Source organism: Collinsella sp. SGI.033, from assembly GCF_050315135.1.
Classification (GTDB): Bacteria; Actinomycetota; Coriobacteriia; order Coriobacteriales; family Coriobacteriaceae; genus Collinsella.
Map to the genome: position 1 here is coordinate 1 of NZ_JBNPOK010000011.1, position 56,754 is coordinate 56,754.

A 56,754-nucleotide genomic window follows, 5' to 3' on the forward strand; every position below is an offset into this window, starting at 1 on the left:
AGGTCCAAACTGGGATGCGCTTTCCGCTATTGAAGATATGAGGCTGCGAATCAGCTGCTCGGCCTAGACTTACGCCTGCTGCCAGGTGTCGACAAGCTCCTTGGCTGCGACACGGGGGTCGTCAGCGCTGCAGACGGCGCTCACCACAAAGAAGCCCTCGACGCCGGTGGCCTTGAGTTGCGGCAGATCGGCTTTTTTGACGCCGCCGCCGACCACGATGGGAACGGGGCTTGCCGCATGGAGCGCGGCCAGGTCCTCAAAGCTCTTGGTGATGATGGAGCCATCTGCCGCGCGTCCACAGTCGCGCTTGGTCTCGGTCTCGTGGAGCGGGCCGATGCCCAGGTAGTCGACTAGGCTCATGTCGGCGGTCTTGACGTACTCGAGCATTTCCTCGCAACGGGCCGAAAGACCCACGATGGCATCGGGGCCCAGAAGCTTGCGGCAGACCTCGACGGGAATATCGCTCTGGCCCACATGCACGCCGTCGACGGAGATACCCTGTTCGCGTGCGGCGAGTACGCAGTCCAGACGGTCGTCGATAAGCAGGGCGACCTTGCCGGTCTTGCCGGCGCGAGCGATAGCCTGCGCGGCGTCGCCCGTCAGCGCGATGATCTCGCGGGCACTTGCCACCTTGGAGCGCACCTGGATGCAGGTAAAGCCGGCATCGAGCGCCTGCGCTACCACATCGCCCACGGGACGTCCCAGCGTGTTTTCGGGGCCGAGTACCAGATAGGCCGAGATATCAAGGTTGTCGCGGATGCTCATCGTGCTTCCTCCTGCTTTTTGATCTGCGCTTCCATGCGCTCGAGTTTGCCGGTCATGGTGTCGGTAAAACCGGGTCGAATATCGGCTTTGAGCACGACTTCGGTGCGGATGCCCTTGCTTGCCAACACAAAGGTTGCGTCGCGTACGACCTGCATGACCTCGTCCCAGTCGCCCTCGATCTCGGTGAACATCGAGGTGGTGCGGTTGGGAAGGCCGCTCTCGCGAATGACGCGCACGACCTCGGCGACCTCGGCGGAAAGCTCGTCGCCTGTGCCGCACGGGGCGATGGCTACGGCGACGAGCGTGTTCATGTCGGCAGCGGTTGCGGGTTCGGACATGGCTTATGCCTCCTCGAGCTCGAGGTGGTTATTCGCAATATCCTGAGCGGTCGCGCGGTAGAGTTCGTCGATAAAGGCGACCTTAAAGCTTGCCGGGGCATCAGCGACAGCGGCGGCACGCGTGCCGGCAACGTTGTAGACAGCGGTACCGCAGATGGCTGCCGTAAACGGATCGGCGGCGCAAGCGTACACGGCCAGGACGCCGCCCTGCGAGCAGCCACAGCCGGTAATCTTGGACATGAGCGGGCTGCCGCCGTGGGACTTGGCCACGGTCGTGCCGTCGGTAATCAGGTCGACTTCGCCCGAGACCACTACGGCGCCGCCGGTGTAGCGGGCGAGTGCCACGGCAGCGCCGCGGGCGGCGTCGACCGTATCGGTGGTATCGACACCGCGCACGCGGCTCAGGTCAGCCGCCTCGCCTTCAAGACCCCACAGGCCGGCGAGCGCGATGATCTCGGAGGCGTTGCCGCGCACGATGGCGGGCTTGTACTGCTTGAGCTCGTTTACCAGCTGGGTGCGCAGGCTACCGATGCCCAGGCCCACCGGATCGAGCACCCAGGGTTTGCCGGCGTCGTGTGCCGCTTTGGCCGCACGGGGAATCGTCTGCTCGTAGATGGGGAAGAGCGTGCCCATGTTGAGATAGATGGCGCCGCCGCCGGCAACGAGCGCCTCGCCCTCGTCGGGCAGATAGACCATGGCGGCCGAACCGCCTACGGCGAGCTGCGCGTTGGCAACAAAGTCGATCGTCACCGTGTTGGTGATGGAGCCGGCCATCGGGTTGGTGGCGCGAATCTCCTCCACGGCCTTGACCACATTTTGTTTAAGCTGTTTCGAATCAATCACTGCACATGCCTCCTTGGCATAGAAAAGGGGCGCTGTGCATAGACAGCGCCCCTGTAAAGGCGGCATGCTCCCTACGCCAGCATTAACTGACAGGTTCAAAGGATTGGGTCCCATGCCCTCTCAGCCTTGTGGTTTGCACCGCCGGCACTCCCGCATCGAATCTGTTGTTCCCTATACTAGCGCACCTGCCAAAAAGGGACAGGTTTATTTTGGCAGGTGGCAACTGGGGCGTTGCATTTTCCCAGATAAAACCTGCCAAAATAAACCTGTCCCTTATTGGCAGGTCGCTACAATGGATACGGTGAAAATGACTGGGGGCCTTATGATCAAACTTGTGCTGACCGATATGGACGATACGTTGATTCCAGCCGGGCATGACGGCGCCAGCGACTACGCCATCGAGGGCATTCATGCCATGCAGGCGGCGGGCCTGCACTTTGGCCCGGTTTCGGGCCGTCAGCCTTCCGCGATGGGCTGGATGTTTCGTAATCGTTCCGAGTGCTTCTCGACCGGTGCGTTCTGCAACGGCCAGGTCATGTTTGTCGACGGCGAGGTGGTAGCCTCGCATGCGACCGATAACGCCGCCCTTATTCGCTTGGCTGACTACTTGGAGCAAGAGACCGATGATACCTATCTGAAGGTCTACAGCTTGGGCGATGACTTTTGGGACAATGACGCCTATTGCGTGACGAGCGACCCCGAGCGCGTGCATCGCGCTACGGAGTCGGGCGGCAACGCGTGGCTCAAAGGCGAAGAGGCCCCGTGCCGTCCCGTTGTCGGTGACGCGCCGGTGTTCAAGGCGAATATTTGGAGTGCCCGTTCGCGTGAGGGGCTCGCGGAGCTACGCGAGCGCGTTGCCGCCGAGGTGCCGGAACTCTCGCTCGTGTTTCCCAACAGCCGCGTGCGCCTTTTCGATATCTTGCCGGCTGGTTGGGACAAGGGCTGCGCTGCGCTGGAGCTGGCGCGTGCTTTGGGCCTGACGCCCGACGAGGTGGCGGTGTTCGGCGATTCCGATAACGATCTGCCCATGATTAATGCCGTTCCCAACTCCGTTGCAGTCGCCAATGCCAATGAGGCCGTCACGGCTGCCGCGCGTTGGCATATCGGCGCTGCGGCAGACGATGCGGTTGCCGGGGCTCTGCATCAGATTGCCGCCTGCGCCGCGACGGGGGAGATGCCGTCGTTTATGCGCCAGATGGACGCGACGGGTCTTGGCGTCACGAACGTCTAGGGAGAAAGTCATGAAGCTTCAGCAGCTCAGGTATGTTGTTAAGGTTGCCGAATGCGGCAGCATCACCGAGGCCTCGCGCCGGCTCTTTGTGTCGCAGCCTTCGATTACCGCCTCGATTCGCGATCTCGAAAACGAGATGGGTGTGCACATCTTTGAGCGCACCAACAAGGGCGTCATTGTGTCCGAGGAAGGCGAGACATTCTTGGGCTACGCGCGCCAGGTACTCGATCAGGCCGATCTGCTCGAGGATAAGTACAAGGGTGCATCCGAGCAAGTGCCGCACTTTAGTGTGAGCTGTCAGCATTATTCCTTTGCCGTTAATGCGTTTGTCGACGTGATCCGTGAGTTCGATGCCGCGCGCTACGACTTTACCCTGCGCGAGGAACAGACTCACGAGATCATCGAAGATGTCGCGCACATGAAGAGTGAACTGGGCATTCTGTACTTATCCGAACATAACCGCGAGGTTATCGAGCGCATGCTGGCGGCCAACGAGCTCGTATTCGAAGGACTCTTCTGCGCCACGCCGCACGTCTTTGTATGCGCCGACCATCCACTGGCGGACCACGCCAGCGTGACGCTCGGGGACTTGGAAGACTATCCGTTCCTATCCTACGAGCAAGGCAGCTACAACTCGTTTTACTATTCCGAGGAACTGACCTCGACGTTTGAGCGCCGCAAGAATATCCGCGTGCGCGACCGTGCGACCTTGTTCAACCTAGCCATGGGTCTCAACGGCTACACGGTGTGTTCGGGCGTGATTAGCCACGAGCTTAATGGCCCCGGTATTATCTCGATTCCGCTCGATGTGGATGAATACATGGAGATCGGCATTATCACGCGCAAGAATACGACGCTCACGCGCTATGGACAGGCTTATGTCGAGGCCATCCGGAGGCATATCTAACCGGTAGCGTTTGATGTTGCTATCTTGAGCTGTCGAAATGGATATAGGAAAACTATATGGCAAACATATATAAACGCATATTTTACGATAACCAGGAGTGCGCTCATACTCTTTCTCGCTAAAGCAGTCCATGCAAAAGGAGATTCCTATGAGCAATTCCACCCAGCTCAAAGCGCCGTTTCGCGCCGATATCGTCGGCAGTTTTCTTCGTCCGCAGGCCGTAAAGGACGCCCGCGCTGCCTATGCGGCAGGCGCGCTTGATGCCGAGGGACTTAAGGCAGTCGAGGACGAGGCCATTCGCGATTTGGTGGCAAAGCAAAAGGCCGCCGGCCTGTAGGTCATCACCGACGGCGAGTTCCGCCGCAGCTACTGGCACCTCGATTTTATGTGGGGTCTCAACGGCATCGAGCGCCGCACCTCGCGTACGGGCTATATGTTCCACGATGAGGAGACTACCGCCGACACCGCCGTGGTGACCGGGCCTATTAGTGGCGAGAACCATCCGTTCGTCGAGCACTTCAAGTTTGTCAAGGCGCTTGAGGGCAAGGGCCAGGTCGCGCGGCAAACCATTCCGGCGCCGATCCAGACGTTCTCCGAAGTCACGCTCGACCGCTGCGATGGCCAGCAGGAGAGCCTGCGCGCCGTCTACAAGACCGACGAAGAGCTCGCCGATGCCATCGCCGCAGCATACCGCACCGTGATTGCCGATCTGTATGCCGCGGGCTGCCGCAACATCCAATTTGATGACTGCACCTGGGGCATCTATTGCGATACTGACTTTGTGTCCAAGACCGGCATGAGCCCGGTTGACCTGCAAAAGGTGAGCGAGCTGGGCGTGGCGCTCAACAATGCTGCCATCGCGGGCAAGCCTGACGACTTGGTGATCAATACGCATGTATGCCGTGGCAACTACCACTCTACTTATGCCTTTGAGGGCGGCTATGATCCCATCGCCCCGTACCTGTTTGCGCATGAGGACGTTGACGCATTCTATCTGGAGTTCGACACTCCGCGCGCCGGTGGCTTTGAGCCGCTCAAGTACGTTGCGCCCGGTAAGAAGGTCGTGTTGGGCCTGGTGACCACCAAGGCAGCCGAGCTCGAGGACGAGGACGCGACCGTCGAGCGTATTCATGAGGCGGCAAAGTACGTGCCGCTTGAGAATCTGTATCTGTCTCCGCAGTGTGGCTTTGCCAGCTGCGAGATTGGCAACAAGCTGACCGAAGGCGAGCAGTGGGCAAAGATCGCGCTGGTCAAGCGTATTGCCGAACGTGTTTGGAAATAGCGGTACCGTTTGCAAGTGACGGCGCGTGCGAGACATGGTGTATCGCGTACAATGGTTCGGACCGTATCGTTCGGGCAGGTTATCCGCTATGCCCGAGCGCCCTTCCATTCGAAAGGACATCCATGTCCCAGTCCTCGACGCCCGCCGTCACCGATGCCATCTACGACGCTTCGTCGCTCGGCCGCCCGCGCATGCTCCTGCTCGGTCTGCAGCACCTGTTTGCCATGTTTGGTGCCACGGTGCTGGTGCCCGTGCTCACCGGCCTTTCGGTATCGGCAACGCTTTTGTTTGCCGGCTTGGGCACGCTGCTATTCCACTTCCTGTCACGCGGTAAGGTCCCCGCATTTTTGGGCTCATCGTTTGCCTTTATTGCCGGCTATGCCGCAATCGCGCCCAACGGCGAGGCCGAGCTCTTGCCCTACGCTTGCCTGGGCGTTGCCTGCGCCGGTTTGCTCTACCCGGTGCTTGCGGCGCTCTTCCGCACGTTTGGCGCCAAGCGCGTCATGCGCTTCTTCCCGCCGGTGGTGACTGGCCCCATTGTCATTTCGATCGGTCTGATCCTGGCGAGTTCCGCTATTGCCAACTGCCAGACTAACTGGCTCGTTGCCGTGGTTGCCGTCGCCGTAATCGTCATCTGCAATATTTGGGGTCGCGGCATGGTCAAGATCGTGCCGATTTTACTGGGCGTCGTGGTGAGCTATGCCGTTGCGGCTGCGCTGGGCGAGGTCGATTTCTCCGGCGTCGCAGCCGCTCCCTGGCTTGGCTTGCCCGTCGTGTGGGACAACACGGTGTTTGCACTCTTTGGGCCGCAGTTCGATAGCGGCCTTGCCACGACGGCCATCATCACCATCATGCCGCTGGCCTTTGCAACCATGATTGAGCATATCGGCGATATATCCGCTATTGGCTCCACCTGCGAGCGCAACTACATCGCCGATCCCGGCCTGCATCGCACGCTGCTCGGTGATGGTCTCGCCACGATTCTGGCTTCGCTCTTTGGCGCTCCGGCCAACACCACGTATGGCGAGAACACCGGCGTGCTCGCCCTGACGCGCGTGTTTGACCCGCGCGTGATTCGCATTGCCGCGTGCTGCGCCATCGTGCTTTCGTTCTGCCCCAAGTTCGCTGCCGTGATCGCCGCCATGCCGGCATGCGTTATCGGCGGCGTGTCGCTCGTGCTCTATGGCATGATCAGCGCCGTGGGCGTCCGTAACCTCATCGAGAACCAGGTCGATTTCCAGAACAACCGCAACGTGCTGGTGGTCGCTCTGGTGCTCGTGCTTTCACTCGGCATTGCTTACAGCGCCGCCGGTGGCATCGTGCTGAAGCTGTTCGGCGTGACGATTTCGCTTTCGGGCCTTGCCGTGGGCTCGCTGGTGGGCATCGTGCTCAACGCGATTCTGCCTGGCAACGACTTTGAGTTCGCCGTTTCTGAACTTGAGGAGACTGTCGAGTAGTAGTTGTGTTCAGCTAAATCAAAAAAATGGCGCCCGTGCGTACGCGTGGGCGCCATTTTTAATGCGTCAGTATCCAGTGTATGCCGCGGGCCATGCGCACACCGGTTTGGGCAAAGTGGTTACCGGGGTTGAGCTCGAAGGTCGCGGGGATGCCTCGGTCGCCGAGTAGTTTTTCCATTGCGCGCGTGTCGTCGAGTACGTGCCGCATCATGCGGTTGGGCGTCTTGGTCTCCTTTTTGCCGAGTGATAGATAGACGGCGTTGGGCGCGGCTGGCATCGTGTGCCCGTGTGCGTAATCGACAAATCCGGGAAACCATAGGGACCCCGATGCGCTTGCGGCGCGGTTAAAGGCATCGGTCTGCCAGAGCGACCAAAGCGAAAAGAGGCCCGCCAATGAGTAACCGGCAATGCCGCGCCAGGTAGGCGGGCAGGGAAGTGATGGCTCGACCTCTGGGATTATCCGATTCAGCAGCTCATCGAGAAACTCGGACGCCTGACCACCAAAGGGCTCGGCATAGCGCACGGTTCCGTCGCATTCCCAAGGGCTCAGCTCGCGATTCCAATTGAGCCCGCCAATGGCGACCAGGGTGAATGGCGGGCAATCAAGCTCAAGACAACGGCTATAGACCTCGGTGCCGTCACCCATGACCGCGGGAAGGTAAATGACGGGCGCGCTTTCGACATGCTTTGAATGAATGGTTATCTGCTTTTGACGCGCTTCCATGACAAGCTTCTCTCTGCATTTCGACATCTACAAATACGATTGTCGCACGTCGGCATAGGGACCGTCGCTAAAAGAAAGGCGCAGGGCCGCTTGATACGACTCTGCGCCTTGAGGTTTTGCTTTGGCAGCTTTGCCCTTACGCTACAAAGAAGTAGACGAGGAAGGCGAGTGCTGCGATCCACATGAGCGGCTTGATCTTGGAGGCCTCGCCCTTAAAGAGCGCGACAACCACGAAGGCGATAAAGCCCAGACCGATGCCGGCAGAGATGGAGTAGGTGAAGGGCACGCCGGCGACAATCATGAACGCTGGGAAACCCTGCGACACGTCGGACCAGTCGATCTCGGAGGCCTCGCTCATCATGAGGTAGCCGACGTAGACCAGAGCACCGCAGGTGGCGGCGCTGGAAACGATGGTGACGATGGGGGAGAAGAACGCGGCGAGAATGAACAGCACGCCGGTGGTGACGGAGGTGAGGCCCGTGCGGCCACCGTCGGCAGCGCCAGAGGTGGACTCGACGAAGGTGGTGATGGAGGAGACGCCCATAAAGCCACCGGCAGCGGCGGCCACGGAGTCGACGACCAGGATGGGACGGATGTCCTCGACATTGCCGTCCTCGGTCAAGAACTCGCCCTGCTTGGCGACGGCCATCGCGGTGCCCATGGTGTCGAAGAAGTCACTCATGAGCAGCGAGAAGGCAACGACGAGCAGCATCGGGTCGGTCAGGACCTTCACGATGGCCATGTTGCCATCAGCAGTGCTGGCAAACGGGGCGCCAAAGGTCGAGAAGTCGAGCGGTGCGATGAGACCCTCGGGCGCATGGGTGACGCCCAGCGGGATACCGGCGATAACGGCGACGATGATGCCGATGAGCAGCGAGCCCGGCACGTTGCGGGAAGCAAGGGCAACCGTCACGACGATGGAGATGATGCCGACGATAAAGGTGGGGGAGGCGATGTCGCCCAGGCCGACGAGCGTACCGGCGCCAGCGGTGATGATGCCGGCGTCGCACAGGCCGATCATGGCGATAAACAGGCCCAGACCCACCGAGATTGCGTGGCGCAGGACCACGGGGATGGCGTCCATGATGGCCTCGCGCAGGCCGCAAAGGACGAGCAGCAAGATGATGATACCTTCGAGGAAGATAACACTCATGGCAATGTGCCAGTCACCGCCGCACATGGTGGCGGTGATGCCCGCAATCATGGCGTTGATGCCCAGGCCCGACGCACAGGCGAGCGGGCGGTTGGCGAAGATGCCCATGCAGATGGTCATGATGCCGGCGCCCAGACAGGTGGCGCAGGCGAGCGCTCCCGCATCGATGCCAGCGCCCGAGAGCACCGCAGGGTTGACGGCGATGATGTAGGCCATCGCCAGGAATGTTGTCAGTCCAGCGCGAAGTTCGGTCCCGATTGTGGACTTGCGCTCACTGACGTGAAAAAGTTCGTCCATGCATACCCTTTCCTTGTTCGGCCCCGAGTTTAGGCCGATTGACACGAACTTACCTACTATATCGCCTTTGGAAGGTCGATGTTCCTCGCATGTTGAAGTTCGGCGCTTTGTAACAGGCGGACGGTATTTTTCGCATGAAAATGTGTAGGTACCGTATACTTAAGCAGTTACATTGAACTCTTTGGAGGAACGTATGATTAAAGAGCTCTGCCGCGACGAGGCCATCCTGTCCCAGCGTTGCGAGGTTGCGACTGTCGAGGACGAGTCGGTCGCACAGGACCTGATCGACACCATCAAGTCGCTCGAGGACGCCGGCTGCCTTGCCGCCAACCAGATTGGCGTCACCAAGAAGGTCTGCGTCTATCTGGACGACGCCGGCGAGCCCCACGTGCTCTACAACCCCCGTCTGGTGTTTGGCCTGGGCGCCAGCAAGATGGAGGAGAGCTGCCTGACGCACGACGAAATCACCAAGTCCACGCGCTATATCAAGTGCAAGGTTGCCTTTGACCAGATCGTCGACGGCAAGATGAAGGAGTGCCGCCGCGACTACACGGGCTTTGAGGCACAGATGATCCAGCATATGATCGATCACTGTCTTGGAAAGTTGGTCTAAGGGGACCAAAGTACCGCACCTTGCCGCTCAATCGTCGCTCGCGTACCTTAAGTACGCTTCGCTCCTCTTTCGTGGCAATCTGCGGTACTTTGACCCCTTAGACGACCTGCGAGGTTGACTTGGTTGAGTTTATCTTGCTTGTGTGGTCCGGGCGTGACGTTATTGTCATGTCCGGGCTTTTGTGTTTAGCGCCTATTTGTTTGGTAACAATGAGCTTAACAAGGACGTATGGCTAGGAGGCGCCATGTGCACGAGCATTCGATTTACCGATAATTCCGGCAACATGTATCTGGGTCGCAACCTCGACTGGAGCTTTAGCTACGGCCAACAGGTTCGCGTGATGCCCCGCGGGTTCCATATCCCGTATTCGTTTATCGACGATGCGTCGGCGGCACACGCGGTAATCGGCATGTGCATCGATTACAAGAACTATCCTATGTTTTTCGACTGTGGTAACGATGCGGGTCTGGCTGTGGCAGGGCTCAACTTTCCCGGTTATGCCGAGTATGCCGAGGACCCGGTTGATGGCAAGACCAATATCGCGGCCTATGAGTTTCCCTTGTGGGTGGCAGCGACGTTCTCGACGGTCGACGAGGTCGAGGCTGCGCTTCGCGACACGGTGATTGTTGCCAAATCTGCCGGAGAGGGGCTGGGTGTGTCGCTGCTCCATTGGATTATCGGTGACAGCCGACGCAGCATCGTGGTCGAGATGATGGCTGACGGTCTGCATGTATACGACGATCCGGTCGACACCCTTGCCAATCAGCCGACCTTCCCGTGGCACATGGAAAACCTGCGCACCTATATCACCGCCACAAGCGATTTTCCTCAGACGGCGACATGGCGTGGCGCCGAGCTCAAGCCCTATGGCGCGGGTGCCGGCATGCGCGGTATTCCGGGTGACTGCTATTCGCCGAGCCGTTTTGTAAAGGCGGCGTACCTCAATGCCAATTACCCGCAAAAAGACAACGAGGCCGAGAACGTCATTCGCATGTTCCGCTCGCTCGAGGGGGTGGCGATGATCGAGGGCGCGTCCAAGATGGGTGACGGCAAGTTCGAGAAGACTATCTACACCGGATGCTTTAGCGCGCGCACGGGCAATTACTATTACTCAACGTATGAGGATCCGTCGATTCGCTACGTGAGCCTGATGGATGCCGAGGGCGCGAGCCCCGATAGGCTCGTGGTTCCCGAGCCGCGTCGTTCGTAGCCGGCGGTTTTACTGCAATGCAAAGCGGCCCTGCGCCTCCTGTGAGGCGCAGGGCCGCTGTCGTCGACGCGCGACGTCGTTAGAAGTTGGCGTCGCTGAGTTGTTCGCTCTCGAGGCCGTCGAACTGTTGCTGTTCGGGCGTATCGGCGACGCTCCCGAGCAGCTCGGTGGGGTCGACGTTCATGTCCCTACCGGCTTCGTTGCTGTTGACAAGGTCGTTCGAGAAGATATCGACATCCATTTCCTCGGCTTCCTCGATCTGAACTTCGAGCTGGAGTTATTGGCGAGCAGCGCCGCGCCGCCGATCATGGCAGGTAGAATCAGCCACGGCGCCACTTTGCGCACCAGGCTAAACAGGGCGAAGATGCCGCTCTCGTTGTGGTTGTCGGCCTTCATGGCGATTACCACGTACTTGACCGTGCTGGTCTTGGAGGTTTGCCTCCAGTTTGGCGTGCGCCACGTGGACTCCCTTGGACATCCGGTTATCTGTCTTGGACAGATAACTTTTATGCCGTCTTTATACATACAAGAGCTGTTTGGCACATCGGGTAATTTTAGACAATAATCCCCAGCTGGGGATTATTTATGTACGCAGGTAGCATTTCAAAACAGGGGCGCATCCGCTGTATGGCTTTGCTGCAATGTAATAACCGCGGACGCGCTCCTGCTTTGAAACCGAAGAGGGAACTTTTAGACGCGTGCTGCCTGAGCGATACCGGTCTTGGCGCCTGAGCGTTTACCGGCGAGTTCGCAAAAGATCGCGCCGCCGATGATAAGCACGGCGCCCATCAGGCGGACCGGTGTCATGACTTCGCCCAAAAGGGCGGACGAGAACACGACGGCCGAAAGCGGCTCGAGGTAGCCGACGACAGCGACGGTCTGCACGGGCAGTTTGGCGACGGCGCTAAAGTAGAGCAGACAACCGATGCCGGTGTTGACGACGCCGAGCATAGCGACGGCGCGCCAATCGATGGTTGCGGCGATGCTGGCGGACAGGAATGAGGGGGTGCCTTGGGTGACGAGTGTAAGGACCAGCGCGGTCACAAAGGCGGCGCTCACCTGGAGCGCGGAGTTCTCGAGGCCTTCGATGTGCGGCGCGCCCTTGCTGGCGATGACCATCAATGCATAACAGAAGGCCGAGGCGATTCCGCAGACGATGCCCGCAATGGGCATATTGCCGCCTAGACCTTGCGCTGCAATGAGAAAAGCGCCGCAGGCGACTGCGATAAACCCGGCGATTTTGCCACCGGTTAGTTTTTCGCCAAAGATAAACGGCGAGAGGGCCATGACGATGATGGGGCCGCAGTAGTACAGCAGCGAAGAAACGCCGACGCCGATCGTCTGATAAGCACGGAACAGAAAAATCCAGCTGGCGCCCAGCGCGGCTCCCGAGAGGAGGAGGGCTGCGGCTTCGCGGGGGCGAGAAGGCGCCTGCAGCTTATGGCGTTGGGTAATGGCGAGGATGGTGACAAGCGAAAGGGCTCCCAGAAAAGTGCGTAGCAGCACGATATCGGAGCTCGGGAGTGCGATGGCCGCAGCGATGATGCCGTTGGAGCCAAACAACAACAATGCTGCTAAATACGTAATCAATCCGTTGTTCATGCGTTGCCATCCCCTCTATATCCGTGCATGTTCACTATGGTTGAACTGGCTTTAGAAGAAAAGCGAATATAATGCATGGAAAACATGACAAAAACTCATGCAAAGGTGGAGGCATGTCGTGGAAACGAATATTCAAAAGATGCAGGTGCTGCTGGAGACCGTGCGCGCTGGAAGCTTTACGCGTGCTGCCGAGCGCCTGAGCTACTCGCAATCGGGCGTGAGCCGCATGGTGGCCGATCTTGAGGCCGATTGGGGCTTTAAGGTGCTCGACCGCAGTCGTGAAGGTGTTGCTCTTTCTGCCGACGGGCGGCAGGTCATGCCGGCTGTCGAGGCGCTCTGCGAGGAATTCGTTCGCTTGCAGCGACGGGTGGATGAGATGCGCGGGCTCATACGCGGCAAAATCTGCATCGGTACGTTTTCGAGCGTGGCGACCCACGTGCTGCCGCCGGTGATTGCGCATTTTCGTGCTGATCATCCAGACGTCGATTACGAGTTGCTGATGGGCGACTATTCAGAGATTGAACAATGGGTGGCAGAGGGTCGCTGCGATCTGGGCTTTATCCCGCGTGAGCCCCGAGAAAACGGCATGACATCGCTGCCTTTGGTGCGCGACGAGTTAATGGCGGTAGTGCCGTCAGGCTCGTTGTTTGCCACGGCGGAGGTCGTCTCTCTTGCCGACTTGGCCAACGAGCAGTTTATTCTGCTAGAACGCGGCACCGATGACGAGATTACGCCGCTGTTTCGTCGGGCGGGACTGGCAGTGCACTCAAAACTGTCGACCTGGGATGACTATGCGATTATGGCTATGGTCGAGGACGGCCTGGGTGTGAGCATTCTTCCCGCGCTCATCATGCGCCGTTGTCAGTTCGATGTTGCCGTGCGTCCGCTCGAAGGGCATCCCCATCGGCAGATCAACGCCATATATCGAACGGCCGATGTTTCGCTTGCCGCCGCCCGTTTTCTCGAATACCTCTAAATGGGCGCACGTCGTTACCGCCTTGGGGTAAATCTTGAGGTTTGGGTCATGTTATTTTTGAAATTGAACTTTTAGAAATAGCACGGCGCTATACTGCTTGCTAAATTGAACCTTGGTTCAATTCGTGTACTATAAATTGAACTTTGCCAGCAAGGAGGTTCCTGTGACCCAAGAGACGTTTAGCGATCGCCTGCGACAGGCTATGTCCGATCGCGACGTTCGTCAGTCGGACGTAATCCGCGCATCGGAGATGCTCGGCAAAAAACTCGGCAAGAGTCAGATGAGCCAATATGTGAGCGGCAAGACGATTCCGCGGCGCGATGTGGCAGAGCTGCTCGCCCGCATTTTGGAGGTCGATGTTACCTGGCTGCTCGCCGGTGACGCCGATCAAGACGAGACATCATCGACCCACAACGTTTCCAAGCCCGAACCCCATCCCTCAGCTCAAATTGCAAGGAGCACCACCATGCGTACTTTTTCTAAATCCACCAAACTCGAGAACGTTCTGTATGACGTGCGCGGCCCCGTTGTCGACGAGGCAGCCCGTATGGAGGACGAAGGCGAGTGCATCCTCAAGCTCAACATCGGTAATCCGGCGCCCTTTGGTTTCCGCACGCCCGATGAGGTCATTAAGGACATGCGCCAGCAGCTGCCCGACTGCGAAGGCTATTCCAACTCGCGCGGCCTGTTCTCTGCGCGCAAGGCGATCATGCAGTATTCGCAGATCAAGGGCCTGCCCAATGTTCAGATGGAACATATCTACACGGGCAACGGCGTGTCCGAGCTCATTCAGCTTTCGATGAACGCGCTGCTCGACAATGGCGACGAGATTCTGATTCCCAGCCCCGATTATCCGCTGTGGACGGCGTGCGCAACTCTTGCCGGTGGACATCCCGTGCACTATCTGTGTGATGAGCAGGCCGATTGGTATCCCGATCTGCAGGATATGGAGTCCAAGGTCACGAGCGCGACCAAGGCCCTCGTCATCATCAACCCCAACAACCCCACGGGCTCTGTCTATCCGCGCGAGGTGCTCGAGGGCATCGTAGAGATCGCGCGCAGGCACCAGCTCATGATTTTTGCCGACGAGATCTATGACCGCCTGTGCATGGACGGCTACGAGCACGTCTCCATTGCATCGCTCGCCCCCGACCTGCCCTGCATTACGTTTAGCGGCCTGTCCAAGTCGCATATGATCGCGGGCTATCGCATTGGCTGGATGGTGCTTTCGGGCAACCAGCGCTGCATGAGCGACTTCATCATGGGCATCAACATGCTCTCCAACATGCGCCTGTGCTCCAACGTGCCGGCCCAGTCGATCGTCCAGACGGCGCTTGGCGGCCATCAGTCGGTCAACGACTACATCCGCCCCGGCGGTCGTGTCTACGAGCAGCGCAACTTTGTGTATGAGGCGCTCAGCAAGATCGACGGCATCTCGGTGGTCAAGCCGCGTGCGGCGTTTTATATCTTCCCCAAGATGGATGTTAAAAAGTTCAACATCACCGATGACGAGCAGTTTGCCCTTGACCTGCTGCACGAGAAGAAGATCCTCATCACGCGTGGCGGCGGCTTCAACTGGGCTGAGCCCGATCACTTCCGCATCGTGTACCTGCCGCGCATGGAAGTGCTCAAAGAGTCGCTCGAAGACCTCGCCGATTTCTTTGATCACTACCGCCAGTCCTAATTGGTTCCGCCGTTCTACCGAACGGCGGACCGCTTGACGCTACACGAGCCGCATTCACGCCAATCTGACGTTCAATTTCGAGGGCGCGACCAGAAGGTCAGCGCCCTCGAAATTGAACGTCAGATTGGCGTGAATGCGGCTCGCTCGCTGTCGTGTGCTCAGCCTGCGTCGTTACCATGATCCAAAGGGGACGGAGGAAAACAGATCATTTTCCTTGACTCGCGGAACTATATAACGACGCCGTTGCAGTGGTCGATTTCGTGCTGGATGATCTCGGCGGTGTAGCCCGAGAAGTTTTTGATGCGGTGGACGAAGTTCTCGTCCAAATACTCCACCTTAATGCGACGATAGCGGGTGCAGGGACGCTCGCCGATCAGCGAGAGGCATCCTTCGCTGGTCTGATGGGCATTGACCTGCTCAAGAATTTGAGGGTTGTACATCAGGAGCGTCCTGTTGCCGTCCTTTACGCAGATGATGCGTTTGCGCACGCCGATCATGTTGGCGGCGAGCCCCACGCACTCGTGCTCATGCTCGTGGAGCGTATCCAGGAGGTCCTGCCCGATCACGGCATCGTCGGGCCCTGCGTCTTCGGAAGGCAGGCGCAAAAAGAACTCGGATTTCATGATGGGCTTAATCATGGCGGGCTCCTTAAGGTGGACACGTTTGGTTCAGGCCATGATACCGCGACATGTCGCATTAATGTGTGCACATAGATTCTGCAGCTAGATTGGATGGCGACACCATAAACTAAGGGACGTTTTGCCGAGAGGCATGAATGTTTAAAGCGCAAAGAGTGCGCGACGGGCCCCGCGAATGGGGCGATGATGCCCGAGAGGGCCAAGAAGGAGTCTCATGTCCGAGAACGAAGAGATCATGAACGAGACCGAGAACGAGACCATGGCTGCCGAGGTCGAGGCAGTCGAGACCGTGGAGACCGAAGCTACCGAGGTTGAGGCTGCTGACGAGGTTTCCGCCGAGGAGGAGGCCGAGGTTGTCGAGGCCGCCGTTGATTACGATGACGAAGAGCTGATGGACAAGATGCAGAAGGCCGCCCGCCTGCTGCGTAGCCGTCGCTTTGCTATTTCCAAGGAGGAGGAGGCCAAGGCCGAGCGTATGGCGAACATCGAGCGCGCCATCAAGCTCCTTGACCTCAAGCCCAAGATGGAGCAGAAGGAAATGTCCGATCTGCTGGGCATGCGCCTTCGTGAGCTCGATGGCCTGATGGCCGAGGCCGAGGCTGCCGATCTGGTCGGCCGCATCGACAACGCCGAGGGCGATATGCGCAAGATCGTCGTCTTCGCTGCCGAGGATGCCGCTGAGGGCCTGGTCGAGCTTGCCAACAAGAAGGAGAAGCTCCTGCCCGAGCTTTCTTACGAGGAGGCCACCGAGCTGATGGCCGCGCTCGATAAGGTTATCGCTCCGCTCGTCGCCATGGGTCTGGACGAGGATCGCGGTCCTCGCGGCGGCCGTGACGACCGCGGTGGCCGTGGCGGCGACCGTGGCGGTCGCGGCGGCTTTGGCGACCGCGGTGGCCGTGGCGGCGACCGTGGTGGCCGCGTTGGCCGTGGCGGCTTTGGTGACCGTGGCGGCGATCGTGGCGGTCGCGGCGGCTTTGGCGGCAACCGTGGTGGCTATGGCGACCGCGGTGGCAACCGTGGCGGCTTCGGCGGCAACCGTGGCGGCGACCGTGGCGGCCGCAACGGCGGTGGCTTCCGCGGCAACCGTTTTTAGTTACGGCGTTTTACCAAACGCCGTAACGGGCCGACGCTGCAAGCCCGCCAGAGCGGCAATCTGCCTTTCAACTTCGGCGGCATGACCAGAAGGTCAATGCCGCCTCGTTTCAAGGCACCCTGCTCGCGTGTACGGGTTTTCGCTGTCGTTGCCAAAACATCGGCGTTGCCTTGATCCAAACCTGCCAAAAAGGGACAGGTTTATTTTGGTCGGTATTATCTGGGCAAACGTGGCCGTCTATCGCAATGTAGTCGTTGGGGACGTCCCCAACGACTACATAGTATGAGAGTGGATAATCTCCCGGTTTGAGCCTGCATCCAAGCTCAAAGTGCGAGATTTCCACTCTCATTTGCTATGCGTCCGAAAATCCACGTTCGTTTCTTTTCTGCCTACATTTGGAGGAAGAGCTCGTGGAGGCGGGTGTCGTCGTCGAGCTCGGGGTGGAAGGTAACGCCGAGCTGATTGTCTTGACGGGCGGCGACGATTCGTCCGTCGACTTTCGCTAAGGCCTTGGCATTGCCGTGTACCTCGACGATGCGGGGTGCACGGATAAACGTTAACGGCACCTCACCGTCGATACCGCCTACCTGCCCCTTGGTGCGAAAACTGCCGAGCTGCCTGCCATAGGCATTGCGCTCAACGAGTATATTCATGGTTGCCAAGCGCGGTGTTCCCTTGTCATCGTGGGCGGCAAGGTCGCGCGCCAACAGAATCAGACCGGCACAAGTTCCCAGTACAGGCATGCCTTCAACAATGCGGGTACGAAGATCCTCGAGCATATCGAGTTCGGCAAGTAGCTTGCCCTGAACGGTGGACTCGCCGCCGGGAAGTACCAGACGGTCAAAGTTCTGCTGCAAATCGGCCGCCTGCCTCAGCTCAATACAGTGTGCGCCCAGCTCGGATAGTCTTGCTTCGTGCTCGGCAAAAGCGCCTTGGACCGCCAGCACGGCGACCGTTTGGTCTGCATAATCGCTCATGGGCGATCCTTTCTGCCGGACTAGCGCCCGCGCTCTTCCATGATAATCTCGATCTCGTCGGCGTTGATGCCCACCATGGCCTCGCCCAGGTCCTCCGAAAGCTCGGCAATGAGTTTGGCATCGGTGAAGTTTGCCACGGCCTTGACGATGGCGGCGGCGCGCTTGGCCGGGTTGCCGCTCTTAAAGATGCCCGATCCCACAAAGACGCCCTCGGCGCCCAGCTGCATCATCAGCGCGGCGTCGGCGGGGGTCGCTACGCCGCCGGCGGCAAAGTTCACGACGGGAAGCTTGCCCGTGGCGTGGACCTCGCGCACCAGCTCGACCGGAACCTGCAGTTGCTTGGCTGCCTCAAAGAGCTCGTCATCGCGCAGGGCAACAACGTCACGGATCTGCTTTTGGATCTTGCGCATGTGACGCACGGCCTGGACGACATCGCCCGTACCCGGCTCACCCTTGGTGCGAATCATCGTGGCGCCCTCGGCAACACGGCGCAGCGCCTCGCCCAGATCGCGGGCGCCGCAGACAAACGGCACGTCAAACTGGGTCTTGTCGATGTGATAGACGTCGTCGGCAGGGGAGAGAACCTCGGACTCGTCGATGTAATCGATCTCGATGGCCTGCAGGACCTGCGCCTCGACAATGTGGCCGATGCGGCACTTGGCCATAACGGGGATGGAGACGGCCTCTTGGATGCCCTTGATCATCTTGGGGTCGCTCATGCGTGAGACGCCGCCTGCGGCACGGATGTCGGCCGGGATGCGCTCGAGTGCCATGACGGCGCAGGCGCCCGCCTCTTCGGCGATGCGTGCCTGCTCGGGCGTGGTGACGTCCATGATGACGCCGCCCTTGAGCATCTGCGCGAGCTCGCGATTGAGTTTGACGCGATCTGCCTTGCTGGTCTGTTCTGCCATGGTTGCTCCCTTGGTTGGCATGTGCATTGCTTGACGGAACATCCTATCGGGGAGCTGGGTATGGCGAAATACTCAGTTTTAGAGATAATAATAAGGTCAGACTAATACCAGATTGAATAACTTAATAAGGTCAGGTGATAAACTCATGCTTGACTACAATTTGGAAAAACGCGGCGACGCATCGCTCTATGAGTATATTTACCAGCAAATTCGAGATGATATCGTTGCTGGACGCATTGCGGCGGGGGAGCATCTTCCGTCTAAGCGCGCCTTTGCCAATCATCTGGGAATCAGTGTCATTACCATCGAGAATGCATATAGCCAGTTACTTGCCGAGGGCTATATTTGCTCAATGCCGCGTCGTGGCTACTACGCTTGCAAGCTTCCGGATGCACCGGTTTTGGCTTCGGCTGCAGAGGGCATCGACCGGGATGCCGTCTCTGCGGGTTCCGGCGCGCATGATGTCAACGGACAGGTCGAGCGATTCGATGCACTTTCTCCTTCTGCTTTGGAGGCGGCTCGGCTTTGGCAAAGCGCGCTGCGGGCGACGCTGGCATCCGAAGACGAGCGCGAAATCTTTTCGACCGCGCCGGCACAGGGCACCACTCGGCTACGACGCGCAATTGCCCACCATCTGCGCGGGACAAGGGGCATGAATGTCGACCCCAACAACGTTGTTATCGGCGCAGGCGCCCAGCTGCTCGATACCATGTTGGTTCAGTTGCTTGGCGCCGACAAGGTGTATGCCGTTGAGGACCCGGGCTATTTGCGCCTAACGCGCATCTATCAGGCTATGGGTTGCAAAGTTCGACATATCCCGTTGGATGGTGAGGGCGTAGACTTGAGCGCTCTGCTGAAAACGGGGACCGATGTCCTTCACCTGATGCCGTCCCATCAGTATCCGACCGGCCTTGTGACGAGCATTGCGCGTCGCTATGCGCTGCTGAGCTGGGCCGCCGAGCGACCAGGTCGATATCTCATCGAAGATGACTTTGATTGCGAGTTTCGTCTGGCCGGCAAGCCGATTCCCGCGCTTGCTTCGATCGATGCCGCTCAATCGGTCATCTACACCAACACGTTTTCAAAGAGCCTTTCATCGGCGTTGCGTCTAGCGTACATGGTGTTGCCCGATAAGCTGATGAAGCGGTTTAGGTGCAACCTTGGTTTCTACGCCTCGTCGGTGAGCTCTGTCGACCAGGTCGCTTTGGCTCGTTTGCTGGAATCGGGTGATTACGAGCGACATGTGAACCGCGTGCGCGTTCGTGCTCGTGAGGCGCGTGATGGCCTGGCGGCGCTTGTACGGAATGCGTTTCCAGCAGGAGAGGTTTCGATCGAGCATGCAGACGCAGGCCTTTACTGCACCGTGGTTGCGGAGCGGGGAACGGGCGGAAGCTCTTTTGCGCAGGCCCTCATGCGCTCGAGCATCCCTTTTATCGATATCAGTAACTGTTATTGGTGCGCCGATGGCGCATCTGTCCCTGAAAACTCAACTCAAATTCTTGTCCAGTATGACGACCTGAGTCCGGAGGTGCTTAATACCCTGGAATCGCAGCTAATGGGGCACTCTGTAACCTAAGTGAGTAGACTTTTGGCACTTTGGCGACCAGACAGTTTTGTAACAAGCTATCTACCTGTGGTTTTGAGAAGTGGGATCATCGGTCTGCTCGGGATGTCCCAAAAAGTCTACTCACTTGCCGCGCAAAGCTTCCGCATGAGAAAAAATGGGGTTTTCAACAGGGCTTCGTCCAGTTCCCGGTAAGCTTTTGGCCAGTTGGGGAGGGCTGTTGAAAACTTTGTAGTTCGTTCGGCGCCATTTTTGGTGCGTTCGCGCCAATGAGAGACCGACTGGGTTGAAATTCGTGCTTTCCTGTGCCTATGAAGGATCTACTTTGTGACATATCGGCTTTTAGGTACTGGCGTTTGCCCCCTCAAGTCCGCGCTTTGTGTCCTCCGCTTCCGCGGCCGGATGAAGACCGGCAGCGATATGACCTCGTCCGCAACCCGACGGCTGCAGTCGCGCTCGGTTTTCCCTTGTATACATTGGTTCGGACGAGAAACAAACGGACTTGCCCTGCCAACATTAGGCAGCGGCTGTTTCTTGGTGAACTCCCCAGGGAATCCGTGCTGGAAACGGAGCATGGATTTTTGGTCACGTCTCCTCTACTGACGGCATTTATCATGTCTCGACATCTGACGGATCTCCAACTTCTGCTGGTATTGGCGGAGATGTGCGGCTTGTTTGCGGTATGCGCTCTGCCGGCGGCACTTGAGGTGGAGCTTTCGCGTGCAATTGATTCGGGTACGATTTCGACAACGTTGGGTTGGGTGCGCTGCCCGTCCGAGGGCGGCGCCGCCTCAAATTTGTGGCGTCGCGACGCTTTGGTTTTGGATGGGGACCTTGACCGTTTTTGTTCAGATGTTTGCGGGATGCGTTACGGCAATCGATTTATGGCGGTGTCGCAACTCGTTCCATTGGGTGCCGCTTCGCCTTTTGAGGTCGAGGCGTATTTGTTGCTTGGACTGCCGCGAGCCCTGGGAGGTGAAGGGTTTTGCGGCATAGAGCTCAATGTCAAAGTGATGCTAAGCACAAGTGCACGAGCGATTGTAGGAAAGACCCGCGTATATATCGATCTACTTCTTTCCTCGCCGGACGGGAGGCGACAGGTGGCCATTGAATGCCAGGGAAAGGCCTCGCACGGGCGCGCGGGGGATGGCTTGCGTGACGCTGATCGCATGACGGCGCTTCAAGCCATGGGCTACGACGTGCTTCTCCTGACACACGGACAGATATCCGATGAGGATAGATTCCGTGCGATCGTTAAGGCCGTATGCAGGATGCTCGATGTTGAATATCGCGAAAAAAGCTCGGATGAGCAAAGGGTTGAGGCGTTACTCCGGTCTGAACTATTCGTTGACTGGACAAAATTGGGAGTAATCGACGGAAAGATGTCCATTGGACACAAAACAGCTCGATCGTGGACGGCGCGGATCTAAGTGAGTAGACTTTTGGCGTGATGGCGACCAGGCCGTTTTGCAACAAGTCATTTACCTGCTGCTTTATAGAGCAATATGGATGGTCTGCTCGGCAAGTTCCAAAAAGTCTACTCACTTAGTTTTTGACGAGAAGTCGATGCCGAAGGTGGCCCTATTTCAGGGCGTTAACGAGTTCATGAGACACGAAAAAAGCCCGAACCATGCGGTTCGGGCCCTTTAAAGTTAGAGATTATCTCTCAGGCGGTTGGCTTAGCCAAAGTAGCGCTTGAGCAGGCCGGCGAAAGCCTTGCCGTGGCGGGCCTCGTCGCGAGCCATCTCGTGCACGGTGTCGTGGATGGCATCGAGGCCAGCGGCCTTGGCGCGCTTGGCAAGATCGGTCTTGCCGGCGGTGGCGCCGTTCTCGGCCTCAACGCGCATCTCGAGGTTCTTCTTGGTGGAGTCGGTCACGACCTCGCCCAGGAGCTCGGCGAACTTGGCGGCGTGCTCGGCCTCCTCGTGGGCAGCCTTCTCCCAGTATAGGCCGATCTCGGGATAGCCCTCGCGATGGGCGACGCGAGCCATGGCCAGGTACATACCGACCTCAGAGCACTCGCCCTCAAAGTTGGCGCGCAGGTCGGCAACGATGTCCTCGGAGACGCCCTCCATCTTGGCGACGCCCACGACGTGCTCGGCAGCCCACTCGAGCTTGCCCTCCTCCTGCTTCAGGAAACGAGAACCGGGAACGCCGCACTGGGGGCACTTAAAATCCTCGGGCAGCTGGTCGCCGTCGAACTCTTCCACATAACCGCAAACGGGGCAAACAAATTTCATGATTCGATCCTTTCGATGGATGGCGATGGGGCGCTTGTCCGATCCCGTAAGGGCCCTCTCCGGACGTGCGTCTTGACGAGTTCTATTATCCATAAATGCAACAAAATGTGAAGCCTATTAGGAATGATTTTTGATAAAACAATTTTGAAAGATGAAGATGTTGATTGATTAACGATTGGCAGGCCGCCTGCGACCTCTGATGAGTACAATCGGTCGAACAAATGTTGACCAATCAACAAATGAGGGAGTTTCCTTTATGCATCTAGCCCGCTGCGCCTGGTGCCGAACGTATCAAACGGTTTTTCGCATCGCATTGCCGGTACTGCCCTATACCGAGCCACGCATTCTGGAGCATGCTGAGAGAGAGCGCCTGCCAGGCCATTATCGGCTTTGGCGGTGGCTCGGCCATGGACTGTGCCAAGGGCGTGGGAGCACGCATCGCGCAGCCAAACAAGCCCATCAACAAGATGCGCGGCCTGTTGCGCGTCCATCGTCTCCTGCCGCTGCTTATTGCGGTTCCCACTACCGCCGGTACGGGAAGCGAAGTCACGCTCGCGGCGGTTATCACCGATAACGAGACGCACTACAAGTACCCCATTAACGACTTTGTGCTTATCCCGCGCTTTGCGGTGCACGACCCCGAGTTCACGCGCGGTCTGCCCGCCTCCATTACGGGGCAGACGGGCATGGGCGCCCTGACGCATGCCGTCGAGGCCTTTATCGATTGGGCCGATCGAATGAACGCCGCCTTGGACATTCCCAAATATGTGACGGGCATTCGCCGCTCCGACATTCCCGAGATAGCGGCGCATGCCGATGCCGAGGCCAATCCGCTGTACCCAGTTCCACTTTTGAAGGACCGTTTGGAGCTGATGCGCATGTACGAGGTCGTCGCGGGTGGTATGTTTGAGGGCGAGAACTAGGAGGGTCCATGAACACCGAGGAAAATGCGCGCATCGTCGGAGACCAGCGCGTCTACTTTAAGACGCACGCCACGTTTGATGTCGATGCTCGACGTCGTGCGCTCGTGAGTTTACGCGATGCGGTGCGGGCCCACGAGGCCGATATTGCCCATGCGCTCAAGACCGATTTGGGAAAGTCGCATGACGAGGCGTATATGTGCGAGATCGGCACGTCGCTTTCCGAGATTCGTCATCAGATCGCGCATGTGGCTCGATGGAGTCGTCCGCGCCTGCGTCTGTGCGACCTTGCCAACGCCGTGAGTGTGTGCAAAACGCAAGCCGTGCCCTATGGCGTCACGCTCATCATGGCCCCGTGGAACTACCCGTTTTTGCTAACGCTCGAGCCGCTCGCCGGCGCCCTTGCCGCGGGCAATACTGTGGTCATCAAGCCGAGCGCCTATGCTCCGGCATCGAGTGCGGTGCTCAAGCAGATCTGCGAAGAGGCATTTGATCCGTGCCTGGTGACAGTTGTCGAGGGCGGGCGCGCCGAGAACGAAGCACTGCTCGATGAGTGCTGGGACAAGATCTTCTTTACCGGTAGCGTTCCGGTCGGCAAGCTCGTCATGGAGCGCGCAAGTAAAAACCTTACGCCCGTGACGCTTGAGCTGGGTGGAAAGAGTCCCTGTATCGTGGATGCGACGGCAAACTTGAAGGTTGCGGCACGGCGTATCGCCTTTGGTAAATGGCTCAACGTGGGGCAGACCTGTGTGGCGCCCGACTACCTGCTGGTCGATACGCGTGTGCACGACGAGTTGCTGGGCCTCATCAAGGAAGAGGCGCGCCGTATGTTTGGCGAGCATCCGCTCGACAACGAGGATTACGGGCATATCGTCAATGCCAAGCATTTTGCGCGCGTGCATGGGCTAATCGATCCCGATAAGGTCGTGCTTGGAGGTGCTGCGCGCGAGGCTTCGCTCAAGATTGAGCCGACAATTTTGGACGGCGTGGCCCCCGATGACGCCGTGATGCAGGAGGAGATTTTCGGTCCCATCTTGCCGGTGCTGACGTTTGAGAGCCTAGACGAGGCCGAGACGTTTATTACGGATCGTCCGACGCCGCTGGCCCTGTATATCTTTAGCCAGGACCGTGAGGTTCAGCAGCGCTTTGTGCGTTACGTGCCCTTTGGTGGCGGTTGCGTCAACGACACGATCATGCATCTGGCTACGAGCCATATGGGCTTTGGCGGCATGGGAGCGAGCGGTATGGGGCAGTACCATGGACGCGAGAGCTTCGATACGTTTAGCCACAAGAAAAGCATCGTGAACAAGGCAACGTGGCTGGACGTGCCATTCCGCTATGCCCCTTACGCAAACTGGAAGCACAAATTCGTGCGCATGTTTGTGCATTAAAATCAGATGGCGTAGGGACAAACGGTCGAAAAGACGCAGACAGGATGAATTTGTGTCCGCACGGACCCGTAGACTTCTCGGCAAGGTTAAACGCCGGTTTATCCGGCCGTTAGGGGAGTTGCTATGTACGAGCCCTCACGTGTTCTTCTGTCGTTTCATATCGCAGGATTTCAATATGCCGACGGCGCTTTGGTCCTAGGCGATTTTAAAGCGGGCGATAAACTGACGCTGTGCGCCGAGCGCGATAATCCCCATGATCCCGAGGCGGTCGCGATCTACTATGGCAAGACCAAACTTGGCTATGTTCCGGGAAACGAGGTCGGCCCGCTGTCCTTGATGATGTATTACGGCCACGAGGACGTATTTGAGGCCCGCGTGCAGCAGGTTGCCCCCGAGCGTAGCCCGTGGCACCAGGTGCGCGTTGGCCTCTATGTGGTGGATGCTCGCTAGTCGGTAAGGGAGGCTGCCATGTTTGATGACGACGACCTGTTCGATTTGACGGACGATTCGTTTGAGTGGGATATGCTACTCGACGACGATGAGCTGGAGCAGGATCGTAAGATGCGACAGGACAAGAAAACTCAGGGTGATGCGTCGAAAAAGAAAGACAAGCGCCGTCGCGGACTGTTTGGCGGGCTCTTTGGGTAACTGCCGCATCGCTGCGTCTGTATACTTAGCACGAGTTGGACGCGTTGCGAAATGAGGACTGAGCCGATGATGTGGTTTACCGCCGACCTGCACCTGGGCGACACGAATATCTTGCACGACATGGACCGACCGTTTGGCTCGGTTGAGGAGATGAACCGCAAGGTCATCGATGCCATCAATGAGTGCGTGGCTGCGGATGACCGCCTCTATATTCTGGGTGACTTTACCTATCGTTTGCCCCTGGCGGAGGCGGTGCGCCTGCGTAAACGCATTGAATGCCAGAACGTGACGCTCATCCGTGGTAACCATGACGGTGACTGGAAAGATCCCGACGTACCGCAGATTTGGGAAGACGTGCGCGATTACCTGGAGATTGCTCCCGGCTATGCCAAGGGCCATCGTCTGGTTATGAGCCATTACCCCATGCTCAGCTGGAACGGCAAGGCGCGTGGCGCCATTATGCTGCATGGGCATATCCACAGCAGGGGAGACCGCACCAATACGCGCAACCGCGATCGCGAACGTCCTATCTTTCGCTACGATGTCGGCCTCGATGCCAACGAGTACAAGCCCGTAAGCCGTGACCAAATCCTAGGCTTCTTTGGATTGTAATTCTCGAACCGTCACACAAACCGCCACAAAGGGGACGGGCACCTTTGTGGCGGTTCTGGTGCCGTTGCCATTATGGCGGCGGCACCTTTTTTGTCCGTGCGGCGCGGTAGAGTGTAGGCGGTTGAAATTTGCGTCCAGCGAGGAGCTGCTATGAACGAGATCAAGTGCCCACATTGCGGCGAAGTATTTAAGGTCGATGCATCCGGCTATGCGGATATCGTCAAGCAAGTGCGCAATGCCGAGTTTTCGCGCGACCTGGATGAGCGTGTGAAGGCGGTCCAGCGCGAGGGCGAGCAAGCGCTGGAGCTTGAGCGCTCGCGTTCGATGGCTGCCTTGCAAGAGGCAGAGTCCCAGCGCAACGCTCAGCTTACCGAGCAGAAGAACGCTGCAGCTCAACAGCTGGCACAAGAGGTTGCCAAGCGCGATGCTGAGCTCGCCGAGCTGCGCGCCAAGCTCGAGGGCGCTGCCGCAGAGCGCGAGAGTGCAAGCCAGCGCGCGGCGGTAGAGGCACGAGCCAACGCTCAAAAGGAGAATGCCGAACTCCAGCGCGAGATTGACAATTTGCGTGCGCAGCTGGAGCGCAAAGATGACGAAGCCAAGCTCGTCGAGTCGGCGGCGCGCAATGCTGCTCAAAACGATTTAGCTGCACGTGATGCTCAGATTGCCGAGCTGCAGGCCAGGCTTGCCGCGGCGGACAAGGCCCAGGAGATGGCGCTTGCCGCTGCCGCGGCAGAGTCGCAGCGTGAGCTCGATGCCGCTCGCAGCGAGGCCGAGCGCGCGCTTGCTGACTATCGCGCGAAGGTACAAGAGAGGTTTTCCGCCGCAAAGGCTCAGTCTGAGCGCGAGGCCGAGGGCCTTCGTGCACAGCTTCGTGAGCAAGAGCTTTCTGCAAAAATGGAGCTGTCGAAGGCGGTCGCCGCGGCGGAGCGAGAGCGCGATGAGGCGCGTGCCAAACTGACGAGCGAGCTGGCGGTGCGCGATTCTCGCGAGGAACAGGCCAAGGCGGCACACGAGCTCGAGCTTGCGCAGGCCAAGCGCGCGAGCGATGACCTGATTCGCTACAAGGATGAAGAGATCGAGCGCCTTAAGGACATGAAGGTCCGTCTGTCCACCAAGATGGTGGGCGAGTCGCTCGAGCAGCACTGCGAGACCGAGTTTAACCGTCTGCGCATGACGGCATTTCCCAACGCGTACTTCGAGAAGGATAACGATGCGTCCGAGGGTACCAAGGGCGACTTTATCTTCCGCGAGTGCGACGCGAGCGGCAACGAGGTCATTTCGATTATGTTCGAGATGAAAAACGAGAACGACGAGACCGCGACCAAGCATAAAAACGAGGACTTCTTTAAGAAACTCGATCACGATCGTCGCCAGAAAGGCTGTGAGTACGCGGTGCTCTGCACGTTGCTCGAGCCCGAGAGCGAGCTCTATAACGTAGGGATAGTCGACGTGAGCTATCGCTACGAGAAGATGTACGTGATTCGCCCACAGTTTTTCATTCCCATGATCACGCTCCTTCGCAACGCCGCCATGGGCTCACTGCGCTATAAGCAGGAGCTAGCGGAGTACAAACAGCAGAATATCGACGTCACGAACTTCGAAGCCAAGATGGAGAAGTTCAAGAATGATTTCGGTCGCAACTACGAGATCGCGAGCCGCAAGTTCCAAACGGCAATCGATGAGATCGACAAGACGATTAGCCATCTGCAGAAAACCAAGGAGGCATTGCTGTCCTCCGAGAACAATCTGCGCCTAGCCAACAAGAAGGCCGACGATCTTACCATTCGCAAGCTCACGTGGGGCAACAAGACCATGAAGGCGGCGTTTGATGAGGCGCGCGGGGCTGCGCCAGAGACAAACGATGAGCCAGCCGAGGCGGATTCGTATGAGGTCGAGGATACCGAGTAAGGCATAGCGTATAGTGCAAAAACGGGGCCGCTGGCGATATTGCCAACGGCCCCGCTTCGTTTCGTTCCAGTATGTTCGACTAGTCCTCGAGCAGGTCTTCGATAAAGCCGACGCGGTAGTTTTTGAAGATGACTTCACCGCCGTCTTGCGTGGCGTCCAGATCGACATCGCCCATGATGCCAAAGTCGTGGTCGCCGTCCTCGTCGGCAAAGATCTGGTGCACGTGCCATACGTGCGCGGTCTTCTCGTCGGACTCATCGATGGAAAACATCGCGGCGCTGCGGGCGTCTCCGTCGGTGAGGATTTCCTCGTGCTGCTCATGGTAGGCATCGAGGGCCTTTTGCCAGCGGATCTCGCTCATGCCCCAGTCGTCGTCGAGCTCGCCCAGGTCGCGAACGTGCTCACGGGCGGCAAGGGTCACGCGGCGGAAGAGCGCATTGCGCACCAGCAGCGTGCAGCCGCGGCGGTCCGCCACGACCTCGTCGATGCCCTGTGGCGGCGCGGCATCGAGGGCTGCCGGGTTGCCGGCGTTCTCCCACTCATCCACCAGGCTCGAGTCCACCGAGCGCACCACAAAGCCCAGCCACGAGATAATGTCGCGCAGGCGCTCGTCGCGCTTCTCGATGGGTACGGTGCGGTCGAGCGAACGGTAGGCCTCTGCCAGGTAGCGAAGCAAAATGCCCTCGGAGCGGGCGATGCCGAGCTTTTGAATGTAACCCTTAAAATCGCTCGCGCTTTCCAGCATATCGCGCAGGACACTCTTGGGAGAGAGCTGGTAGTCGTTTGCCCAGGGCACTTCCTGGCAGTACTTGTCAAAAGCGGCGTCGAGCAAATCCTCGAGCGGCTTTTCGTACGTGACGTCTTGAATGCGCTCCAAGCGTTCCTCATACTCGATGCCGTCGGCCTTCATCTCGGCCATAGCGCGATCGCGTGCGGCGCGCTCCTGTGCGCGCAATACCTGCTTGGGGTCCTCGAGCGTGGCCTCGACCATCGAAATGAGGTCCATGGTATAGGTCTCACTTTCGGGGTCGAGCAGCTCCAGCGCGGCAAGCAAAAACGGCGAGAGCGGCTGGTCGAGCGCAAAGTCCTCGGGCAGGTCGACCGTCAGCGCGTAGTCGATATCCGGCGCGGCGTCAGCCGGAGCGTCGGGTGCGGGCGGCACCTCGGTGCGCACGACGACGCCGGAGTCGATGAGCGTGGCGAAGATCTCGTCGGCGCGAACCTCAAGCTTGGCCTTTTCTTCGGGGGTCTGCAGGCTTGTCTCGATGAGGTCATGTACGCGGGCTCGGGCATTGCCGCCCTGCTCGACCACACTAATCACCATAGAGTGCGTGATGCGCAGGCGTGGCTTGAGTGTTTCGGGTTGCGTCTCGATCAGGCGCTCAAAAGTTTGCTTGTTCCATGAGACAAAGCCCTCGGGGGCCTTTTTCTTTTTAATCTTACGGAGTTTTTTGGGGTCGTCGCCCGCCTTGGCCATAAGCTTGGCATTCTCGATCTCGTGCTCGGGTGCCTCGGCGATTACCATGCCCTCGGTATCGAAGCCCGAGCGACCGGCGCGACCGGCAATTTGATGGAACTCGCGGGCGCGCAGACGACGCATTTTGTAACCATCGAACTTGGTGAGCGCGGTGAGCACCACGGTGTGGATGGGTACGTTGATGCCGACGCCGAGTGTGTCGGTGCCGCAAATGACGGGCAGCAGGCCCTGCTGCGCCAAGCGCTCGACCAGCAGGCGATAGCGCGGCAACATGCCAGCATGGTGCACGCCGACGCCGCATCCAAGCAGGCGCTTGAGAATCTTGCCAAAGGCCGTGGAGAAGCTCGTTCCCTTTGCCGCTTCTTTGATGGCTTCGCGCTGCTCCTTGCTGGCGATGCCAAAATTGGCGAGCGACTGTGCCGTCGCAAGGGCGGCATCCTGGCTAAAGTGCACGATATAGAGCGGGGCCTCGCCGCGGCGCATCGCGAGCTCGACCGTGCCCTCGAGGGAGGTCGTCACATAGTCGTAGCTCAGCGGAACAGGACGCGGGGCATCGACAACCAAGTCGCAAGCAGCGCCGGTGTGCTCCTCGAGCGAGGCGGCGATCGCGGTGACATCGCCGAGCGTGGCGCTCATGAGCATAAACTGCGTGTGGGGCAGGGTGAGCAGCGGTACCTGCCAGGCCCAGCCGCGGTCGGGGTCGGCAAAGTAGTGGAACTCGTCCATGGCCACGCAGCCCACGTCGGCGCCCTCGCCCTCGCGCAGCGCATCGTTGGCAAGGATTTCGGCCGTGCAGCAGATGACGGGCGCCTTGGTATTGATATGCGTATCGCCGGTGATCATGCCGACGTTATCGCGGCCGAGTACCTGTACCAGGTCGAAGAACTTTTCGCTGACCAGGGCTTTGATGGGGGCCGTGTAATAGCAGCGCTTGCCCTGAGCCATGCCCATAAAGAGCATGCCCAGCGCGACGAGCGATTTACCCGATCCGGTCGGTGTGCCTAAAATGACGTGATCGCCGGCGGCCAGGTCCATGAGGGCCTCTTCTTGGTGATTCCACAGCTCAATGCCACGGTCGCTCGTCCATTCAAAGAAGCGTTCGAAGGCCTGATCGGGCGTGAGCCATGGTTCGGGCTCGCTGCCGTCCTCGGGCTCCCACCAGGTGGGAGAGAGCGCGCCGAGCGAGCCAAACTCGGCTTCGGTTCCCGTGCCGCCCGAGAACGAGCTGGCGGCGCCGGCACCGGAGACGGTGCTGGCGGCGGTATCTGTCGTGGTCTGTGCCATGTGTTTGCTTTCTCTCGCGATTGTCCGCCAACTATTATGGCGTAGCGTCGCATCGATGCGTTCGCAGGCAAGAAAATGCAGGAAATGGGCGTTCTGCCCAGCTGTTTGGTGCAGTTGCCAGCTAAGTGAGTAGACTTTTTGCAATATCGCGAGCACATGGCTTTTGCGCAAAGGCTCTACCTGCGGTTTTAGTATTGGTTATGCGGGTTGTGCTTGGCTATTGCAAAAAAGTCTACTCACTTAGATTTGAGGGTCGTTTGCTGGCGCCTATTTGCGCTTGTTTGCCGAAGCCGCGACCATCAGAGGCCCCTGGGACTCCTGCGGTAAGCGCTTCTTGCCCTTGCGGGCGCGGTTTTTGAAATTCTCGACGGCCTCTTCCATGCCGAGGGGCACGTAGGTGAGCTCATCGAGATTGTCGGGCAGGTAGCACGCAAGGCTTTGCTCCTGCGCGCGCCCCGCCGTGAGCTGTTCATCGCTGGGCAGCGCGTCGGGAGTGGCGCAAATGCCATAGACGGCGGCACCCATCTCGCGCGTGCGGCGCTCGTATTCGGTCTCGGGATGCTCGGGATGGTCGCGGCGAACGTCGTCACTTACCCATAGTGTGTCGTAGCCGGCCGCGGCAAACTGCCCCAGGGCGTAGTCGCGCAATGGCTTGCTGTCGGTGCGCAGCGTGACGGTGGCGCCGGCTGAAAAAAGCGGGCGGTAGAGCATCAGATGGTCGACATGGACGAGTCGTTTTTTGGCGTACTTGGCCTTGGGCTGCGGCGTGGGAAAGTTGATAGTGATGGCATCGAGCTCGCCTGTGGCAAACAGCTGCGGCAACGATGCGGCGCCTCGGGGCAGGACGAGTGCGTTGGTCAGTTCCTGCTCGCAGATTTTCTGTGCGGCATAGGCGATGCAGATGGGCTCCTGGTCCATGCCGATAAAGAGCGTGTTTGGCTCGTGGGCCGCGCGCTCTACAAGGTACGTTCCCTTGCCGCAGCCAAGATCCAGGTGAAGGTGTTCGAAAGACTTGCTGCCTGCGGGCGCACAGGCCTCGCGCCAATCTCCGGCATAGATTTCAGGGTTCGTCTCAATCGCATCGGCGTAGCGCTCCAGGCGCTCTTCGAGCACAAAGTTCTTAGGCGTGCGAACGTGGACGGCTCCCATGAGGCTCCTTGGTCATAAGTATGGAACGCATAGCTGCGCGTTCCATCAATGGGTTGAAAAAAGGGTAGGCATAGCTTGCCCGAAAGACGCGGTGCGGCTCGACGGCGAGTCGTCGGTGCCTACAGGCGCTTGAGAATCACGTAGCGGTTGAGCTCGCCACTGCGACCGTCGGCATGGAAGCGCTCAAGCTCGCGTACGGGGACCTCGCCGCTCTTGTAGAACGTGCGAACGCCGCGCACCAGGTCGGTGATCTGCTGATCGTCAAAGTGATGGCAATAGCGGTAGGCGTGGCGGTCGTTTTGCCAGCCAATGAGGTGGTCGCCGGCTTCAAACTGCGCGGAATCGTAACCCTCAAACGGCGGGGTGAGCTCGGCGCGGGCCTCGGCGCGAACGGCCTTGCGCGCCATGCGCTCGTCGTTCATAAACTCCCAAAAGCTAATGGCGATGATGCCGCCCGGGCGCGTCTGCCGCACCAGGGCGTCGAGCACGCGTACGCGGTACTCGCACGACGGCACGTGGTGCATAAAGCCAAAACAGACCGAGATATCGGCGAGCGGGGCGTCGAAAAGCGCGTCGGGTGTCTCGGCGGGGTTGAGCTTCATGAGGGCGTCGAGCACGTCGAGTTCCTGGAAGTGCAGGTTGGGAATGCGCAGGGCGTGACCGTGCGCATCGATAGCCAGGTCTTGGCACGAGTCGACGCCATAGAACTCAAACGGGCAGCTGGCATCTGCCGAGGAGTTTGCGCCGTCGACGCCCTTGGCGGCAAGTGCGCCGCCGGCGGCAAAGTTCTCGAATCGCATATTGCCGCAGGCAAGGTCGAAGACGCGGACGGGATGCTCGATTGTGGCGACGTCGAGCTGCTCGAGCGCGATATCCATGGTGCGTACCCAGCCGGGCCACGGGGCCTGACGCGTATCGGAAAAGGAGGCGGAGTGCTCGCGATAGAACGTGTTGTTGAGCTGGATGAGCGATGAGGCGAAATCGCGGTTCACGGCGCGGGACTCCCTCCGTTGGCGGTGCGGAATAAACAGTACGACCATACTACCGTTAACGCCGCAACGGGGACAACCAAGCTACGTGTCATTGCTTTGTTTGGACACATTTCCGCAGCTCATATGCACCCGCAACCGCCGGTTGTCAAAAATCTCACTAGAATAGGTGGCATGCTTTTGGCGGTGGCGGATAGATTTTTAACTGTGCAAGGCGCCTTAAGAACAAAAACGGTCCGGCGGCACGGCTGGCATCACATAGGAGGAACCATGAATGTAGAAACTGCGCAGCGGCTCGCCGACCTTCGCCGCAGCAAAGGCTTTAGCCAAGAAGGGCTGGCGCGAAAGCTGGGACTGTCGCGCCAGGCGGTCAGTAAATGGGAGCGCGCGGAGAGCTCGCCCGATACCGAGAACCTGATCTCGCTCGCCAAACTCTATGGCGTGAGCCTGGACGAGCTGCTCAATCCGAGCGACGAGATCGAGGACGATATCGAGTTTGAGAACGAGGACCGCGCCCGCCAGCGCGAGGCCGAGGCGGCAGAGCGCGCCCGCACCCATGAGGCGGCGGCACGCGCCACCGAGGCGGCAACACAGGCGAGTGATGCCGCCGCCAAGGCGGCACAAGCGGCAAGCTGGAGTGCGCAGGCCGCCAATGCTGCTACGGCGCAGGCGACGAGTGGCGGCGCAGTTGGCTCGATTCCGGTGAAGGGCCCGTTCCAGTCGTTCCCGTATTGGGCCGTGTGCTGGCTACTGTTCTTTTTGCTGATGTTCCCGTTTGGCGCCGGCCCCTTTGCCGCGCTGATCTTCTTTACGATTCCCATCTATCACTGGGTGGCGCGTGCGCTCGATGGCGATTGGGCGCGCGGTGATATTCAGGTTGGTCCGGCATCGGTGACGGCTAGGGCTCGGAATGTTTCCGCTGCGGTTGATACTGATGTGGCTACCGCGACCACCGCTGAGCCGATTGCCAAAGAGGGTGATGAATGATGAAGCTTTCGCATGAATCCAAGGTACGCTTGGGCGTTGGCGTCGGAGCGTTTGTGCTTATCATTGGGCTTGTCTTTGGCATTTCGCGGCTATTGGCTCATTCCGATATGGTGCGTACGACCGGTATTCTATCTGGCCATTTGTCTGATTTTGACGATATGTTTGACGAGGACGATTCCTTGAATAGCGGTAACTATTCCGCTCGGCCTCAGCAGCTTTCGAGTGTGACTTTTGATGCCGATGAGTTCCGCTATCTCGATTTCGATATCAATGCGGCTTCGGTGGACGTCAAGGTTGTTGATGGCAACAAGGCTCGCGTTATAGAGCGGGGGCGCGTTGCCGAGGGTATGGATGCCTCCAAGGCCGCGACGCAAAACATCGCATCCGTCGAGGACTCGACGCTCAAGGTTTCCCAGTTTGGAAGTGATAACGGTAAGGCAATCGATCGCTCAGTTACGGTTGAGCTGCCACGCCGTGTTGCCGAACATCTGAAGGGAGTCAACGCGCACGTGGGCTTGGGTGATCTGCAGATTGCCGGTGTCATCTGTGATGGTTTCGACCTTTTCCTGGGTGCGGGAGATGTAGAGTTTTCGGGCAGCGTGACTGATGCGCTCAGCGCTGAGGTCGGTTCGGGCGATGTGACGTTCGAGCTTTACCAGGCCCCCGCGAAGTCGATGGACGTGAGCGTGGCCTCGGGCGATGTGGAGATGACGGTTCCGAATTCTACGGGCTTTAAGGCGAGCCTTACCGTGGGCAGCGGCGACTTCGAGAGCGATTTCCTTCCGCTTGGCTACGACGGCGAGACCATTTTGAATCTTGAATTCGATAACGGTGATAAGTCTGCCACGTATCGTTTTGAGGTCGGTTCGGGTGACATGTCGTTTGATCCGGAGTGACACGCGGTTTTCGGAGATCGGTACATATAGGCGTGCTCTTTGATGAAGGCGCCGGGGCCGTGACGGGCTCCGGCGCCTTTGCCTTTACAATGGGGGCATGGAACAGATTATCTTGAACATACTTAAAGCCTTGCGTCGCGGCGAGACCGTGGACGACAAGGCGCTCGTCAAATTGATACATGCCGAGGCACGCCGTGAGGGTGCCGACAAGCGCGATCTGGCCAAGCGCCGTCTGCTGCCGTTCTACCAGCGGGTTAAACGTGAGGATCCGGCTCGTTGGGCTGCGTGGAATGTCGATTCCGATCTGGAACGTCAACTGCTGCAGGTGCTACGCATGAAGCCGCGCCGCACGGCTTCGGGCGTAGCGACCATTACCGTCATCACCAAGCCGTGGCCGTGCTCGGGCGATTGCCTGTTTTGCCCCAACGACCTGCGTATGCCCAAAAGCTATTTGCATGCCGAGCCCGCGTGCGCCCGTGCGGAGCAAAATTGCTTCGATCCGTATCTGCAGGTGAGCGCTCGTCTGACCGCGCTTTCGCAGATGGGGCATGCGACCGATAAGATTGAGCTCATTGTGCTCGGTGGCACCTGGAGCGACTATCCGGAAGGCTATCAGACATGGTTTATGTCGGAGCTTTTCCGTGCGCTCAATGACGATGCCGTCGCCGGCGTGGCGGCCAACCCCATGTTGGCGCGTCCGGGCATCAGCCGTGCCGAGGCGGGGCGTCTGCTCGACGATGCACCCGCCGATGCCCTGCCGCCGGTGGTAGCGGAGCGCCGCGAGCGCTATCGGGCTGCCGGCATTGCGACAGACGAGGCCGAGCTCGCTGCCGGCGTTGCCGACGAGCAGGAGCGTGTGGATGCTGCCGTGCGCGGCTATAACCGTGCGGTGCGTCGTCTGTACGGCCCCGGTACGCCGTGGGGCGAGGTCACCGAGTGGCAGACGGCAACGATGGAGGAGCTCGAGCGTCAGCAGCGCATCAACGAGACGGCGAAGCATCGCGTGGTGGGACTCGTTATCGAGACGCGCCCCGATGCCGTAACGCCGCAGGCGCTTACGCTCATCCGCCGCCTGGGCTGCACCAAGATTCAGATGGGCATCCAGAGCCTCGACCAGTACCTGCTCGATATCAACGAGCGTCGCATTTCGGTGGGGCAAATCGAGCGGGCGTTTTCGCTTGCGCGCCTGTTTGGCTTTAAGATCCACGCGCATTTTATGCTCAACTTGCTGGGTGCCACACCCGAGGGGGACAAGCGCGACTACGAGCGCTTTATGACCGAGGGGGCCTTTATGCCCGACGAGGTCAAGGTCTACCCGTGCGCGCTCATCGAGGGCTCGCGTCTGGTGGGCTGTTACGAGCGCGGCGAGTGGCGCCCCTATACCGAGGAGGAGCTGCTCGACGTGCTAGCCGATGACATCGTGGTGACGCCGCCGTTCTGCCGTATCAGCCGCATGATCCGCGATTTTAGCTCCGATGACATTATGGTGGGCAACAAGAAGCCCAACCTGCGTCAGCTCGTCGAGAACCGCCTGGCTGCTCGGGGTGACGGTGCGACGGTGCGTGAGATACGCTATCGCGAGATCAGCACGGCGGGTGCCGACTTGGATGAACTGACCCTTGACGAGGATGTAGCGTACGAGACGCCGGTGACGCACGAGCGCTTTTTGCAGTGGGTGACGCCGCAGGGCAAGATTGCGGGCTTTTTGCGCCTGTCGCTGCCCGACCATTCGTTTGTTGCCGCGCATGCGGACGAGTTGCCGACGACGCCGGACGAGGCGATGATTCGCGAGGTGCACGTGTACGGCATGGCGGCGCGCGTGGGCGACCAGGGCCAGGCGGCGCAGCATCACGGGTTGGGGCGTTTGCTCGTAGAGCGTGCGTGCGAGATTGCCCGGGATGCGGGTTATGCGCGCATCAACGTGATCAGCGCGATTGGCACACGCGAGTACTATCGCCATCTTGGATTTTATGACCATGGCCTTTATCTGCAAAAGGAGCTCTAGATGAACAAACCGAGTGTTTCTGCCGGCGTTGTTGCCGGCGTTGCTCTGGGAGCCGCGGCGCTTGGTGCGGCTGCCGTCGCTGTTCGTGCTGCCTGCCTGCAGGTTGCGCGAACCCGCAATGGGTTGGCGCGTGTGAAACGCGTGCACGATGAGGGCGGCGATGAAGTCCGCGTATTGGTGCAGGGCGGTGTCTACCAAAGCGCGAGTTACGTCGGCGAGCGCTGGGCGGAGCCCGTCTTTGCGTATTATCGCGCGTTTGACGACGTGTTTGAGGCCGAGGATGCGATGCGTGACGTTTATGGTCACGGTATCAGCCGTATGCTTATGCTAGGTGGCGGCGGGTTTGCCTATCCCAAATTTGCGCTGATGTCGCATGAGGGCCTGCGCATGGACGTTATCGAGTATGACGGAGAGATTACGCGCCTGGCGCGCCGCTGGTTCTACCTAGACGAGCTAGAGCGCGCGGCGGGCGATCGCCTGCGGGTGATAACCGCTGAGGCTCGCTCGTATCTGGGTGTGACGAGTGTGGGCCATCGTCGCTACGACGTGGTCGTGAGCGATTGCTTTGGCGGTGCCGAGCCCGTAGGCGAGCTGGCGACGGTTGAGGCGTTGCGTTTAGTGCGGGGCAGCCTGAACCCCGGGGGTATCTACGTTGCCAATATCGTGAGCGCAAACGAGGGGAGCGATGTAACGTTCCTGCGCGACTGTGCTGCCACGGCACTCGAGGTATTCGGCCACGCCTGGGTGGTCCCCTGTGGCGATACAGAGTTCGGCGGCGAGGAAAACTACCTGCTCATCGCCAGCGACGGGAACCATGCCTTTGCCGAAGCCGTGCCCTTTGACGCCGACTTCCTCGGCGCCGTCCTTCACGACTAGCGCGTCTTTCTGCGACCAGTCTTTCTGGGACGGGGCTTTTTAGCTGCTTTCGGATGCCGGCTCGCTCCACATCGGGAGCAGTCAATTTGGGACGGGGCTATTTTAGCTATCCCTGCCACTAATCGGCCAAACCTTTCGCTTTACCTGCAAGGGCAGCTAAAATAGCCCCGTCCCAAATTGACTGCTCATATAGTCAGCCCCGTTTTATGCGTGGTCGCGCCAGCTGCGGACACGCTGCCTCATACCCTCTATGTCGAGCACGCCTTCGGCAAAGCCCTTACGCACGAGCTCTTCGGGAACGAACTCATCGTAACGATCAAAGTAAGGCACCTCGCCGGGATAGACGAGCTCGATGGGATCGAAGTCCTTCTCGGCCTCGGCGGCGAGTACCTCAAAGAACGTCTCTTCGTCGGCCTTCATCTTAAACTGCATAAAGTACGGGCGCGACGGGTCGAGTCCGCGAAGGCCCAGCTCCGCGGCACATTTAATCTTGAGTATGCGCTCGAGCGCCAAAAAGGCATAGCTGCCCAGCCAGGGGAAGAGCACCCAGGTGTCGCCGCCCAGGTTAATGAGTGGCCTAGTGCCCGCACCCGAAATCTCGGCCGTATGGCGAGCCTGCGCCAGACGGGCTCGCGCGTTGCCCATAAGGTATGGATATGTCGCGTGCTCGTTGAGCGCCTTGCGCATGCGCTCGAGTACATGCGTGTTGATGTCGCCGGGGCAGTCGCCAAAGTAGGCCGGCACACGGCCCTTGACCTGCGTAGCAAAGACGGTGTGGCGCTTCCAGTCCACTTCCTCGACAATCCAGCAGTGCCCGGCGATGGCGATGCGTTCACCGGGCGGTGGGGGATTGACGATCGTGCCCAGCTCGGCCGACTCGCTGCGGACGGTGAACTCCTCGTTTTCCTGAAACACGGCGTAGAACTTAAAATTGTTGATGATGCGCTCGCCCGCGAGGCCCACGATGAGCCCGCCGCCCTCGGTGACCTGGATATGGTCGATCTTAATGAGGTGACGCAGCAGCACGCGATAGTCATCGGCTGAGACGCGGTGGAAATAACTGAGCGTGAGCACGCGCTGGGCAAGTTCTGCCGGCGTGAGCTCTCCGGTGCTGGCAAGCGTCGACATAGTCTGGTGATAGAGCAGACTGTAGGGGAGTCGATCGAGCTCGGGCGGCTCGACCCACTTTTCCTCGCGATAGAGTTGTACGAGTGCGATGCCCTGCAGGAGCTTCCACGGAATGGTTTCGGGCATCATCGTGCGCGGCTCGGGCTCTTCCTCGCGCATGACAAACCACATCTCGGGCGGAAGGTCGCGGCGTCCCGTGCGGCCCATTCGCTGCAAAAAGGAACTGACGGTAAATGGCGCATCGATCTGAAACGCACGCTCCAGACGGCCGATATCGATGCCAAGCTCAAGCGTAGAGGTGGTGACGGTCGTCTGTGCCTGCTCCTCATCGCGCATGAGCTCTTCTGCCGTCTCGCGCAACGATGCCGAAAGATTGCCGTGATGGATGAGGAAACGGTCAGGCTCGTGTCGGCTCTCGCAGTAGCTGCGCAGCATGGAACATACGGCCTCTGCCTCCTCGCGCGAGTTGGCAAAGACCAGACACTTGCGCCCGCGGGTGTGTTCGAAGATATAGCCCATGCCGGGATCGGCGTTGTCGGGTGCGGTGTCGGTGGGGTTGAGGAGCGCTTGCTCGGCGGCCCGGGGGATGTCGACTTCGCCCTCGGGGGCCGAGGAAGTGCAGCGGTTCCCGGAGGTAGCCTTACCCTGTGCCCGTTTGCGACGTTGACGGCGCTTGTCCTGTGTGGGCTGTCCGCTGTGGCACATGCCTTGGGTGTCGGCCGGCAGCGCCGTGGGTGCCACAGCCTCAATGCGCTCGGAGGCAAGCACTTCGGCCTCTTGAGGACCCATGCTCTCGAATCCCCGCTGCTGTGCCTGGGGACCCGAGTTGTAGAAGTGCTCCATGGAGATGCGCCACACGCGGCGCGGTTCCTCAAAACGGGGGATAACGCAGTCACGTCCCGTTCCCTGTGAGAGAAAAGCGCCCGTGCGCTCGGGGTCGCCGATGGTGGCCGAAAGGCCAATGCGTCGAGGCTGCACGCCGGCCATGCGCGAGAGTCGCTCGATAAGGCAGAGCGTCTGCCCGCCACGGTCGCCGCGCATGAGCGAGTGGACCTCGTCGATGACCACATAGCGCAGGTCGCAAAACATGCGCGGGATCGCCATGTGCTTATGGATCAGGAGCGCCTCGAGTGACTCGGGCGTAATCTGTAAGATGCCGCTCGGCTTTTTGATGAGCTTAGCCTTGTGCGACTGCGAGACATCGCCATGCCAGTGCCAGACAGGGATATCGGCCTCTTCGCAGAGGTCGTTAAGGCGGACGAACTGATCATTGATGAGCGCCTTGAGGGGGCCGATGTAGAGGGCGCCCACGCTCGCGGGCGGCTTCTCCCAAAACTCGGTCAGGATGGGAAAGAAGGCCGCCTCGGTTTTGCCGGAAGCCGTGGATGCCGTCAGGAGCACATTGTCTTGTGTGTTAAAGATGGCATCTGCCGCCGCAACCTGAATGGAGCGGAGACTCTCCCAATCGTGGGAGTAGATGAAGTCTTGGATAAACGGGGCGTAGCGGTCAAAGGCGTTCACGGGGCCTCCTTTCAAAAGCGAATCTCTCAACGCGGCGGGCAGTGGCTTGCTGCATGACTGCTTCAATGTTTGCCCAGATAAAACCTGCTAAAATAAACCTGTCCCTTTTTGGCAGGTTAGATGGCGAATTCGGCGAAGTTGCGGTCGGCGCCTGCGGTGCCGGTGTCGTCTGTTGCGGCTGCTGGCGCGTCACTGCCGACGCTTTGCAGCAGCTCGGCCACGTTGGCGTCGGGGTTTTGGCATAGGATGTCGAGCAGCTCGATAAAGTCACGAATGACTTCGCGCGGCGTCAGATGCGTGTCGGCTCCCACGCGACCGAACTCAATCTTGAGGAAGTCCACCAGGTCGCTCTCGGTAAGCGTGGGCGTCCAGCCAAAGTAGCCGGCATGAATTTGCATGAGTTTTTCGATCAGCACCAGCAACTCTTCGTAGGTGAGTGGCTGCAGACGGATGATGGGCGCGAGCATGTCCTTAAGGTCCTCGCGTGCAAAGCGGCCCTGAGCGAGTCGGCTGCGCAGGGCCTCGTAGGAGAACACGCCGCGGCGGCGGTCTTCGATGGAGGTTGGCGTGCCGCCCATGATCATGCCCAGGTACTGCGCCTTGCCCTGGAGCGTGTCGTTGTACATGGTCAGGATCTTCTCGTAGTTGTATTGGCGCGTGATCGCGTTGGGAATCTTATACAGATTCACGAGTTCGTCGATGAGCACCAGCATGCCCTTGTAGCCGCTGCAGACCAAAAAGCGCGCAATGAGCTTAACGTAGTCGTACCAGTCGTCATCGCTGATGATGGTTGAGGAACCCAGTTCGGCTCGAGCCTCGCTCTTGGTGCGGTATTCGCCGCGGATCCATTTGGTTACGCGGCTCATGGCCTCTTCATCGCCCTCGGATACGGCCGTGCGGTAGCGGCGGAGCATGCGGGCGAAGTCGAAGCCGTGGACCATCTCCTCGAGCGGGGCCAGTTGGGCATTGACGACCGACTCGTCGACGTCGGCACACGAGGCGACCCAGCGATCCAGAATAAGGTTGAGCGCACCGCCCTCGGGGCGCGTCTTGGTCGATATGTTGCGGATGAGCTCACGGTAGGTGGCAAGGCCCTGCCCCTGACCGCCCTGCAGGCGGCGCTCGGGCGACAGGTCGGCATCGGCGACGACGAACCCCTCGCCCATGGCGTGCGTGCGGATGGTCTGGAGCAAAAAGCTCTTGCCTGCGCCGTAGCGACCGACCAGAAACCGGAAGCTCGCGCCACCGTCGGCGATGAGACTCAAATCGGTGAGCAGGGCGCGGATCTCGACCTCGCGCCCTACGGTGATATAGGGAAGGCCGATGCGCGGGACCACACCGCCCTTGAGTGAGTTGAGAATGACGGCAGCGACGCGCTTGGGCACGCGGGGTGCTGCGGATGCGGTATCACTCATGGTCTAGGTATCCTCTCACGTCTGCTTCGTAATCCTCGATAATTTGCGGTCCTGCCGCGCCGAACTCGATAACGGTGTCTCCCACCAGGTCAAAGAGCGTCTCGTTGATGCTGTCGACGAGTATATCCTCGCTCTGGCCCGACCTCTCCACTGCCGATGTCGCTTGCGCTGTGTTTTGCTCGAGGAGCGCGCGAAGAAAGGCATCTTCGGCGGGCGCGAGTTTGTTCGTAGCTTCGGCAGACGCGGGCGTTACGGGTGCGGGCGCAGACACGAGGAGCGGTGCCATGACGCCAAACTCTTCGGCGGAGACAGTCGGCTTGTCGGGTTCGTCTTGCTGTATGGTCATCTCGCCAGCTTCGGCAGTCATGCCGGGCGCAGACTCGCGGCCCGGCTGCTCGATAAGCGTTGCCTCGGCTTCCACGGGCGTGCCGTCCTCGCGCTCCTCATCAATCAAAAGCGCTTCACGCGTTTGCGCGGCGGCGCTCCGAATGTGCCCCAGCTGGCTCAAATCGATATCGATCTTGACGGGCTGGTGTGCGGCATCCCACGAAAGCCATGCCACGATCTCGTCATCGATGATTTTGGCCAGATATTTGGGGACCTTCTCCTCCTTCAGGGGGTGGGCGGGGGCTAGGGCCAGGCGCAGACGTTGGTCGCAGGCGCGCATCATCTCACCAAGCTTGCTGCTCTTTTGCCTGCTGCCGTGAATTCGCATGCATTCCCAAAAACCGTTTTGGCAGCGGTAGATATGGATGGGGTCAAGACGGTATTCGCAGTCCTCGTGGCGCTCGGGCGCAAAGAACACGGCCGAGGCAAACATGGTATAGGGCATGGCCGTCTCCTCCCCAAACAAGCTCGCCACGATACCGGTCTTTCGATGCGTGTCATAGTAGCGCGCCATGCGGACGTACACGGCACATGCCACGTGGCGTAGGTCGCGATGGTGGCTGCGATCGAGTCTAGAGTTATCGAGGTTATACGTGGAGAGGGCGTTGATAGCGGCCATGAGTCGCTCCTCGCCCGCCTCGTCGGGCGGGAGGGGGAGCGTAGGCTCGGAGGTCTTGCGACGCGCAGGCGCCAGGTCCGGCGGCGTCGGTGCAGATGCAAGGTCTCGAGCCGCGCGCCGCAGCTCGATAAGGGCGTTATCGAACATGACGGTTTTAGAGTCGCGAAGCAGTTTGGGGTCGAGCCCGTGGAAAACGGCGTAATCTTGCAACCACACGCGTGCAAACCGGTCGATGCCGGGCTCGAAGGCACGATAGGCGTTCCAAAAGGCCTTGATCTTGCTAAAGCCATCGAGTGGGTCATCTACGCCAATGCCGCAGATCAGCTCATAGAGATACAGGAAGGCAAAGGACGTAGACGTTTCCTCGACAGTTCCGTGGCGCACTTGGGCACGCCAGGTAAAGTAGCCGCGCAACTGTCGATCGCTCATGGCATTGTAGGTGGGAAAGTACGACTTAAAGGTGCCGTTGTAGGGACAATCGTCCTCGAAGTCGGCCATCAGCAGGCCTTGGCGGTAAAAGAGCTCCGCCTCCGATAGCCAACGTCCCGCGCCGCCTTTGGGATCATCTTGCCAGCGCGATATCTCGCGCATCTTGCGGTACTGGTCGGGGAGGAAGTTCTGCATCTGTCGACCGGTCTTGAGAATCGGCTCGTCAGCATAGATTTCGTTTGAGAAGCGGGCGGACTGATGGGTCCGGGCCTCGGCCATAATGCGCTCGATGAGCATCTTGACGTCCTGGTCGGCCACCGCTTCTCCTCTCCTAACGCAGCTTCGGTGACCTCATATCATAGCACAGCATCAAACAGGTGTTCGAGAAACCGCTACGTAGATAGATTTAGAACAAGAGGGCGTAGATGACCGCCACGACGACGGAGGGGAGCATGTTGGCCGTGCGGAAGGTCTGAGGTCGAATAAGGTTAACCCCAACACAGAAGATGAGCATAGAGCCCACAAGCGAAAGGCTGTCGAGGGCTGCGGTGGTCATGATGGGGGAGAGTGCGCCGGCAAAAAGCGTGATCGTGCCCTGGAATACGGCAACGGGCAGGGCCGAGAAGATGCAGCCGCGGCCAAGCGAGGCCGTCATGGTGCAGACGATGATGCAGTCCAGCGCGCCCTTCAGGGCAAGCGTGGACCAGTCGCCGAGCAGACCGTCCTGAATCGATCCTACGATGGCCATGGCGCCGATACACACGGTGAGCGATGCCGAGACAAAGGCGTTGGTGAACTCGTTGTCGCCTTCGCTGCCGGTTTTGCGCTTGAGCCATTCGCCAAGGTTCTCGATGGCGGCCTCCAGGTTGATGGCCTCGCCGATGAGCGAACCGAGGGCAAATGAGACGATAAGCATGGTGGTGCCGGTGGTCGCCAACGCCTCTCCATCGATAACGAGCATCTTTTGCATGGTGCCGCCCAAGCCGATAAACAGAACACACAACCCCGACGCCTTCATGAGCGTGTCTTGGATGCGAGGCGTAATGAAGCGCCCGCCCATAAGGCCAAGCAGACCGCCCGCGATCAAAAGCGCGACGTTGATGATCGTTCCTAAACCCGGCATGAACCCTCCTGTAATTGATGCTAACGCGGCAATCGTAGCAGAACGGGGAGGGGCGCTCAGTATCCGAGCCAAGCGGCAGTTAGCGGTCTAGGACAGGATGGGGCTAAAGTCGAAGCGCAGCGTCATGAGGTGCTGCGGGGATTCGATGGCTGCGGCAATGATGTCGGCATCTCGTGCGCGATCGAACCCTTCAAGTTCCATTTGATAGGGGACGTCTTCTTGGATACCGATGCGACGAGGAACCAAAAGATTGGTTCCGTCGAATTCTTCGGTTCGCGTTCCGTCTGCTGCAACGGAATAAAGGTGTAACTTGGCGGTCGTTGTGGCATCAAGTGCCGAGATGGCTTGGATATCGTTCGATGCGCTCTTTGCTCCCACTGCTGTAAGTGCCGTAGGCGCGACGACTTCGCCCGAAGGCAAAAAGACGAGCTCGACGGTGTTGGGGAATGCGATGAGGATATTTTTGCGGCGGGGCGCATTGGCAGCGACTGGCTCAATGCTTGCAGCATCGACGGTTTCCGTGTGGTCGAGCGCGACCATCATGCAACAGTTGCCTTCGTCGACACCTGGGGGAGCAGCAAAGTCCAGGCCGTCTTTCGGTTGGGAATCGCCTAGTTCGGTGGCGCTGCCGCTTGGCTTCTCGAGAGGAACCGCAGCGTTGTCTTCTGATGATGCATCGTCAACATGTGCCGGTGCGTCTGCGACCTCGTCTTTGGGGGATTTGTCATTATCGCGCGATATAGGAGCGGCAATCTCGACGGACCCCACTCCGTGCCACGTCATTTGGAGCAGCGCCGGATCGGCGAGAATGCGCTGCACGCCCGGCTCCTGGGCATCGATATTGATGGGGGCGGGTTCTGATCCGCGCGTGAGGTTAAGCGAGCCCTTCTGCCTGGTGCTCTGAGCCTTTTGGTCGTCCGCGTCGCCAGCGTAGAACAGCAAAGGCGCATCTCCCGTTGCGATGGCTTCGGTGTCCGCCTTGGTCAGCCGCAGCGACGCCGTAAAGGAGATGATGGGCTGCGCGCCATCGGCATTCGAGGGAACGCAGCCCAGGCATACACCCCCTTCTTCTTCATGGGCCGCGCTGTCGAAGACGACCTTTGCCCCGTTCGCCGAGTCATCGACCGAGGCAATATCGATGCGCAGCTCTAAGTCGCATGGGTCGCCATCGGCGTCGACTGCAGCCGATTTCCATGTGCAGATGGCGCAACCTGTCTGGGGGCCGTTCTCCTTGTCCGGTCGATTGATATCCACGACTATCGAGTCGACCGTATTGCGGTGAAGGCATCCCGAGGTTCGGACCGTGGCATGTGCGAGCGAAAAACGTTGGCAGGCGACGATACCCGACGAATTCGACGCGGGGTTCAGAGCTTGCGGTAAGGAGCTTGCCGTGGCGGGCGTCGCCCAAGCGGCGAGAGGCGTACCGCTCGCCAGTGCGCTGCAGAGCGCGGCAACGGGCAAAAGGTTTTTGGGTGCCATGGTTCTCCTATCTATTCCGCGTACTCCGGTCGTGCTTGGCTATTGGTTGCGTTTGATGTGCAGGCCAAGGCACGTCAGTCCTGCTCCCACCGTGGCGACGCCTACCGCAATGAGTTGCCGGGTGTCGCTCGTCTGGACGAGCGGCTCGTGACGGCTGCCGCGATTAAGGCCCGAAAGATCGACGGTCACTTCTGTGGCCGCTTGCGCTTGCTCTTGTTGAGCAAAGGCCATTGCGGGTGCGGACGCCAAGATGCTGACGATGGCGGCCAGTGCAATCGCCTTAGGACGTGGCGTGCGCACCGGGCTCGACCGTCCAGGTGATGCTTGCCACTTGATCTCCCGTACCGGTGGCGTGGTAGATGTCACGCGTGACGCGGGCGACGTGGCCACTCACATTGAGCCTAATTTTGTCCGTTCCGTCGCCAATGTCCTTGTACTTCATGTCGAAGCTTGCGTCTTTGGAAAGATCGAGGCCCGTAGTCTGAGTCGCCGAGCTGGCATCCTTTTCTGCCGTATCGGGGCCAACCTTAAAATCGATGGAGTTCTGGGCCGAGCCCGTCTTTGCGTCTGCAACGATTGTCCAGTCGTTCTTGGCCGTGACCTTCATGTTGGTGACGTGGATGCCATATGCCGAGAGGTTGTCGATGGTAATCGTCTCGTCGGAGGGTCCTACAAGCGTTCCGTCGGCTTTGGCGGCAAAGGGGATGACCGTTGGCGCCTTAAACGAAACATTGCTAATGTCGGCCTTCACCGTCACATCGGTGGTTCCAACGCGCACCTCTGCCATGGCCGCCGTTGGCGCGGCGCCCATCGCAAGTGCGAGCGTAAGCCCTGCGCCCACGGCGAGTGCCCTGGCTCCGCTCAGGTTCATGGGTGTGTTCATAATCGATCCTTTCTGCTCGTCACGGACTGTTTCCGTGATGGTTGGACGAATGGGGACAGGGTGCTGCCCCTGCGAGCGCGTCGGCCACTAGCCTTTTGCCTGTGCCACCCGCACTTTGACGCGCGTCGGATTGCCGTGGGTGTCGTAGGTCTTGGCATCGAGTGCCTGAATCTCGATATATGCCTCGCCTTCTTGGATATCGCCGGCGGGGCAGGTCTCAACCGTCTTGCCGGCTTCGACCACACCGGACTCATAGATGGTCTCGTCGTTTTGAATCACGCGGAAGCGCTGGGGAAACTTGTTGTCTTGGACGTTTTGCACGTTGACGCGCAACTTGCCGCCTTCCTGCAACTGTGCGACCGGCGCGACCGAGATCGTCATCATGTTGTCGCGGACGATGGCGTCGAGCTCATCCTGGATTTCTTGGCGCGATTTACCTTCTGCCGTCGTGACTGAGGCGCCCGCTTCGGGCACGGGCTGCGACTGCCAGGCGTATAGCCCTACGGCGATGAGGGCGCAGACGACAGCCAGGCAGACAACGACGAGTTTCTTGCGACGCCCCAGTCCTGCAAGGCGGGGCGGCTTCTTCGCACTCATGCGGCGTCCTTGGTGGTGTAGACACGTGCGAACGTGGACGGGTCCGCTCCAAAGAGCATGTGAAGCATCAGGCGGCGCGAGTAGATGAGCTCGTCGAAGTCGTGAGGGAGCTCGATGTTGTGGATACGCGCGATGTGGTGGGCGAGCGCCGAGAACGACTCGGGGTCGCAGATCACATCGGTGGTGACGTGGTAGACCTCCGTACCTGGAAATGCATCTTCGTCGAAAGGCAAGAGATAGGGGTCGTCATCGACTTCGATGGCGAAACCGTATTGGGGCCAGTAATATGCCATGGAAACCTCCCTGCTCTGGGGCCAAAACTCCTATTGGTTTGGCTGTCGATGCCGACCGTATCAGCCGCAACTTGCCCAATAACTAACCAATTGCTTGACGAGCCGATATCCCCGCAGGTAAAAGCATGTGAAAAAAATCTCAACTATTTTTGACTGATAAATGCACATGTTGTGGCTGCGCGGCAACGTGTGGCAAAAGCGTCGCTTGTCTCGAAAATTCCACCGTTCGCCGAATTGCGCGAACGTTAAAAACGTCAATTATGGAGACGGTCTCGAACATGTCGGTGAAACGATGCGGTAACATTTCCCTGCAAACACTGTAGTTAGCTAAAGGGGGAGTTCGCGTGTCTGCAACCATCAAACCCTTCACCGACGAGTTCGAAGAGTATGGTCGCGATGAGTCTCGCACATCGGGCGAGGCCTCGAGCATCTCGTTTCCGACAACGGAGGACGAGGTCCGCGCCATTATGGAAAAGCTCCATGCCGAGCGTGTCCCGGTGACGGTTCAGGGCGCCCGGACCGGTCTTGCCGCCGGCGCCGTGCCTCATGGCGGTCACATTCTCAATACTTCCCGCATGAATCGCTACCTAGGCATTCGCCGCGATGAGCAGGGCCGCTTTCTTTTGCGCGTGGCGCCCGGCGTCGTGCTGTCTGAGCTGCGCAAGCAACTGGGCAAGAAAGTGCTGCCGACTGCCGGCTGGGACCAGGCATCGCTTGAGGCCTACGAGGAGTTCCAGGAAGCTCCCGAGCAATTCTTTCCTACCGATCCCACCGAGGCATCTGCCTGCCTGGGCGGTATGGCGGCATGCAACGCTTCCGGCGCCCGTAGCTACGCTTACAGCCCCATGCGCCCTCACGTCACGGGCCTTCATGTCGTGCTGACCGATGGCGACCTGCTCGAGCTTCACCGTGGCGAGGTTTTTGCACAGGGTCGTCGCCTTTCGCTCGTCACGGTGCAGGGCCGCACGCTCGAGCTCGACCTTCCCGACTACACCATGCCCAAGACCAAAAATGCTTCGGGCTATTTCGTTGCTGACGATATGGATGCCATCGATCTGTTTATCGGTGCGTGTGGCACACTCGGCGTCATCACCGAGCTCGAGATTGCCCTGCAGGCGGCGCCTGCGGTCGTTTGGGGCGTGAGCTGCTTCTTTGACAGCGAAGACAAGGCCGTGTCCTTCACCGATTCTGTACGTCCCGTCCTGTCCCACGCGGCTGCCATCGAATATTTCGATGCGGGTGCCCTGGATATCCTGCGTCGTCAGCGCGAGCAGTCGACCGCGTTTGCCTCGCTGCCGGCGCTCGACAAAGACGCCAAGGTCTGTGTCTACGTGGAGCTCGACTGCGACGACGAAGCCCAGGCGACTGAGGAGCTGTATCACTTGGGGTGGGTACTGGAGCTTGCGGGCGGCAGCGACGATGCGACATGGGTCGCGCGCACCGAGGTCGATCGCGAGTGTCAGCGATTCTTCCGCCATGCGGTGCCCGAGAGCGTCAACATGCTCATTGACGAGCGTCGCCGCACGGACCCCACCATTACCAAGCTGGGGTCGGATATGTCGGTGCCCAACGCGCACTTGGCCGATGTCATCGCCCTTTATCGCCGCACGTTGGCCGAAAGTGGGCTTGAATCTGCCGCCTGGGGGCACATCGGTAACAACCATCTGCATGTGAACATTCTGCCGCGCGATGCGCAGGATTACCGCCGCGGCGGAGAGCTCTTTGCCCAGTGGGCTTCCGAGGTCACGGCCATGGGCGGCGCCGTCTCCGCCGAACACGGCGTCGGCAAGATCAAGGCGGGCTTCTTGGAGACGATGTACGGTCACGAGGCCATGGTCGAGTCGGCGCGGCTCAAGCTCCAGCTCGATCCTGCCGGGCAGCTGGGCCGCGGTAACCTGTTTTCGGAGAAGCTCTTGGATGAGCTCGTCCAGAAAGGGGGCGCGTGAAGATGAGCGATTTCCATATGGTGGTGTGCGTCAAGGCGGTGCCGGGCAGCACCGAGGTCAAGATGGACCCCAAGACCAATACCATCGTGCGCGATGGCAAGCAGGCGGTCATTAATCCCTTTGATGCGAGCGCTTTGGAATGCGCGCTGGCGCTGAAGGACGACTTTATCGGCTTTGGCATGGACGTGCGCGTAACGGTGGTGTCGATGGGCATCCCCGCGACTGAATCGCTATTGCGCGACTGCATCGCCCGAGGCGCCGATGACGCACTGCTGCTAACCGATCGCGCCTTTGCAGGTGCCGATACCCTGGCAACCACCTATGCCCTCAAGTGCGGCATCGAGGCGCTCGACGAGGACTTCGACCTGCTCATCTGCGGCAAGATGGCGGTGGACGGCGATACGGCCCAGATTGGTCCCGAGCTTGCCGGTGCCTTCGAGATTCCCTGCGTGACCGACGTGAGCTGCGTGCAGAGTGCGGGCTTTACGACCTGTGGTTCACTGGCGCTTGTTCACGGCTGCGATGCCGGCGAGGAGACAGTCTATCTTGAGATGCCGTGCGCGATGACGACTGCCAAGGAGATTGGCCAACTGCGCATGCCGAGTATCGCCGGTATTCGTGCGGCCGAGGAGGCGGACGTGCGCGTGGTCAACGCTGCCGACGTGAACGCCGACCCCGCGCGCTGCGGTCTTGCCGGCTCGCCGACACAGGTCGTGCGATCGTTTGTGCCCGACCGCGACCAAACGTGCGAGGCCGTTGACGGAACGGCGTCCGAGCAGGCGGCGAAACTTGCCAAGATTATCGAGGGGATGGCATAGATGAGCGGACTGATTATCGATAGCGAAGCCTGTATCGGCTGTGGTCGCTGCGTTCGCGCCTGTGCCTCGGGCGGCATCGTAGTGGAAGGCGAGCGGCCCAACCGTTGCGCCCGCGTAACCGACGGCTGCATCCTATGCGGCGGGTGCGTCGACGCTTGCCCCGTCAATGCCATTTCGATCGAGCGCGACGAGGCCGCCGGCGCGGTTGACCTCGATGCATATCGAGACATTTGGGTATTCGCGCAGACCGACGAGCACGATACGGTGACTCCCGTTGCCTTCGAGCTCATGGGCAAGGGCCGCGAGCTTGCGGATACACGCGGCTGTCGCCTGGTGGCGCTGGTCGGCATGGGCCCCGAGGGTTCTCTCGGTGACCTGGAGCATCTGGTTTGCGCCGGTGCAGACGAGGTCCTGATCTGTCGCGACGAGCGTCTGCGCCAGAACGATGTGGAGGTCTATGCTCGCCTCATCTGCGATTTGGTGGCAGAGCGCAAGCCCGAGGCCATTCTGTACGGAGCGACCGCCTTTGGCCGCGAACTGGCACCCGGCGTTGCCGTGCGTTTGCAGACGGGCCTTACGGCTGACTGCACCGTGCTTTCGATGGATACGGAGACGGGGCTGCTGCAACAGACGCGTCCGGCGTTTGGCGGCAACCTGATGGCCACCATCGTCTGCCCCAATCATCGTCCCCAGATGGCAACGGTGCGCCCCGGCATCTTTAAGGCGCCCGACTTTGACTACGGCCGCTCCGGCACGATCACCCAGATAGCACTTGCGGATGATGCTAAGGCTCGTGTCGAGATCTCGATTCCCGCCGAGGAGTGGGGACAGCAGGCTTCAATCGCCGATGCCGAGCGCCTGGTCGTGGTAGGTCGCGGCATTGGTTCCAAGAAAAACCTGCCGCTGATGCGAAGGCTCGCCGAGGCTCTGGGAGCCGAGCTTGGCTGCACGCGACCTGTCGTGGAGGCCGGCTGGTTGGAGTATCGCCATCAGATTGGCCAGACGGGCGTATCGGTTTCGCCCAAGATTCTTGTGAGTATCGGTGTTTCGGGCGCCATCCAGCATCTTGCCGGCATCGGTGGGGCGGAATGCATTATCGCCATCAACGAGGACCCGGATGCCCCCATCTTTGGTGCTGCCCAGTACAAGGTTGTCGGTGATGCCGTCGAGGTCGTCGAGGAGCTGCTAGCCCAGCTTGAGCGCTAGGCGCGCGCCAGCCAGTCGCGCATCTCTTCCCTAAGACGGCTCCAGGTTGCCTGTGTGGCGGGGTCGGTAAAGGGCTGCGTAATACCAAAGGGCGCGTCGAGCAGGCGGTAGATATCGCCCTGCTCGCGCGCCAGCGCGCGGCTCGCCGGATAGACGAGCTCAAACATAAAGCAGATGAGTCCTACCAGGTAGTCCGCGGGCTCGTCGCGTTCATCACGTGCGACGCAGCGGTGCTCGTCAAAGGCGGCCAACGTCGGCGCCGAGAAGTGGCTGGCGAGAAATGCGTCCTCATCCACCTTGAGGATGGTGTCGACGGTGCTGTCGGCGATGGTGCGCATAATGTCGATTTTGTCGCCATCGCGCACGATATCGCAGAAGCACCGTGTACGCTCGTCGAGTTGTGCCGGCAGGCGAAAGTCACTGTGATAGGCGATGCTCGCGCGGATGAGCTCGTCTTCTGCCGGGCTGTCGATAAAGTCGCGGATACTTGTTGCCGCGGGCGCGTCTGCAGGGTTTTTGCCAAAGAGGACCTCGAGGCCCAACTTCGCATGGCTCATGCTCTCGGCATCCTTAAACGTGTCCCAGCGTCGCAGCTGCTCAAAGCGGCCCATATCGTGCAACATCCCACAAAGCCACGCCAGGTCAATGTCCTGCGGTGTCCAGTCCTGCTTGCGTGCCACGGCATCGCATGCCTCGGCAACGTGGTACGTATGCTCGATTTTGAGCGCGATACGCGGATTGGAGGCATCGTAGGCATCGGTGTAGGTCCTGAAGGCCGCGATTGCCCCCGTTCGATCGATAGCTGTCATAACGACTTCCTAAAAAGCTGTGTCTTTCTGTGTCTTTCGATCCGGTGGCAATTGTAGGTGAACTCGGTTGCCGCCGGGCGATGATTCTGCCATGTCGTCGAATGCGGCTCGGAAAGCTTGTCGGGACGAGGAACACTATGGTGCTCAAAATCGTTAAAACCGTCTGGCCGGTGATGCTTACCAATGTTGCGATAGGCGCGCCGTTGTCGATGTCCCCACCGCTATTGCGGGTTTTGTCTGCACATCGCTCTTTATTTGCCTGCTCTTTTCGCAGCGGCTGTCGGCGTCGTTGCGGTGGCAATCAAGACAAAGTCGATGTTGTGGTGCTGCGTCTCGGGTATCGGGCTCTATATCGTTTTGAGCCTCGTATAGGAGTGGGGTGCGTTTACCGTCCGGGCCCAACGAAACGGATTTCTCACCGAGCCGGTCTGCTTCTTCTGGTACCATGGTCAAACTTTACTGTAGCAAAGCATGACGTGGGCTTTTGTTCTGCGTCGGCGGAAATGGGGGTTTCATGGCACAGGAAGCGATCGCCAACGAGCAAAAGAAATTCAAAGTACCGCGCATTCCGGGTGACATCATGATCTACCCGATGATCGTTGGCCTTTTGCTTAATACCTTCTGCCCGCAGGTCTTCGAGATCGGCGGCTTCTTTACCGCCGCCTGCCGCGGCGGTTCCAATACCATCGTCGCCGCGATCCTGTTGTTCGTGGGTGCCGGCATCAGCTTTAAGTCCACGCCGGGTGCCATCAAGACCGGCATCGTCGTACTGATTCCTAAGCTTGTGGTGGCAGCCGTGCTGGGCTTGAGCGTTGCGTATTTCTTTAATGACAACTTTTTGGGCCTGAGCTCGGTTTCCATCATCGGCGGCATTACGTTTTGCAACATGGCGCTCTACACGGGCATCATGGGCGAGTTTGGCGACGAGTCCGAGCAGGGCGCCGTGGGCATCCTGTTCTTCACGGCGGGCCCTGCGGTTACCATGATCATTCTTGGTGTCTCTGGTCTTGCCAACATTCCCGTTGGCACCATCATCGGTTCCATCCTGCCGCTCGTGATTGGCATGGTTTTGGGCAACCTCTTCCCGTTCATCAAGAACCTGCTGGTTCCCGGCACCAATCCTGCGATCGCCGTCATCGGATTTCAGCTCGGTGCGTCTATGAGCCTGTCGAGCTTTATCACCGGCGGCATTTCCGGCATCTTGCTGGGCCTTGTCACGTTGTTTGTCGTCGGTCCCATCACCTTTGCGTTCGAGCGCCTGTGCGGCGGTAACGGCAAAGCCGCCGTGGCTTGTTCCACCATCGCCGGCACGGCTATGACCACGCCGGTTGCTCTTGCCGAGGTCGCGCCGCGCTATGCCGAGCTTGCGCCCACCGCATACGCTCAGATCGCCACCGCCGTCATCATCACGGCAATCATGGCTCCGATTCTGACCGGTTGGGTCGATAAGAAGTTCTACCAGGGCAAGGAAGACCTGTCGCCCGCCGGTGTCGAGGCCATCGAGGAAGCCGTCGCGGCCGACATCGATGGCGAGTAGCCATCGGCGCCCATCAATGATGCTGGCGTGCAACTCGCGCCGTGAGAGCGCCCGGGCGCTCTGGTATTATTCCCTTATTCCCCTCTGGATTGGGGGAGTTATGGTGATGCGTGCGGCTCGGAGAAGCGCTGTCGGTTTGATGATGGGGAGATGGGCCTGGTGGTCAAGGCGCTCAAGATTGAGATATTCCTGCTAAGCATGATTGTTCTTATCGGGCTTGCCGTGCGGAGTCGTCGCTCCTTGTTCTCGAGCACCCAGCAGCTATTGTTTAGCATGCTTGGCTACACCTCTGCCGCGTACATATTATTCGATATGATCTGGGTGCTATTGGATGGTGTGGACGGCACGTTGGGCATTGCTGTCAACTGGATTTCCAACGCGGTTTCGTTTTCGCTCTTTGCCATCGTGTGTCTCATTTGGTTTATCTATTCCGAGACGGTGCAGGGTTCTCGCCTTTTGGCCTCGCGCTATAGGGTGGTGCTTGTAGCGTCGCCTACGGTTCTGGTGGTCGTGCTGGCGTTTACCAGTTACTGGACGCACGCCCTGTTCTATATCGATTCGCAGGGCGTGTATAGTCGCGGCTCTGCTTATATGATCCAGCCCATTGTCAGCTACTGTTACGTTATACATACGTCCCTACATGCGTTTGTGCAATCTCGCAGGGTCGAGAGCCTGCAGACGAAGACCATCTATCGAACCTTGGCATTTTTCGCCATTCCGGCCCTGGTGGGCGGTACCTTTCAGGTTGTATACTCGTTGCCCGGCCTTTGTGTCGGCATAATGATTAGCATATTGCTGCTCTACATTGTCTTCCAGGAGCAGCTCATCTCGACCGACCCGTTGACTGGCCTCAACAATCGCAACCGTTTTGAGACCTATATACTGTCGCTCTTCTCAAATGTGGATCAGGCCAAAGACGTGTATCTGCTTGTGATGGACGCCGACGGCTTTAAGCAGATTAACGACCGCTATGGACATGTGGAGGGCGACCATGCTCTTCAGGTCATATCCGCTGCGCTCAAAGAAGTCTGCTCGGCGTCTGGTAGCTTTATCGCGCGTTATGGCGGCGATGAGTTCGTGGTGCTTCAAAAGGCGATAGCGGAGCAGGATATCTTGCATCTGTGCGCGGCAATCAACGACGAGCTCGCGCGCGCCGAGGTTCCGTATCTGTTGCGGATGTCCATCGGCTACGCACGGGTTGGTGATGGCGTCGATACCTGGCAAGACTTGCTCCGTGCTGCCGACGCGGAGCTCTACCGCGTAAAGCGCGAGAAGAAGAAAGTCGGCGTCCAGATACGCTAGAAAAAGGGGCGCACGACCGTTGCGATGGTCGTGCGCCCCTTCTGCGCTTTCGGGGACTAGTATCGGCTGTCGAAGATGCGCCTCGTCTTTTTCTCGGAGCGCGGCAGCTCACCAGGCGCGGCGTGGCATCGCCATGGTTTTCGATGGGGTTAAACGCGTCTGCGGCCTTGCCGCTGGAGTAGGCATCTGCAATCTGCGGCAGGCGCTCGTTAACCTCGCCATGGGCGGTAAACGAACGGCGTGGGAAGATAACCCATTTGGGATCCTTCTCAAAGGTGCCAGCGGGATGTGCGACGGTATGCTCGGGTACCTCCAAATAGGTTGAGGCGTGACATACGCGGGTGGTGGGGCGCACGATAACGGGCGTATGGTAGCGCTCCGAGATTTCAAATGCCTCTTGCATCATCGCGTAACCCTGCTCCAGATTTTGCGGATCGAGCACGGGGATCTTCGCAAATGCGGCAAAGCGGCGCGTATCCTGCTCGGTTTGAGAGGAGATGGGGCCGGGATCATCGGCAACAAACAGCACCAGGCCGCCCTTGATGCCCACGTAGTTGAGGCTCATGAGCGGGTCGGAGGCAACGTTTAGTCCGACTTGTTTGCAGGTAAAAAGGCAGCGCGCTCCTGCATACGATGCGCCTGCCAGCACCTCGAGCGCGGCTTTTTCGTTGGTCGACCACTCGACGTGGACACCCTCGGCACTACCTTGGGCCTTGAGTTTGGCAACTGTCTCGACAAGTTCCGTCGACGGCGTGCCCGGGTAACCGGCGACCACGCGAACGCCCGCCGCAAGCGCGGCATACGCAAAGGCCTGGTTTCCCATAACCAGTTTCTTATGCATCTGTATCCCCTCGATGTCGCCGGCGCGTTACGGCAAGACGGCGTCTGTCGCCGCGACTCGGTACGAAATCAACGAGATACAGTGTACTCCATTAAGCTAAAGCGAGAGCTGCCCTTTTCCAAACGGGGTGGTTTGTTAGGCCTTTTTAGGTTTGTTGACAATGATGATGCCACTGCAGACCAAGAGCAGGGCCACAATTACGGTAACGGGGCTCGTGCCAGCGCCCTCTCCGAGCAACAACGCGCTCAACAGCACGCCAAAGACCGGGTTCATAAAGCCAAAGACCGAAACGCGGCTAACGGGGTTGACGGCGAGTAGGCGGGACCACAGCGAGTACGCGACGGCGGAAATGAGCGCCATATAAATGATGAGCGCGATGGCGGGGGCGATTTCGGTGGGGAATAGCGCGCCGCCCATCAAAAACCCGATGGCGGTAAGGACCAAACCGCCGACCAAAAACTGCCAGCCGGCGAGCAAGACGCCGTCATGCTCGCGCGAGAAGATGCCAATGAGGCAGGTCGACAGGGCGCCCGCAATAGTGGAAGCCAAGATAAATCCCTCGCCGTCGAGTGTAAAGCCAAAGGTGCCGTCCGCACCCGAAAGGTTGACGAATGCGACGCCGGCAAAGCCCAGTACGCAGCCGAGCACCTTGGTCGCATCGAGCTTTTCGGTGCGAAACGCCAGAGCGGCAAAGAGGATGGCGAGGAAGTTGGCGCTGGCCTCGATGATGGAACTCGACATGGCGCTGGCGCGCGAGAGTCCCAGGTAGAAAAA

Annotated in this window: 49 protein-coding genes and 3 pseudogenes (1 of these 52 only partly in view); 26 read left to right on the forward strand and 26 right to left on the reverse strand. The window is 59.4% G+C overall.

The window, feature by feature from the left end; all coding sequences use genetic code 11:
- Nucleotides 1-69 precede the first annotated feature (69 nt).
- From ACQRC0_RS04840 to thiM, 3 genes are read right to left on the reverse strand one after another with little or no spacing between them, the layout of a single operon-like run.
- The gene (locus tag ACQRC0_RS04840) at nt 70-765 is read right to left on the reverse strand and encodes a thiamine phosphate synthase (protein ID WP_427728197.1); all 696 of its coding nucleotides are present in this window, start codon (nt 763-765) and stop codon (nt 70-72) included.
- Nucleotides 762-1,103, reverse strand: coding sequence for a thiamine-binding protein (locus tag ACQRC0_RS04845; RefSeq protein WP_427719764.1), 342 nt, complete (start codon nt 1,101-1,103; stop codon nt 762-764). Before ACQRC0_RS04845 ends, ACQRC0_RS04840 begins: the two co-directional genes overlap by 4 nt.
- Before the next feature lie 3 nt (nt 1,104-1,106).
- Nucleotides 1,107-1,946 carry a hydroxyethylthiazole kinase gene (gene thiM / locus ACQRC0_RS04850; protein WP_370450622.1) on the reverse strand — a complete coding sequence of 280 codons (840 nt, stop codon included), beginning with the start codon at nt 1,944-1,946 and terminating at the stop codon, nt 1,107-1,109.
- A gap of 322 nt (nt 1,947-2,268) precedes the next feature.
- Here thiM and ACQRC0_RS04855 point away from each other — a divergent pair, with 322 nt between their 5' ends.
- From ACQRC0_RS04855 to ACQRC0_RS04870, 4 genes and pseudogenes are all read left to right on the forward strand, one after another.
- Entirely contained in the window at nt 2,269-3,177 is a 909-nt protein-coding gene (locus tag ACQRC0_RS04855) for an HAD-IIB family hydrolase (protein WP_427728198.1), read from the forward strand.
- A gap of 10 nt (nt 3,178-3,187) precedes the next feature.
- On the forward strand, nt 3,188-4,084 hold the full coding sequence (locus ACQRC0_RS04860) for a LysR family transcriptional regulator (protein WP_427728200.1): 897 nt from the start codon (nt 3,188-3,190) through the stop codon (nt 4,082-4,084).
- Nucleotides 4,085-4,214: 130 nt separating this feature from the next.
- Nucleotides 4,215-5,366, forward strand: a pseudogene (locus tag ACQRC0_RS04865) (5-methyltetrahydropteroyltriglutamate--homocysteine S-methyltransferase).
- A gap of 122 nt (nt 5,367-5,488) precedes the next feature.
- A complete protein-coding gene (locus ACQRC0_RS04870) occupies nt 5,489-6,823 on the forward strand; it encodes a uracil-xanthine permease family protein (protein WP_427728203.1) in 1,335 nt (444 codons plus the stop codon).
- A 58-nt stretch (nt 6,824-6,881) separates the two neighbouring features.
- Here ACQRC0_RS04870 and ACQRC0_RS04875 read toward each other — a convergent pair whose 3' ends face one another.
- Nucleotides 6,882-7,547: an alpha/beta hydrolase gene (locus tag ACQRC0_RS04875; protein ID WP_427728205.1), complete on the reverse strand. Its 666-nt coding sequence runs from the start codon at nt 7,545-7,547 to the stop codon at nt 6,882-6,884.
- Nucleotides 7,548-7,683: 136 nt separating this feature from the next.
- Entirely contained in the window at nt 7,684-8,997 is a 1,314-nt protein-coding gene (locus ACQRC0_RS04880; protein WP_427728207.1) for an NCS2 family permease, read from the reverse strand.
- A gap of 193 nt (nt 8,998-9,190) precedes the next feature.
- Here ACQRC0_RS04880 and ACQRC0_RS04885 point away from each other — a divergent pair, with 193 nt between their 5' ends.
- Together ACQRC0_RS04885 and bsh are read left to right on the forward strand one after the other, a co-directional pair.
- A complete protein-coding gene (locus tag ACQRC0_RS04885) occupies nt 9,191-9,610 on the forward strand; it encodes a peptide deformylase (RefSeq protein WP_154517060.1) in 420 nt (139 codons plus the stop codon).
- 244 nt (nt 9,611-9,854) lie between these two features.
- The gene (gene bsh, locus ACQRC0_RS04890; protein WP_427728209.1) at nt 9,855-10,820 is read left to right on the forward strand and encodes a choloylglycine hydrolase; all 966 of its coding nucleotides are present in this window, start codon (nt 9,855-9,857) and stop codon (nt 10,818-10,820) included.
- Nucleotides 10,821-10,899: 79 nt separating this feature from the next.
- On the opposite strand, the gene ACQRC0_RS04895 is transcribed toward bsh, so the two are convergent.
- From ACQRC0_RS04895 to ACQRC0_RS04905, 3 genes and pseudogenes are all read right to left on the reverse strand, one after another.
- Complete coding sequence (locus ACQRC0_RS04895) at nt 10,900-11,061, reverse strand: hypothetical protein (RefSeq protein WP_427728294.1); 162 nt, start codon at nt 11,059-11,061, stop codon at nt 10,900-10,902.
- 38 nt (nt 11,062-11,099) lie between these two features.
- Nucleotides 11,100-11,243: pseudogene (locus tag ACQRC0_RS04900) on the reverse strand (KUP/HAK/KT family potassium transporter); the annotation flags it as partial.
- Nucleotides 11,244-11,510: 267 nt separating this feature from the next.
- Nucleotides 11,511-12,422 carry a DMT family transporter gene (locus ACQRC0_RS04905; RefSeq protein WP_427728211.1) on the reverse strand — a complete coding sequence of 304 codons (912 nt, stop codon included), beginning with the start codon at nt 12,420-12,422 and terminating at the stop codon, nt 11,511-11,513.
- Between the two features lie 118 nt (nt 12,423-12,540).
- On the opposite strand from ACQRC0_RS04905, the gene ACQRC0_RS04910 reads away from it, so the two are divergent.
- Nucleotides 12,541-13,398, forward strand: coding sequence for a LysR family transcriptional regulator (locus tag ACQRC0_RS04910; RefSeq protein ID WP_427728213.1), 858 nt, complete (start codon nt 12,541-12,543; stop codon nt 13,396-13,398).
- Nucleotides 13,399-13,600: 202 nt separating this feature from the next.
- A complete protein-coding gene (locus tag ACQRC0_RS04915) occupies nt 13,601-15,082 on the forward strand; it encodes an aminotransferase class I/II-fold pyridoxal phosphate-dependent enzyme (protein WP_427728291.1) in 1,482 nt (493 codons plus the stop codon).
- 227 nt (nt 15,083-15,309) lie between these two features.
- Here the strand turns inward: ACQRC0_RS04915 and ACQRC0_RS04920 are convergent, their stop codons facing one another.
- Nucleotides 15,310-15,720 (reverse strand): peptide deformylase, encoded by a 411-nt coding sequence (locus ACQRC0_RS04920; protein ID WP_427728216.1) that lies wholly within the window; start codon nt 15,718-15,720, stop codon nt 15,310-15,312.
- 214 nt (nt 15,721-15,934) lie between these two features.
- On the opposite strand from ACQRC0_RS04920, the gene ACQRC0_RS04925 reads away from it, so the two are divergent.
- Complete coding sequence (locus ACQRC0_RS04925) at nt 15,935-16,813, forward strand: hypothetical protein (RefSeq protein WP_427728219.1); 879 nt, start codon at nt 15,935-15,937, stop codon at nt 16,811-16,813.
- 389 nt (nt 16,814-17,202) lie between these two features.
- On the opposite strand, the gene pdxT is transcribed toward ACQRC0_RS04925, so the two are convergent.
- Both pdxT and pdxS read right to left on the reverse strand, forming a co-directional pair.
- The gene (gene pdxT, locus ACQRC0_RS04930; RefSeq protein ID WP_427728221.1) at nt 17,203-17,790 is read right to left on the reverse strand and encodes a pyridoxal 5'-phosphate synthase glutaminase subunit PdxT; all 588 of its coding nucleotides are present in this window, start codon (nt 17,788-17,790) and stop codon (nt 17,203-17,205) included.
- A gap of 20 nt (nt 17,791-17,810) precedes the next feature.
- Nucleotides 17,811-18,701 carry a pyridoxal 5'-phosphate synthase lyase subunit PdxS gene (gene pdxS, locus ACQRC0_RS04935; RefSeq protein ID WP_154517081.1) on the reverse strand — a complete coding sequence of 297 codons (891 nt, stop codon included), beginning with the start codon at nt 18,699-18,701 and terminating at the stop codon, nt 17,811-17,813.
- A gap of 145 nt (nt 18,702-18,846) precedes the next feature.
- On the opposite strand from pdxS, the gene ACQRC0_RS04940 reads away from it, so the two are divergent.
- Nucleotides 18,847-20,277: a PLP-dependent aminotransferase family protein gene (locus ACQRC0_RS04940; protein ID WP_427728225.1), complete on the forward strand. Its 1,431-nt coding sequence runs from the start codon at nt 18,847-18,849 to the stop codon at nt 20,275-20,277.
- A 545-nt stretch (nt 20,278-20,822) separates the two neighbouring features.
- Nucleotides 20,823-21,695 (forward strand): hypothetical protein, encoded by an 873-nt coding sequence (locus tag ACQRC0_RS04945; protein WP_427728227.1) that lies wholly within the window; start codon nt 20,823-20,825, stop codon nt 21,693-21,695.
- A 249-nt stretch (nt 21,696-21,944) separates the two neighbouring features.
- Here ACQRC0_RS04945 and ACQRC0_RS04950 read toward each other — a convergent pair whose 3' ends face one another.
- Entirely contained in the window at nt 21,945-22,505 is a 561-nt protein-coding gene (locus ACQRC0_RS04950) for a ferritin family protein (protein WP_154517090.1), read from the reverse strand.
- Nucleotides 22,506-22,858: 353 nt separating this feature from the next.
- Here ACQRC0_RS04950 and ACQRC0_RS04955 point away from each other — a divergent pair, with 353 nt between their 5' ends.
- The 6 genes from ACQRC0_RS04955 to ACQRC0_RS04980 all read left to right on the forward strand — a co-directional run bounded on the left by ACQRC0_RS04955 (nt 22,859) and on the right by ACQRC0_RS04980 (nt 27,984).
- Nucleotides 22,859-23,428, forward strand: a complete 570-nt coding sequence (locus tag ACQRC0_RS04955) for an iron-containing alcohol dehydrogenase (RefSeq protein WP_427728230.1) — start codon at nt 22,859-22,861, stop codon at nt 23,426-23,428.
- A gap of 8 nt (nt 23,429-23,436) precedes the next feature.
- Nucleotides 23,437-24,816: an aldehyde dehydrogenase gene (locus tag ACQRC0_RS04960; protein ID WP_427728233.1), complete on the forward strand. Its 1,380-nt coding sequence runs from the start codon at nt 23,437-23,439 to the stop codon at nt 24,814-24,816.
- Between the two features lie 123 nt (nt 24,817-24,939).
- Nucleotides 24,940-25,266, forward strand: a complete 327-nt coding sequence (locus ACQRC0_RS04965) for an HIRAN domain-containing protein (protein ID WP_427728235.1) — start codon at nt 24,940-24,942, stop codon at nt 25,264-25,266.
- A gap of 18 nt (nt 25,267-25,284) precedes the next feature.
- On the forward strand, nt 25,285-25,464 hold the full coding sequence (locus ACQRC0_RS04970) for a hypothetical protein (protein ID WP_154517096.1): 180 nt from the start codon (nt 25,285-25,287) through the stop codon (nt 25,462-25,464).
- A 66-nt stretch (nt 25,465-25,530) separates the two neighbouring features.
- The gene (locus ACQRC0_RS04975) at nt 25,531-26,076 is read left to right on the forward strand and encodes a metallophosphoesterase (RefSeq protein WP_427728237.1); all 546 of its coding nucleotides are present in this window, start codon (nt 25,531-25,533) and stop codon (nt 26,074-26,076) included.
- A gap of 150 nt (nt 26,077-26,226) precedes the next feature.
- Entirely contained in the window at nt 26,227-27,984 is a 1,758-nt protein-coding gene (locus ACQRC0_RS04980) for a DUF2130 domain-containing protein (protein WP_427728240.1), read from the forward strand.
- A 79-nt stretch (nt 27,985-28,063) separates the two neighbouring features.
- On the opposite strand, the gene ACQRC0_RS04985 is transcribed toward ACQRC0_RS04980, so the two are convergent.
- The 3 genes from ACQRC0_RS04985 to ACQRC0_RS04995 form a co-directional block, all read right to left on the reverse strand.
- Nucleotides 28,064-30,745: a DEAD/DEAH box helicase gene (locus ACQRC0_RS04985; RefSeq protein WP_427728242.1), complete on the reverse strand. Its 2,682-nt coding sequence runs from the start codon at nt 30,743-30,745 to the stop codon at nt 28,064-28,066.
- Between the two features lie 267 nt (nt 30,746-31,012).
- Complete coding sequence (gene trmB / locus ACQRC0_RS04990; protein WP_154517108.1) at nt 31,013-31,894, reverse strand: tRNA (guanine(46)-N(7))-methyltransferase TrmB; 882 nt, start codon at nt 31,892-31,894, stop codon at nt 31,013-31,015.
- Between the two features lie 119 nt (nt 31,895-32,013).
- Complete coding sequence (locus tag ACQRC0_RS04995) at nt 32,014-32,886, reverse strand: class I SAM-dependent methyltransferase (protein WP_154517111.1); 873 nt, start codon at nt 32,884-32,886, stop codon at nt 32,014-32,016.
- A 267-nt stretch (nt 32,887-33,153) separates the two neighbouring features.
- Between ACQRC0_RS04995 and ACQRC0_RS05000 the strand changes: the two genes are divergently transcribed.
- From ACQRC0_RS05000 to ACQRC0_RS05015, 4 genes are all read left to right on the forward strand, one after another.
- The gene (locus tag ACQRC0_RS05000; protein ID WP_427728245.1) at nt 33,154-33,870 is read left to right on the forward strand and encodes a helix-turn-helix domain-containing protein; all 717 of its coding nucleotides are present in this window, start codon (nt 33,154-33,156) and stop codon (nt 33,868-33,870) included.
- A complete protein-coding gene (locus ACQRC0_RS05005) occupies nt 33,867-34,766 on the forward strand; it encodes a DUF4097 family beta strand repeat-containing protein (protein WP_427728248.1) in 900 nt (299 codons plus the stop codon). The genes ACQRC0_RS05000 and ACQRC0_RS05005 overlap by 4 nt, the downstream gene beginning before the upstream one ends.
- Nucleotides 34,767-34,863: 97 nt before the next feature.
- Complete coding sequence (locus tag ACQRC0_RS05010; protein ID WP_427728251.1) at nt 34,864-36,771, forward strand: elongator complex protein 3; 1,908 nt, start codon at nt 34,864-34,866, stop codon at nt 36,769-36,771.
- Nucleotides 36,772-37,647 carry a spermidine synthase gene (locus ACQRC0_RS05015; protein ID WP_427728254.1) on the forward strand — a complete coding sequence of 292 codons (876 nt, stop codon included), beginning with the start codon at nt 36,772-36,774 and terminating at the stop codon, nt 37,645-37,647.
- Between the two features lie 204 nt (nt 37,648-37,851).
- On the opposite strand, the gene ACQRC0_RS05020 is transcribed toward ACQRC0_RS05015, so the two are convergent.
- The 8 genes from ACQRC0_RS05020 to ACQRC0_RS05055 all read right to left on the reverse strand — a co-directional run bounded on the left by ACQRC0_RS05020 (nt 37,852) and on the right by ACQRC0_RS05055 (nt 47,521).
- Nucleotides 37,852-40,296, reverse strand: coding sequence for a DEAD/DEAH box helicase (locus ACQRC0_RS05020; RefSeq protein WP_427728256.1), 2,445 nt, complete (start codon nt 40,294-40,296; stop codon nt 37,852-37,854).
- Between the two features lie 116 nt (nt 40,297-40,412).
- Complete coding sequence (locus tag ACQRC0_RS05025) at nt 40,413-41,711, reverse strand: ATP-binding protein (RefSeq protein ID WP_427728259.1); 1,299 nt, start codon at nt 41,709-41,711, stop codon at nt 40,413-40,415.
- Complete coding sequence (locus tag ACQRC0_RS05030) at nt 41,704-43,464, reverse strand: TerB N-terminal domain-containing protein (protein ID WP_427728262.1); 1,761 nt, start codon at nt 43,462-43,464, stop codon at nt 41,704-41,706. The genes ACQRC0_RS05025 and ACQRC0_RS05030 overlap by 8 nt, the downstream gene beginning before the upstream one ends.
- Nucleotides 43,465-43,552: 88 nt before the next feature.
- Nucleotides 43,553-44,269: a DUF554 domain-containing protein gene (locus tag ACQRC0_RS05035; RefSeq protein ID WP_154517132.1), complete on the reverse strand. Its 717-nt coding sequence runs from the start codon at nt 44,267-44,269 to the stop codon at nt 43,553-43,555.
- An 87-nt stretch (nt 44,270-44,356) separates the two neighbouring features.
- Nucleotides 44,357-45,748 (reverse strand): hypothetical protein, encoded by a 1,392-nt coding sequence (locus tag ACQRC0_RS05040; protein ID WP_427728265.1) that lies wholly within the window; start codon nt 45,746-45,748, stop codon nt 44,357-44,359.
- 280 nt (nt 45,749-46,028) lie between these two features.
- Nucleotides 46,029-46,631, reverse strand: a complete 603-nt coding sequence (locus ACQRC0_RS05045) for a hypothetical protein (RefSeq protein WP_427719603.1) — start codon at nt 46,629-46,631, stop codon at nt 46,029-46,031.
- Between the two features lie 87 nt (nt 46,632-46,718).
- Nucleotides 46,719-47,228, reverse strand: coding sequence for a hypothetical protein (locus ACQRC0_RS05050; protein WP_427728267.1), 510 nt, complete (start codon nt 47,226-47,228; stop codon nt 46,719-46,721).
- On the reverse strand, nt 47,225-47,521 hold the full coding sequence (locus ACQRC0_RS05055) for a hypothetical protein (protein ID WP_154517147.1): 297 nt from the start codon (nt 47,519-47,521) through the stop codon (nt 47,225-47,227). Before ACQRC0_RS05055 ends, ACQRC0_RS05050 begins: the two co-directional genes overlap by 4 nt.
- Nucleotides 47,522-47,865: 344 nt before the next feature.
- Here ACQRC0_RS05055 and ACQRC0_RS05060 point away from each other — a divergent pair, with 344 nt between their 5' ends.
- From ACQRC0_RS05060 to ACQRC0_RS05070, 3 genes are read left to right on the forward strand one after another with little or no spacing between them, the layout of a single operon-like run.
- Nucleotides 47,866-49,467 carry an FAD-binding oxidoreductase gene (locus tag ACQRC0_RS05060; RefSeq protein ID WP_427728270.1) on the forward strand — a complete coding sequence of 534 codons (1,602 nt, stop codon included), beginning with the start codon at nt 47,866-47,868 and terminating at the stop codon, nt 49,465-49,467.
- A 2-nt stretch (nt 49,468-49,469) separates the two neighbouring features.
- Nucleotides 49,470-50,285: an electron transfer flavoprotein subunit beta/FixA family protein gene (locus ACQRC0_RS05065; RefSeq protein WP_154517150.1), complete on the forward strand. Its 816-nt coding sequence runs from the start codon at nt 49,470-49,472 to the stop codon at nt 50,283-50,285.
- Nucleotides 50,286-51,491 carry an FAD-binding protein gene (locus ACQRC0_RS05070; protein WP_427728273.1) on the forward strand — a complete coding sequence of 402 codons (1,206 nt, stop codon included), beginning with the start codon at nt 50,286-50,288 and terminating at the stop codon, nt 51,489-51,491.
- On the opposite strand, the gene ACQRC0_RS05075 is transcribed toward ACQRC0_RS05070, so the two are convergent.
- Entirely contained in the window at nt 51,488-52,300 is an 813-nt protein-coding gene (locus ACQRC0_RS05075; protein ID WP_427728276.1) for an HD domain-containing protein, read from the reverse strand. The two genes, ACQRC0_RS05070 and ACQRC0_RS05075, sit on opposite strands and share 4 nt — an antisense overlap.
- A 514-nt stretch (nt 52,301-52,814) precedes the next feature.
- Here ACQRC0_RS05075 and ACQRC0_RS05080 point away from each other — a divergent pair.
- Nucleotides 52,815-53,837 (forward strand): 2-keto-3-deoxygluconate permease, encoded by a 1,023-nt coding sequence (locus ACQRC0_RS05080; RefSeq protein ID WP_427728278.1) that lies wholly within the window; start codon nt 52,815-52,817, stop codon nt 53,835-53,837.
- 159 nt (nt 53,838-53,996) lie between these two features.
- Complete coding sequence (locus ACQRC0_RS05085; RefSeq protein ID WP_427728280.1) at nt 53,997-55,139, forward strand: diguanylate cyclase domain-containing protein; 1,143 nt, start codon at nt 53,997-53,999, stop codon at nt 55,137-55,139.
- Nucleotides 55,140-55,446: 307 nt separating this feature from the next.
- Here ACQRC0_RS05085 and ACQRC0_RS05090 read toward each other — a convergent pair.
- A pseudogene (locus tag ACQRC0_RS05090) lies at nt 55,447-55,980 on the reverse strand (hypothetical protein); the annotation flags it as partial.
- 135 nt (nt 55,981-56,115) lie between these two features.
- A protein-coding gene (locus ACQRC0_RS05095; RefSeq protein WP_427728283.1) for a DMT family transporter crosses the window boundary here: on the reverse strand, nt 56,116-56,754 show its 3' portion. 297 nt of this gene lie beyond the right edge of the window; only the last 639 of its 936 coding nucleotides appear in the window; the start codon falls outside the window, past its right edge; it ends in the stop codon at nt 56,116-56,118.

Bases quoted from the DNA above. Each gene is read 5' to 3' on its own strand.
- ACQRC0_RS04840 (WP_427728197.1), bottom strand. From the start codon at position 765: ATGAGCATCCGCGACAACCTTGATATCTCGGCCTATCTGGTACTCGGC.
- ACQRC0_RS04845 (WP_427719764.1), bottom strand. From the start codon at position 1,103: ATGTCCGAACCCGCAACCGCTGCCGACATGAACACGCTCGTCGCCGTA.
- ACQRC0_RS04855 (WP_427728198.1), top strand. From the start codon at position 2,269: ATGATCAAACTTGTGCTGACCGATATGGACGATACGTTGATTCCAGCC.
- ACQRC0_RS04860 (WP_427728200.1), top strand. From the start codon at position 3,188: ATGAAGCTTCAGCAGCTCAGGTATGTTGTTAAGGTTGCCGAATGCGGC.
- ACQRC0_RS04870 (WP_427728203.1), top strand. From the start codon at position 5,489: ATGTCCCAGTCCTCGACGCCCGCCGTCACCGATGCCATCTACGACGCT.
- ACQRC0_RS04875 (WP_427728205.1), bottom strand. From the start codon at position 7,547: ATGGAAGCGCGTCAAAAGCAGATAACCATTCATTCAAAGCATGTCGAA.
- ACQRC0_RS04880 (WP_427728207.1), bottom strand. From the start codon at position 8,997: ATGGACGAACTTTTTCACGTCAGTGAGCGCAAGTCCACAATCGGGACC.
- ACQRC0_RS04885 (WP_154517060.1), top strand. From the start codon at position 9,191: ATGATTAAAGAGCTCTGCCGCGACGAGGCCATCCTGTCCCAGCGTTGC.
- bsh (WP_427728209.1), top strand. From the start codon at position 9,855: ATGTGCACGAGCATTCGATTTACCGATAATTCCGGCAACATGTATCTG.
- ACQRC0_RS04895 (WP_427728294.1), bottom strand. From the start codon at position 11,061: ATGGATGTCGATATCTTCTCGAACGACCTTGTCAACAGCAACGAAGCC.
- ACQRC0_RS04905 (WP_427728211.1), bottom strand. From the start codon at position 12,422: ATGAACAACGGATTGATTACGTATTTAGCAGCATTGTTGTTGTTTGGC.
- ACQRC0_RS04915 (WP_427728291.1), top strand. From the start codon at position 13,601: ATGTCCGATCGCGACGTTCGTCAGTCGGACGTAATCCGCGCATCGGAG.
- ACQRC0_RS04920 (WP_427728216.1), bottom strand. From the start codon at position 15,720: ATGATTAAGCCCATCATGAAATCCGAGTTCTTTTTGCGCCTGCCTTCC.
- ACQRC0_RS04925 (WP_427728219.1), top strand. From the start codon at position 15,935: ATGTCCGAGAACGAAGAGATCATGAACGAGACCGAGAACGAGACCATG.
- pdxT (WP_427728221.1), bottom strand. From the start codon at position 17,790: ATGAGCGATTATGCAGACCAAACGGTCGCCGTGCTGGCGGTCCAAGGC.
- pdxS (WP_154517081.1), bottom strand. From the start codon at position 18,701: ATGGCAGAACAGACCAGCAAGGCAGATCGCGTCAAACTCAATCGCGAG.
- ACQRC0_RS04940 (WP_427728225.1), top strand. From the start codon at position 18,847: ATGCTTGACTACAATTTGGAAAAACGCGGCGACGCATCGCTCTATGAG.
- ACQRC0_RS04950 (WP_154517090.1), bottom strand. From the start codon at position 22,505: ATGAAATTTGTTTGCCCCGTTTGCGGTTATGTGGAAGAGTTCGACGGC.
- ACQRC0_RS04955 (WP_427728230.1), top strand. From the start codon at position 22,859: ATGCTGAGAGAGAGCGCCTGCCAGGCCATTATCGGCTTTGGCGGTGGC.
- ACQRC0_RS04960 (WP_427728233.1), top strand. From the start codon at position 23,437: ATGAACACCGAGGAAAATGCGCGCATCGTCGGAGACCAGCGCGTCTAC.
- ACQRC0_RS04965 (WP_427728235.1), top strand. From the start codon at position 24,940: ATGTACGAGCCCTCACGTGTTCTTCTGTCGTTTCATATCGCAGGATTT.
- ACQRC0_RS04970 (WP_154517096.1), top strand. From the start codon at position 25,285: ATGTTTGATGACGACGACCTGTTCGATTTGACGGACGATTCGTTTGAG.
- ACQRC0_RS04975 (WP_427728237.1), top strand. From the start codon at position 25,531: ATGATGTGGTTTACCGCCGACCTGCACCTGGGCGACACGAATATCTTG.
- ACQRC0_RS04980 (WP_427728240.1), top strand. From the start codon at position 26,227: ATGAACGAGATCAAGTGCCCACATTGCGGCGAAGTATTTAAGGTCGAT.
- ACQRC0_RS04985 (WP_427728242.1), bottom strand. From the start codon at position 30,745: ATGGCACAGACCACGACAGATACCGCCGCCAGCACCGTCTCCGGTGCC.
- trmB (WP_154517108.1), bottom strand. From the start codon at position 31,894: ATGGGAGCCGTCCACGTTCGCACGCCTAAGAACTTTGTGCTCGAAGAG.
- ACQRC0_RS05000 (WP_427728245.1), top strand. From the start codon at position 33,154: ATGAATGTAGAAACTGCGCAGCGGCTCGCCGACCTTCGCCGCAGCAAA.
- ACQRC0_RS05005 (WP_427728248.1), top strand. From the start codon at position 33,867: ATGATGAAGCTTTCGCATGAATCCAAGGTACGCTTGGGCGTTGGCGTC.
- ACQRC0_RS05010 (WP_427728251.1), top strand. From the start codon at position 34,864: ATGGAACAGATTATCTTGAACATACTTAAAGCCTTGCGTCGCGGCGAG.
- ACQRC0_RS05015 (WP_427728254.1), top strand. From the start codon at position 36,772: ATGAACAAACCGAGTGTTTCTGCCGGCGTTGTTGCCGGCGTTGCTCTG.
- ACQRC0_RS05025 (WP_427728259.1), bottom strand. From the start codon at position 41,711: ATGAGTGATACCGCATCCGCAGCACCCCGCGTGCCCAAGCGCGTCGCT.
- ACQRC0_RS05035 (WP_154517132.1), bottom strand. From the start codon at position 44,269: ATGCCGGGTTTAGGAACGATCATCAACGTCGCGCTTTTGATCGCGGGC.
- ACQRC0_RS05040 (WP_427728265.1), bottom strand. From the start codon at position 45,748: ATGGCACCCAAAAACCTTTTGCCCGTTGCCGCGCTCTGCAGCGCACTG.
- ACQRC0_RS05045 (WP_427719603.1), bottom strand. From the start codon at position 46,631: ATGAACACACCCATGAACCTGAGCGGAGCCAGGGCACTCGCCGTGGGC.
- ACQRC0_RS05050 (WP_427728267.1), bottom strand. From the start codon at position 47,228: ATGAGTGCGAAGAAGCCGCCCCGCCTTGCAGGACTGGGGCGTCGCAAG.
- ACQRC0_RS05055 (WP_154517147.1), bottom strand. From the start codon at position 47,521: ATGGCATATTACTGGCCCCAATACGGTTTCGCCATCGAAGTCGATGAC.
- ACQRC0_RS05065 (WP_154517150.1), top strand. From the start codon at position 49,470: ATGAGCGATTTCCATATGGTGGTGTGCGTCAAGGCGGTGCCGGGCAGC.
- ACQRC0_RS05070 (WP_427728273.1), top strand. From the start codon at position 50,286: ATGAGCGGACTGATTATCGATAGCGAAGCCTGTATCGGCTGTGGTCGC.
- ACQRC0_RS05075 (WP_427728276.1), bottom strand. From the start codon at position 52,300: ATGACAGCTATCGATCGAACGGGGGCAATCGCGGCCTTCAGGACCTAC.
- ACQRC0_RS05080 (WP_427728278.1), top strand. From the start codon at position 52,815: ATGGCACAGGAAGCGATCGCCAACGAGCAAAAGAAATTCAAAGTACCG.